We start from the raw sequence: 56,933 nt of genomic DNA on the forward strand, positions 1-56,933 counted from the left end.
AACGTATTCAGCGTCATAAATCATTAGTCCAAATTGCATCACGTGGTAGAAGCTCAATGGGCTGGTTTTATGGCTGTAAATTACATATTGCGATGAATCAATTTGGTGAAATTGCTTGTTCTGCTTTATCGAATGGATATGTTGCTGACATAAAAATGGTTGAACAATTGGTTGCTGGTATAAAAGCAAAACTTTATGGGGATCGAGGTTACATCAGCCAAGAATTAAAAAGTAGGTTACAAGATCAAGGTATTGATTTGATTACTTATCATCGGAAGAACATGCGGTCTGTTGAGCTCAGTGTGCCAGATGAATATCACTTAAAACAGCGCAATAAAATAGAAACGTTATTCAGCCTATTGAAAGGTCAATACAATTTAGTGACGAGTGAAGCACGCAGTGTTCGTGGATTTCTCAGTGGAATTTACGCCTCGTTATGTGCATATCAATTAACCCATCGAAATAAGCCAACAATTCAAATTATTGATTCATCGGCTTAAGCAGGATTCGGGTTATATTAAACAGTTCACACGTTTTGGATTTATGCTGTGATTCTTTATAAAACTGCATGACTTTTTCGCGTAGATCGACAGAATATGTTTTTGGCATGATCCTAAATCTTAGTGTTTTTTCTATTGTAGCTCATATTGGATTTTTAGCTATATTGAACATTCTGTTGCATCAATAATAACCCAATTAAAGTGTTCATCTGCTGTGGTGATAGATCGTTTTGGAAGCGTAAAACGCCTTGATTTCATCAACGCATCCTCAACCTTTTTTATGGTTCGATTCACGTTACTCTCAGCAATATGATAATGCGCCGCCAATTCTAGCTGAGTGTTGTAGTTTCTTAAGTAATTGAGCGTTAACAACAATTGATCCTCAAGCGCTAATGTATGAGGACGCCCTGATTTCTTTTTAAGTGATTCTGCTTTTGCTAAAACCTCGACCATTTCAGTAAAAACTTGCCGAGGTACGCCAACCAAGCGTTTGAATTCAGAATCTGAAAAATGGTTTAATTTCTGATATCTCATGACATTTATATGGGGATAGTTTTTACTTTCGCAAGAGGTCTTTTGAGTTTGGATTTGACTTAAAGCGTATCGGGTTTTGAAGGATCAAAAGCCTTTATTGCAATCGCTGACTTTGAAACACGACCTGAATCATCTTGGTCAAAACCTTGTTTTTTATTATCCGAATATGAATTTGGATGAAGTGTGGTTTCTGTATTTTCAGAGCCTTGATAGGTTCGGCTGCGATTGGCACGCTCACGCAACCCCCCTTTTTTAATTAACTGAACCATTTTGAATCCCAAGCTTTATGTAAAAGTGTATTCTATAATAATTTATCATATTTGGAATCGAGAATTTATAATGACTCAATTTGAACGATCTTTAATTCAACTTGATTGTATTTATATTAATTAAATAATTAATTGAGATAAAATAAATAATTAATTTTTTGTTACGTTTAAAAGGTGGTCAGAATCGAGACCTAACCAACTTATGTTTATGAAATTTATAATTTAAATATTTTGATATTACTTATTGGTGGTTATTTATTAAAATATGGGTTGATAATGTATATTGTGTCTCATAAGATAATAAAAGCGTTAAAAAAATATAGATAAAACAAAAATAACGATCAAGCTGGGAGTAAGAAATGATGCACTATCAGTCTCACTGCGCGTGTTGCGAAAAGACAGTACAGTCTTCTGAGAAAGTTTGTCAAAGCTGTGGATCACAGAATATTCGAACCCCTTATGGATTTTGGATGTTTTGTATTTTTGCTTGTTTGATGGTTGCGATTGTTTTCAAAGTAGGGCAAATGTATTTACATGATCATCAAAATGTCCCTGTACAACATGGTTTTTTAAATGCGCTAGAGCAGGGTAATCAAAAAACGAGTCAATAATATCTAGCCAATTATAAAGCTTATAATTTTTGTTCCTTTGATTGTTCAAATTATGATTGGATATAAAAAGCCCACAACGTTGTGGGCTTTTTATATTAAATACTTACTCAAAAATTAGAGACCAGCAGAGGCGCGTAATGCTTCAACTTTGTCTGTTTTTTCCCAAGTAAATGCACTATCAGAACCTTCGCGACCAAAGTGACCGTAAGCAGCAGTTTGTTGATACATCGGTTGAATCAGATCAAGCATACGCGTGATACCGTATGGACGTAAGTCAAAGTGTTCACGAACTAACGCAATAATCAATTCTTCCGATACTTTAGCCGTGTTAAATGTATTGATCGAAATCGAAGTCGGTTCTGCAACACCAATGGCATATGACACTTGGATTTCACATTTATCTGCAAGACCAGCAGCCACAATGTTTTTTGCAACATAACGACCAGCATAAGCAGCGGAGCGGTCAACTTTCGATGGATCTTTACCAGAGAAAGCACCACCACCATGACGCGCCATACCGCCGTATGTATCAACGATGATTTTACGACCCGTTAAACCACAGTCACCTACAGGTCCACCAATCACAAACATACCTGTTGGGTTAATATGGAATTTAGTATTTGCATGGAACATTTCAGCAGGAATAACTTTCTTCACGATTTCTTCAATCACAGCTTCTTTTAATTGAGACTGAGAAATTGAAGGATCATGTTGAGTTGAAAGTACAACAGCATCTAAGCGAACAGGTTTGCCATTTTCATAAGCAAAAGTAACTTGGCTTTTTGCATCTGGACGTAACCAAGCTAAAGTACCTTGCTTGCGAAGCTGAGCTTGTTTTTCCATAAGACGATGCGCATATGAAATTGGAGCAGGCATCAGCACATCAGTTTCACGACTAGCGTAACCGAACATTAAACCTTGGTCACCCGCACCTTGATCTTCTGGCTTTTGACGGTCAACACCCTGAGCGATTTCAGGCGACTGTTTACCAATCATATTCAATACAGCACAAGTAGAGCCATCGAAGCCAAGATCGGAATGGTGATAACCGATACCATTGACAGTGTTACGAACAATCGCTTCAAAGTCGATATTTGCTGTTGTTGTGATTTCACCGGCAAGAACGACAGCACCTGTTTTTACAAGCGTTTCACAAGCAACCCGTGCATACGGGTCTTCTTTTAAGATTGCATCCAAGATAGCATCACTAATTTGATCAGCCATTTTATCTGGATGACCTTCGCTTACAGATTCTGAAGTAAATACAGCGTACTCGCGCATAAGTCCTATCACAGTTAAATTTAAAAGACGCAATATGGTACATCGAGTTAGACTTTTGGACTAGCTCAACCTGACTAAAAAGCATGAAATTATGTCAATTTATTGCCTTTTTAATTGATATGTACATCTATCAAACTGATAAAGGTCTGGAATAGGGCTATTCATACAATAAATGCATGAGCTACATACGAGTTAATACAAGAATAAATACCAGCTATGTCAAATCATCTATAAATGAGCAAACATTGAATGAGGATTCAATCTTTAGTAAAAAGTTGCAATTTTTTCACCATATTTATAAATAAAATCAAGTCTTAGGGTTAAAACTTTAACGAATTATTTGTTTGTTTTTTTGTATCAAATTGAGTGAATCTGCCCGCATTAGCCTTATATTAAGCAAATTGTTAAACAATACTAATAAATGTGCTTAGGCAGTTGGTCGTGAAGAGTCAAATATAAAATGTTAAAATCGTTACTGAGCTATGTGCATTGGTTTGTATTTGATTCAAAAATTTTAAATTGGAGTCAGGTTCATAAGTGTATTTTAGTGCTCGTTTTTTATCTTTTTATACGTGCATTATGGATCAGCTGGAAGGCATTTACATTACTTACTCCTGAAGTCCAGCAATTTGTAAATTTGGAAACTCTATATTTCCATCTTAACATTGAGATCGTTGAGTTTTTCTTTACACTACTTGTGGTTTTTATCTTATTACTGAGTCGTAATCAAGAGTGGGCACAACATTTTTTCCCCTATTTTTGTGCTGTTTTACTGATTAGCTCCATGGTATTTGATTGGTATTCTTCAGGCTTACTTGAAGCTGGGGCGGTTATCAATGCAATGAGTTTTATTTACTTATTGATTGTCTTATTTGATCGTAAGATGCTGATTTTTACACTTATCTATGCCATAGCTGTATTTGTATATTTCTTGTCTAGTGGAATCGTTAATGGTCAAGTTCAATATAAACCTTTGTTCAACATTGATCAGATCGGTTATCCCAATTTTAAAAATTCGTTTTGGTTGTGTAGTACTGTTTACTTTAGTGCACCACCTTTTTTACTCGGTGTATTTATTCTCAATACCATACTTACGCAATGGTCTGCACGTGAGTCTTATGTCACGCAACTCAGTCGTAAGGATGGTTTAACGTCTATTTATAACCGCCGTATGTTGAATGAGTTTTTATTGCAGCTCGATGAAACTGAATCGTCTGACCATCCTTATGCCATATTATTAATTGATTTAGATCATTTTAAGTCGGTTAATGATACCTACGGACATTTGATGGGAGATCGAATTTTAATCAGTGCAGCGAATACCTTAAAGCAAGTTATTCGAAGAAGTGATGTTTTGGGGCGATATGGTGGGGAAGAATTTTTAATTATTATTGAAAATACACATCCTTACGAAGTTCAGCGTTTAGCCGAGCGTTGTCGTTCAGCACTCGCTAGCCACCGCCATGCCGTAGATCCTATGAAATCCATATTCGTAACGTGTAGTATCGGTGTGGCATTTTCACATCCGAGTCAAAGTTCATTACAAGTGGTGAATGAAGCGGACCAGGCGCTCTATCAAGCTAAAACACGGGGTCGGAATCAAGTCAGCATTGCTTAAATTCATTTAAACTGAATATTCCACCTGTAGTATAATTTTAAACATCTTGTTTTTAACTATATTTGCCTCAATATAGGATAAATATACGTTTCTAGTCTTTACGCTGTCTCATTTTTTTACGACAATACGCGCAGTTTTGAATTTAATTCAACTTCCCACATTTTTAAATATATCGGATTCTGATCTATGACAACCCCGCTGAATGAACGTCGTGTTGCAAACGCAATTCGTGTACTCGCAATGGATGCTGTGCAAAAAGCAAACTCTGGACATCCAGGTGCTCCAATGGGGATGGCGGATATTGCTGATGTTGTATGGCGCGAATTCTTGAGTCACAACCCTACAAATCCAAATTGGGCGAACCGTGACCGTTTCGTGTTGTCTAATGGTCATGGTTCAATGCTTCACTATGCATTGTTACATTTGACTGGTTATGATCTTTCAATTGAAGATCTTAAATCTTTCCGTCAATTGCATTCTAAAACGCCTGGTCATCCAGAATTAGGTTATGCACCGGGTATTGAAACAACCACTGGTCCATTGGGTCAGGGCATTGCCAATGCTGTGGGTTTTGCACTTGCTGAAAAAACTTTAGCTGCACAATTCAACAAAGATGACATTAAAGTTGTTGATCATTTCACTTACTGTTTCTTAGGCGATGGTTGCTTAATGGAAGGTGTTTCTCACGAAGCATGTTCATTGGCGGGCACTTTAGGTTTGGGTAAACTTGTTGCTTACTACGACGACAACGGCATTTCAATTGACGGTGAAGTTGAAGGTTGGTTCTCTGACGATACAGAACAACGCTTCTTAGCTTACGGCTGGCAAGTGCTTAAAGTGGATGGTCATGATGCAGATGCATTACGTGCTGCAACTTTAGAAGCGAAAGCTGAAACGAATAAACCAACACTCATCATTTGTAAAACGATTATTGGTTTGGGTTCACCAAACAAACAAGGTAAAGAAGATTGCCACGGTGCTCCACTGGGTAATGACGAAATCACATTAACCCGTGCAGCTTTAGGTTGGACTGAAGGTCCGTTCGAAATTCCTGCTGATGTTTATAGCGCTTGGGATGCAAAAGAAAAAGGTCAACAGGCTGAAGCTGCTTGGAACGACACTTTTGCTGCATATGCTGCAAAATATCCAACTGAAGCGGCTGATCTTAAACGTCGTATGTCAGGTGAATTACCAAGCGATTTCATTGCGAAGGCAGATGCTTATATTGCTGAAGTAAATGCTAAAGCTGAAACAGTTGCGACACGTAAAGCGAGCCAAAATGCGATTCAAGCATTTGCGCCATTGTTGTCTGAAATCTTAGGTGGTTCTGCGGATCTTGCGGGTTCTAACTTAACGCTTTGGAAAGGTGCACAAGGCGTTCAAGACAATGCTGCAGGTAACTACGTTCATTACGGCGTACGTGAATTTGGTATGACAGCCATTGCCAACGGTGTAGCCCTTCACGGAGGTTTCATCCCTTATGTAGCAACATTCCTCATGTTTATGGAATATGCACGTAATGCAGTACGTATGTCTGCACTGATGAAACAGCGTGTGATTCATGTCTATACACACGACTCAATTGGTTTAGGTGAAGATGGTCCTACACATCAACCCGTGGAACAGATTGCATCTTTACGTGGTACACCGAACCTCAACACTTGGCGTCCATGTGACACGGTAGAAGCTGCAATTTCTTGGAAATCTGCACTGGTACGTAGTGAAGGTCCAACAGCCCTCATTTTCTCTCGTCAAAACTTACCGTTCCAAACGCGTACTGATGCTCAAATTGCAGATGTTGCGAAAGGTGGTTATGTATTGGCTAAAGAAAAAGGCGAGTTAAAAGCCATTATCATTGCGACAGGTTCTGAAGTATCGCTTGCAATGGATGCGTATGCACAACTTGATGGTGTGCGTGTTGTTTCTATGCCATGTGCTGAAGAATTTGTGAAACAAGATGTGGCTTATCGTGAAGCAGTTCTTCCATCGAATATTCGTGCACGTGTTGCTGTAGAAGCGGCGCATGTTGATTACTGGTGGAAATTTGTGGGTTTAGATGGTCGTGTGATTGGTATGACGACTTATGGTGAATCTGCACCTGCAAAAGACTTATACCAACACTTTGGTATTACGACTGAAGCTGTAGTGGCTGCTGTAAAAGAAATTATTGCTTAATCATTAACATTAAGCCAGTGGAAAAGCGCTCCATACGGAGCGTTTTTTTTATTAAGAGGATTTAAGCAGAATATCAAATGTTGCTATTAAGATTGGAATAATCTGCTTAATTTTCTGATTCGGGCGTATAATATGCACGCCGAATCATTCGGAAAACATTTTAGTGTGGTTTTTAAGATCACAAGTGAGGAAATATGAGCCTGTATAACCAGATTAGTGATGAAATTACCTTAATGGATGCGGGTGAAGAGAAGTGGATCGGTCAGGATCTACCTTTAGAGAGCATGGTTGCAGTGGTTTTACTTCTTAAAGATATGGAAGAAGATAAAATCATTAAAGTACGTCGTCAAAACCGCGAGACAACGTCAGGTCGTAAACAAGTCGATCGCGTTTTGGTAAAAAAACTATAAGATTGTTTTTAATCTTTATCGTCACGCAAGGTCATATTTTATCAGGGATATGGCCTTTTTTAGGTTTAAATGAATAATACTTTTAATAAAATGGGGTACAACAACAATCGCTTTAAGTTGAGTTTTCATTTATAAAATGATGAGATTTAAATGAGACTCTATATTTCATGAAACATAATATTCAAATCAAACCGCTCATGTCAGAACAATATCAAGAATGGCTTCATCTCTGGAAAGCCTATCAGACATTTTATCAGGCAGATATTTCTGAGCCAATCACCGCCAACACATGGGAAAAATTGATCGATCAGGAACAGCAGCATATCTATGGTTTTGCTGCGTTTAAGGATGATCAAGTGGTCGGTATTGTGCATATTATTGAGCATGATAGTTGTTGGACGATTCAGCCTTATGCCTATTTACAAGATTTATATGTAAATGAAAATTTTAGAAATCAGGGTATTGCACGACACTTGATTGAGTATGCTCAGCAAGTGACCAATCAGAGAGGTTGTGATCGGTTGTATTGGTTGACTCATGAGTCAAATGAAACAGCACAGCTTTTGTATGATCGAATCGCACGTAAGACTGGATTTATTCAATATCGTTGTCCTTAACTCCATCATAACTACAATATAAAAAATTACATTTTTATCGTTCTACCCATGCAACAAACCGTTTTATGTTTAAGGGTGCAATCATTTAAAAACTCTATAGACTAAAATGAATCATTAAAGCGAGAAAAAACATGAATTTTAAAACATTAGCATTAGGCTTAACCGTTGCTTCAGTTGCAACTTTTTCGGTAGCAAAATCAGTTGATTATAAAATCGATCCAACACATACCGCGACAGTATTTACTTGGAATCACTTTGGTTTCTCTACACCATCGGCTAATTTCAGCGATATTCAAGGTACAATTTCAGTAGACAATGCAAAACCTGCAAATTCTTCTGTGAATGTAACAATTCCATTGACGAGCCTAAATACCAACGTAAAAGCACTCGATGAGCATTTGTTAAAAGCTGATTTTTTTGATGCAGAGAAATACCCAAATATCACGTTCAAAAGCACAAAAGTTCAAGCGATCAGTAAAACCAAATACAAAATCACGGGTGATTTAACGATTAAAAATGTGACCAAACCTGTGGTGCTTGATGCTGTTTTAAATAAACAAGCTGTGCATCCAATGAGCAAAGCGGAAACGATTGGTTTTAATGCAACAACGAGTTTTGATCGTTCAGCATTTGGTGTCGGTGCTTATGTTCCAAATGTCGGTGATAAAATTACTGTAAATATCACCACTGAAGCATCTGTTCCAACTGAGAAAAAATAATTTGATTAATGACTGACGCATCGTTTAATCAATCTAAAAAGCACCTGAGGGTGCTTTTTAGATTCTGATGCTATTGTTAGTCTCAGTATAAAGCTTAATCAGTATAAATATTAATCACGATTTAGAATCAGTAAACATCCAAAGCTGATAAAAATGCCACCTGTGATGGCATCAATTTTTTTACTGAACTTTTGATAATACGCATTTACTTTAGTTGCTGAAAATAGATAAGCCACCAATGCAAACCAAATTAAGCTTTCAATAAAAACCAATGCCAATAAAGAGCTTTGTTGAAACAGGCTCACATCAGTATTGACTGCAATGGCAAAGACACTACTAAAATAAACCAATGCTTTAGGGTTCGCCATATTGGTCAGAAAACCTTGGATGAGAAGTTTGGCATAAGATTTTTCAGTATGTGGTTTCTCTTCAATAAGTATCACATCGGATTTTTTACACGCTGATTTCAACAATTGAAGACCTAGATAAAATAAGTAGAGACCACCACAAATCATCAATACCTGTTGAAGCCATGCCATTTTTTGGAATAGATAGTGAAGACCACTTATTGCACACAGAGCCCAAACTAAAATGCTCAGCGAAATACCTAAAGCAGCAAATAATGCATGCGTTCGGGACTGGCGCACAGCACTTTGAGTCACATAAAAGAAATCAGGGCCGGGGCTAATTAATGCGAAAAGATGAATAATGGCAATACTAATCAGAGGCGTCATATTATGCTTATCTCGAAATTTAAATTGATATTAGTTGAATTTTAAAGTGAGCAAAACACAACTTTAGAAGGCTTAAAATTCAAGACGCATTTTATTTGACCTAAATGCATTGAAAGTGTGGAGTCTTTAAAAGCCAGCAAATTTATGCGTGAAAATTAATGAAAATGCCTGCGTTGACAGGCACGTTATTCTAACAATTCGGCAATCTGATTCGGGGCCAAATTTTATTGTTAAAAGGCTCTTAAGCTATTTGAAGTTGTTGCATAAAATGACGAAGAATCAAATCGGCAACATCCTCAAGTTGATCAGCATATTGTTGATTGTCACTACGTAGTCTGTGAATATCAATTTTTGCATGGCGTAATTCGCAGGTGTGTCCAATTAACCATTTTTCTAAACTTTCAGCAGCCACTTCGATGTGGAATTGCAAAGCCAAAATATTGCTGCCCACTTGAAATGCTTGATTACTATAAACTTGAGAACTTGCTAATAAAGTCGCTTGTTCAGGGAGATCAAAAGTATCACCATGCCAATGCAGAACATGTGTATCAGCTAAGGGCTTGAGCACATTATTGGTTGCAAGGCGAATTTCTAAAGGACTCCAACCGATTTCTTTTTGATGACCTGCATAAACTTTCGCACCCAAGGCATGCGCAATCAGCTGAGCCCCTAAACAAATCCCTAAAGTCGGCAATTTTTTCTCTAAACGAACTTTAAGTAAGTCAATTTCTTGTTGTAAGAAAGGGTAGTCAGCTGCTTCATAAACGCCGATTGGACCACCTAAGATAATTGTCAGCCCTTCATAATCTAGAGCTTTAGTTAAGTCATCAATACCTGCCTCAAAATAACGAACCCGAAAACCAAGTTGATAAAAGACATCTTCAAGTGAGCCTAGATCTTCAAATGCAAGGTGTTGAATGGCATAGATCGTTTTTGGAAGGTGTGCAAAAGCAGTCATTGTCTAATTTGAATCGTACAAAATATATCAAGCACTTTAAGCTCAATTGAAACAAAAAAGAATGATTATTTTGTGAAATAAACCGTAATTTAAGGTGTAATCAAAGTATTTCTAAAGTGAATCATCCGCTTGGCAAATAACTTTGACTGATCGAGTCATCCCTCATAAGATCTAGATAAGTTCAAATAATAAAGAGTCGAAGGAAATGCAAAAAAGAGACAAGGAATCAGACGCGATTGATCGTAATTCTAAAGACCATCATTCAAATAAAGTTGCACTTGTGATTGGTGCAGGAGATGCAACAGGTGGAGAAATTGCAAAACGGTTTGCTCGCGGTGGTTATATTGCCTGTATGACGCGTCGTAATGCAGATAAATTACAGCCTTTGATCGAATCGATTGAACACGAAGGTGGGCGTGCATTTGGATTTGCATCGGATGCACGTAAAGAAGAACAAGTAATCGAACTGATTGAACAGATTGAATCTGAGATTGGCCCGATTGAAGTCATGGTGTTTAATATTGGAGCAAATGTGCCTTGTAGCATACTAGAAGAAACAGCACGTAAATATTTTAAGATTTGGGAAATGGCATGCTTTGGTGCATTTCTCACAGGTCGTGAAACTGCGAAACGAATGGTGCAACGTGAGCGTGGCACCATCATCTTTACAGGTGCAACAGCAGGTATTCGAGGTTCGGCTTATTTTGCTGCATTTGCAGGGGCGAAACATGCACTCCGTGCATTGGCTCAAAGTATGGCAAGGGAATTAGGTTCTCGAAATGTTCATGTTGCGCATGTGGTAATCGATGGTGCAATAGACACTGCTTTTATCAAAGACAGTTTTCCTGCCCTTTATGAAAAGAAAGAGCAGGATGGCATATTAAATCCAGAACATATCGCAGAAAATTATTGGCATATCGCGCATCAACCGCGGGATGCATGGACGCATGAATTAGATCTGAGACCCTGGAATGAAAAATGGTAATGTTTAAAGTTGCCTAAGTCGTGTTTATTTGATTTGCTGATCAGGTATCGGACTTATTTTTAGTTCTCAATATAGAGCTAAAAAAGAATGGGAATATAAAGAGCTACAGAAGAAGCGTCATAAAAGAAAAATATCTCAACTGAATATGGAAAATGACACTCACATAAGTGATTCCGATAACAAGTTGGATTAATGATTTAAGGAAATGAACAATGAAAATCGTTGAGTTTTATTTTGATTTGGGTAGTCCCTATAGTTATATCGGCTTTTATCAGCTACAAAAAATTGCTGAGCAGCAGCATGCTGAAATTATCTATAAACCGATGCTTTTGGGCGCAGTATTTAAAGCAACAGGGAATAGCAGTCCAATTATGGTTCCTGCCAAAGCACAATATGCCATGATTGATTTACGCCGTTGGTCAAAGCTTTGGAATATTCCTTTTAAGATGAATCCTAATTTCCCGATCAATACACTACCTGTCATGCGCTTAGTCACAGCAGTAAAATTATTTGCACCTGAACAATTTCACCAAGTATTAACAGGACTTTTTGATGCCATGTTTGCTCATCCACGAAATCTGAATGATCGAGATGAGTTAATCCAAGTGGCTACAATCCATGGCTTAGATGAAGCAAAAGTGAAGTTGTGGCTGGATGATGAAAAAGTGAAGAATGAGCTTAAATTTATCACTGAGGAAGCGATTGAGCGTGGTTTGTTTGGCGCACCAAGTTTTATTGTCAAAGATGAATTATATTGGGGTGTTGATCATCTACACTTTGTTGAAACTGCACTGAGTAATGTAAATACTTAGTATGATTTATATGTTCAGTAGCTCATTTTAAGGTGCTATGTTTTTCTAAACGTTTTAGCTAGAAATTCAGATAGAAATATTACGAATGATTTAATGATCTCATGATTCATCGCATTACTTAACTGTAAATGATTAAGCCCAAAATAGAATTTCAATTCAAAATAACTACCCAAAAGGAAGCGAAAATGACACAACACGTTTTAGCCTATGCTGCACTGGATGCACAAAGTCCATTGGTTCCTTTTAAATTTGAACGACGTCAGTCACGCCCTGATGATGTGATCATTGATGTTGAATATTGTGGCGTGTGCCATTCAGATTTACACCAAGCACGCAATGACTGGGGCTTTAGTCGTTATCCGATTGTTCCAGGGCATGAAGTGATCGGTCGAGTCAAAAGTATTGGCAATGCTGTGACTAAATTTAAAGTCGGTGATTTGGTTGGTATTGGTTGTATGGTGGATTCGTGCCGTACCTGTTCGGCTTGTCATGATGGTTTAGAACAATACTGCGAACAGGGCAATACAGGCACCTACGGCAGTTTAGATCGCCACGATCAAAGTGTGACCTATGGTGGATATTCGCAAACCATTATTTGCAGTCAAGATTTTGTGCTGAAAGTGCCTGAAAACTTAGATACCAAAGCAGTCGCACCAATTTTATGTGCAGGGATTACCACATGGTCGCCATTACGTCACTGGAAGGTTGGACCTAAATCAAAAGTCGCTGTCATCGGGCTAGGTGGACTGGGACATATGGCGATTAAACTCGCGCATGCCTTGGGTGCAGAAGTAACCCTTTTTACTCGCTCACCAAATAAAGAACAAGATGGCAAAGATTTAGGTGCTGATCATGTGGTGCTTTCAACAGATAAAAGTCAAATGAAAGCGGTCAAAAATCAATATGATTTGATTATTGATACGGTTCCTTATGACCATGATTTAAAGCCCTATATTCCAACATTGGCATTGAGTGGAACATTGGTACTTGTGGGATATTTAGGTGAGTTCTCAACCCATTCTGTACCGATGATCATGGGGCGTAAATCAATCGCAGGCTCGGTGATTGGCGGTATTCAGGAAACGCAAGAGTTGTTGGATTTTTGTGGTGAGCACAATATTGTGTCTGATGTGGAAATAATTGATATGCAAAATATCAATAACGCTTTTGAGCGTATGCTGAAAAGTGATGTGAAATATCGTTTTGTGATTGATTTAAAATCCCTAAAAGATTGATGCACGCTTTATAAAAATCCCTGACGATCAGGGATTTTTTTATTTCATGGTAGGAGTTTTATAGAGGTATTTTATAGACGTATTTTATAGACGTTTTTATAGACGTTTTTATAGACTTGATTGGACTATGATGATTGAAAATAATCAGGCTTAAGCATTTTAAAATAATCTTTTCTGGCTAGCAGATACGTCTAAAACTTCAATTTCATGATCATCTTTGAGCTTTACACCAGAATAGCCTAAGCTTTTTGATTTTCTCATCAAATTCATCAGTCGCTGGGTCGCAATCGGAATGCTTAAACCCGCAGGTCGAACGTTAGAAATACAATTTCGTTTCGAGTCTAAATCTCCTGATTTTGCGCCAAAAGTATAGTAAATCCCTAGGCTGTCAGGGGAGCTTAAACCGGGGCGTTCTCCAATGAGCATGATCAGCATTTTGGCTTTTAAAAGTTCACAAACCTGATCACCCAGTGCAACACGACTGCCTGTTGCAATCACGATGGGCGCAATTGTCCAATTTTCCTGTTTTATCTCAAGCTGTAATGACTGGATCAGTTTAAATGCATTTTCTTCAATTGCGAGAGCAGACAAGCCATCGCCAACCACAATACACACATCAAAGGCTGTGGCATGTTGATGCTGATATTGGGTGAGGACTTCAACGGAATCTTGAGCCAATACACGTCCTAGGTCTGGTCGTTTTAAATAGGCTTGTTTGTCTTCAGCTTGGCTTTTAACCGCAACAGTTTCTAGTCCGAGGCTTTGAATTTGTGCTGTTAATGATGCCACGTCAAGCGCTTGATAGACTGCATCGCGCGCTTGAGCATGTGCCAATTGGAATTCGAGCATCGGACGAGTTGGAATGCTAGAACCTGCACGACCAATGGCGATGCGTGCATCGGTAAACTGTTTAAGTTTTTCCCACTCATCCTGATGAAATGACGGATTAAAAAGATCATTTGGAATAAGGTTCATATGTTGCTCCTATGCCAACAGTCTTGAAAATTGTGAAGGCATTTTCTCTGCCCATTCAATACGTTGATGATGTTGTTTGAAAATGCCTTGCTGTGTAAGCCATTGATCAAATTCAGGTGCGGGTTTAAGCCCTAACAACTGTCTAAGATACAGCGCATCATGAAATGACGTGGTTTGATAGTTCAACATGACATCATCTGAACCCGGTATCCCCATAATGAAGTTTAGGCCTGCTGTGCCAAACAGGGTGAGCAGCACGTCCATATCATTCTGATCGGCATCAGCATGATTGGTATAGCAAATATCACAGCCCATCGGTAAGCCCAGTAATTTGCCACAGAAGTGATCTTCTAATCCTGCACGAATGATTTGTTTGCCGTTGTATAAATATTCAGGACCAATAAATCCGACCACGGTATTCACCAATAAGGGATTAAATTTACGTGCAACAGCATAAGCTCGAGCTTCAATGGTTTGTTGATCTACGCCGTGATGTGCATTGCTAGACAGTGCGCTGCCTTGCCCAGTTTCAAAATACATGACATTTTGCCCGACCGTTCCACGCTTCAATGCTAAGGTCGCTTCATATCCTTCTTGCAATAGCGCTAAATTAATACCGAATCCATCGTTGGCCAGCTGTGTTCCTGCAATCGATTGAAACATCAGATCGATAGGCACATTTTTTTCAGCCAGTTGAATCCCTGAGCTGATATGCGTTAAAACACAGGATTGGGTGGGGATTTGATACTCTTGAATCACATGATCCATCAGTTTTAACAGCTCAGATAAATTCTGTAAATTATCTGTAGCAGGGTTGATTCCAATCACCGCATCTCCATTGCCATACATCAAGCCATCCAAAATACTGGCGGAAATACCGAGTAGGTCATCGGTGGGATGATTGGGTTGTAAGCGCGTGGAGAGGTGACCTTTTAACCCAATGGTATTACGAAATTTCGTCACCACTTCACATTTGCTCGGCACCAAGATCAAGTCTTGATTGCGCATGATTTTACTGACTGCAGCGACCATTTCAGGGGTTAAACCCATCGAAAGCTTTTGCAACTTTTCCGTGGTTGCATCACTACTTAATAGCCAATTACGAAAATCTCCCACGGTAAAATGTGAAATCGGTGCAAATAAATCTGCCCGATGATCATCAATAATCAAACGTGTGATTTCATCTTGCTCGTATGGGATCAATGACTCATTTAGAAATGTTTTCAGTGGAACATCGGCTAAAGCCATTTGAGCAGCCACACGTTCTGTCGCATTTTCTGCTGCAACCCCTGCAAGTTCATCACCTGAACGCAGCGGTGTTGCTTTGGCCATCAGTGTTTTTAAATCTGAAAATACATAATGTTGATGACCGATTAAGGTTTTGTACGTCATAAAACGATCCTCTTGGAGCTGTTTTTTTAAAGCTCTTGTTCTGCTTTACGGATATTTTCAAACTCTTGTTCTGGCGTTCCAGCAACCAAATGGTGACGACTATAGAAAATGAAGTAGGCAATAAATAGAACATAAATCCCAGCGGCCATGAACCACACCTTCGGATTCACCAAGAAACCTGCAATGACTGCAATTGCTGCTAAAACCAGGGCAATACTGGAAGTAACAACACCACCAGGTGTTTTATAGGGGCGGTGCATATCAGGACGGCTTATGCGTAATTTGATATGCGAGAGCATCATCAGCACATAAGAAATGGTTGCACCAAACACCGCCATTAAAATAAGTAAGTCACCTTCGCCAGTGAGGGATAAACCAAAACCGATGATGCCGGGAATGATAATCGCTAGGTAAGGGGTTTTATTTTTATTGGTGAGTGATAGTGATGTGGGTAGGTAACCTGCACGAGACAAGGCAAAGATTTGACGCGAATAGGCATAAATGATCGAGAAGAAACTTGCCACTAGACCTGCAAGTCCGACAAAATTTACAAAACTGGCTAACCATGTATGTTGCCCATAGACTGCAACTAAGGCATCAACCAGTGGGGCGCCTGAATCTTTCAATAAGTTGGCACCTGCAGCACCGACGCCTAAGACTAAAATCAGAATCGCAAAGGTCGCAAGAATCAGCATGGAACCGATGAGTCCACGGGGTAAAGATTTGGTCGGATCTTTGGCTTCTTCAGCGGCAAGAGGCACACCTTCGACCGCCAAGAAGAACCAAATCGCATAAGGTACAGCTGCCCAGATTCCCATATAACCAAGAGGCAGAAATGCACTTGCACCTGCTTTGTCACTAGAGACCGCAATATCAAATAAATTTGCACTGTTAAAATGTGGAATCATGGCGATGATGAAGACAAACAATGCGACAGCAGCGATTGCTGTAATCACAAACATAATTTTTAAAGCTTCGCCTGCACCTTTTAAGTGAATGGCCATAAAGATGAGATAACAGGCTAAATAAATTTTCCAACCGCCTATCCCAAATAAGCTTTCACAATATGCCCCAATGAAGCAGGCAATCGCCGCAGGAGCAATCGCATATTCGATCAGAATTGCGGTACCGGTGAGGTAACCACCAAAGGGCCCGAAAGCTGTTCGTGCGAAACTATATCCACCGCCAGCCGTGGGTAGCATCGTCGACATTTCTGACATAGACAAGCACATGCACAGGTACATGATGGCAACCACGACGGTCGCGATAAACATGCCACCCCAGCCACCTTGGGCTAAACCGAAGTTCCAACCTGCAAAATCACCAGATATGACATATGCCACACCGAGACCAACCAATAACAGCCAGCCTACAGCGCCTTGTTTAAGTTGTCGTTTTTCAAAATATTGCTGTTGTGGAGAATGGGATGTCGAAGTAGGTGTTCTGTCATTATTAATTTCACTCATCATGAGCTCCAAAATATTATTTTGATTGATCTGCTGAGGAATGCAATTTAGATACCAGCGTCAGACCGAACTTCCCTGAAATGACTTAACTGAAATAATATTTTTTATTGTTTTATAATTGTAATGATGAAAATATTCGAATCATGATCAATTTTTTTGTCGCTTAAAAGCCAATTACGACCTCGAAAGGTCGTAATTGAGAATGTCTTAGAAGAAGCCCATGGCTTTGGTTGAATAACTCACCAACAAGTTTTTGGTTTGTTGGTAATGATCCAGCATCATTTTATGGTTTTCACGTCCAATGCCTGATTTCTTATAACCGCCAAAGGCAGCATGGGCAGGGTAGATGTGATAACAATTGGTCCAAACTCGACCAGCCTGAATCGCACGACCAGCACGATAAGACGTATGCGCCGAACGTGACCAAACACCCGCACCTAGACCATAAATGGTGTCATTGGCGATCTTAATCGCATCATCAAAGTCTTTAAATGTGGCAACCGCAAGTACCGGTCCAAAAATTTCTTCTTGGAAGGTTTTCATGTCATTGGTACCTTTGAAAATCGTCGGTTCAATATAGAAACCACCATTTACATCATGACGTTCTTCACCACCTGTAAGGATTTTCGCGCCTTCCTGACGACCTGTCGCAATACAACCCAAGATTTTGTCTTGCTGTTCTTGAGATGCTTGAGCACCAATCATGGTTTCAGTATCCAGTGGGTGACCTGTTTTGATGCGCTTCACACGTTCAACCGCCATTTCTAAGAATTTGTCTGCAATGCTTTCTTGGACAAGGGCACGTGATGGACAAGTACAAATTTCACCTTGGTTTAAGGCGAACATGGCAAAACCTTCAAGCGCTTTGTCCAAGAATTCGTCATCTTTGTCCATAATGTCTTCAAAGAAGATATTAGGTGATTTACCCCCCAACTCTAAAGTCACTGGAATGATGTTTTCAGTCGCATATTGCATAATCATTTGACCAACGGCCGTTGATCCCGTGAAGGCAATTTTTGAAATACGCGGATTGGTTGCCAGTGGACGACCGACTTCTACGCCATAACCATTGACGATATTTAAAACACCAGGTGGTAAAATATCTTGGATTAATTCTGCAAGAACTAAAATACTGACAGGCGTTTGTTCAGCGGGTTTAAGGACAATACAGTTACCTGCGGCTAATGCAGGCGCAAGCTTCCAAGCCGCCATCAGAATGGGGAAATTCCATGGAATGATTTGACCGACCACACCTAAAGGCTCATGGAAATGGTAAGCAATGGTGTCGTCATCAATCTCAGAAATACCGCCTTCTTGAGCGCGGATACAGCCTGCAAAATATCTGAAATGATCAATGGTTAGTGGAATATCTGCTGCAAGTGTTTCACGGATCGGTTTACCGTTATCCCACGTTTCAGCAACAGCCAATAATTCTAAATTTTCTTCTAAACGATCAGCGATTTTCAGCAGGATATTTGAACGTACAGTGGTCGATGTTTTCCCCCATGCTTCTTTGGCTTGATGTGCAGCATCGAGTGCAAGTTCGATATCTTCAACTGACGAGCGTGGAACTTTCGTAAAGACGTTACCATCGACGGGTGAAATATTTTCAAAATATTCACCTTTGACTGGGGCTACCCATTTGCCACCGATAAAATTGTCGTATTGTGTTTTAAATTGGACTTTTGAACCGGGTTGGTTCGGATCGACATAGCGCATGTGAGTTCTTCCTTTGCTTATAGAGTTTATTGAGTGCATCTACACTTTGGTATAAGGTACATCTGTCCTATATTTGATTAGCATAACCAATATAAGGTTGGAAAAAGGTTGGAATGAAGCAGGTTTACAAGCATTCAACAATTGTTTACAACCAAGTTCAATACAGTGGATGTATGTCAGGAATTATTAAAAGAATCAGGAATGATCAGCATGCAAAATTTAATACTGAAAAGACAGCAAATAGAACGATTTAAAGAGAGAATTGGCGGATCAGCAGCACAAGCGAAACAACTTGGACAAAGTATTTTAAGTTCTTGGAAAAGATCCACTTTAGCCGCAATTCCAAAGGATCGCTCCGCTGCTCCAATCATTGATCAATCCATGCCAAAAGGAACAGCTTTAGAGCATGCATTAAACACGTGTTCAGATGAGCTCAAACATATTGCTCAGCAATCTTCCATGGTGATTGCCGTTGCAGATATTGCCAGCACCATTATTTGGAGTGCATCAAGCCGACAGATGCGAAAGGCTGCTGAAAGTGTGCATTTTATAGCCGGTGGGCAATGGCGGGAGGAGTTGGTCGGCACTAATGCATTGGCATTATCTTTAAAAACGCAACAATCGAGCTGTGTTTTTTCCAATGAACACTATATGAGTTCAGTGCATGATTGGGTCTGTTATGCCGCACCGATTATTGATCCTTATTCTAAACATGTGCTTGGCGTGATTGATTTATCCACGACTTGGAAAAATCACAACAGTTTAGGCTTATTGGCGGCTGAACGTTGTGCTTCCATTATCCAAACTGCATTAACAGAATATCAAAGTCAGCGATTGTATATTCGTAGCTTTGGGATGCCTCAAATTTTATTTAACGGTAAGGCTTTAGTGCTTACACCACGTCAAATCGAAATTCTGACCATTTTGGCATTATGCCCACAAGGTTTGACCTTAGATACCTTACATCAGGCTTTATATGGGGAGCGTAAAGTCAGTATGGGAACGCTCAAAGCAGAAATGTCACAGTTACGCGACCTGTTGGGTGGCATGCTTGGATCTAGACCGTATCGAATTTTGGCACATGTCGAAGCTGACTTTCTACAGGCAGAACAAGCGCTTGACGCGGCTTATATTGAAACGGCTTTAAAATTATGTAGCGGTGTGATGCTTGCCAAAACTGAAAGTCCTTTTTTGTGTGCTTGGCGTGACTGTATGGAATCGCGCCTCAGCGATGCGATATTTAAAGCCAACGACACGGATGTATTGCTCAAACATATTGCGCGTTATCCAGATGCGATAGATGCTGTGGAACGTTTGATCGAGCTGACACCATCAGAACATCCCGCACATCAACTCTTGATCAAATACAAACATGGGTCGGAATGAGTTCAGTCGATATTTGCTGTTCAAAAAATAATGAGTTCCTTAAACCTAAACAATTTTTAAAATTCACAGCTTATGTGATTTAGATTTTTTGTTCCAACCATTGAAAGAGGGTTTGATACACCTGCCTTCTCACTGGTTTTGCAGAGAGGACTAAATCGTGTAATCCGTCTCTAATCGAGATGATTTCAACATCACCTTGGATTTTTTTTGCATATTTTGAGATGTGTTTAACGTCTAAAATGACATCACTCGATTGAGCATCTTGATTAAATTTTCGAGGATAGGTGGTTCGTTTTGAATGCATCACTAAGACGGGAATATTTAAGGATATGCCTTGATGGATTTCTTTTTGTGCTTCATAGATGGCATGCACAAAACTTAAATACACCATTGGATATTTTGTTGGCTTCCAATTTAAATTGAAATCCCATTCACCCTTTAAACTCTTATGCAGGCTCGTCACATAAAATGGATTTAACTCGCTTAGAAATTTAAGTTTTGGACATCTTTTCCCGATTTTACTGAGCTGTGGTAGAGCCAATTTTTTCTTAATTATGTTCATATTAAAGTCATAAAAAGGACTGTTGAGCCACAATGCTTTGATGAATTTATTTTTAGGATGGTGTGCGGCGTATAACGTCGTAATTAAACCACCCGTAGAATGACCGCTCAATACAACCGCATCATGATCTTCTTGCACAATCAGCGATAAAGCTTCTGTTATTTCTGCATCGTACTCATTTAGATTTTGAACATAAAACATCTTTTGATGGGGGAGATAAGAGCGTCCGTATTTTCTTAAATCTAAGGCATAGAAATCATAACCATGTTGATTAAACTGTTCAGCCAATTTTTTTGAAAGAAATAATCGAGAAAACCATGAATGTATAAAACCGCTTTGGTTGTGTGTTGTTCTGCTTTTTTTCGAACCAAAGTTGCAACGACTTTGCCTTGATCATCATCAGGAAAATTTAAGATTAACTGCTCATAAGCTTCACCTAAAATATCAGGACAATAATTCGAACGATGTGCTGATTGAATTGAAGGGGATGATATTTCTAAAGGCTTTTGATCGAAAGATTGGGACATGGCTGAGGACTCAATTGATTTGATGTTATTGTCGTATGTCTATCATCCTTCATGATGTGATTTTTTTTGTCAAATGAATTTAAATCAAATAGCGAGAATACGATTCTCGTGCTGAGCAAACCTCAAAATTAAGGTTTGCTCAGCTCAGCGTCACGGGGACTGTATTCTGGAACACGAGAATGGTTAATCTAAAAGATCAAACACTTACATCGCCGCTTTAAATATTTCAACCACTTGAGCATGATTGGCTTTACGCGGATTGGTCAGCATACAGGCATCATTTTGTGCATTTTCAGCCATGACGGACAAATCAGACTCTTTAACATTCAACTCTGCAAGGCCAGATGGAATACCCACAGCTTTTGATAACTCACGAATCGCATCAATGGCAGCATAGGCTGCTTCATTGACTGTCAAATGCGCTGTATCTACACCCATCAATTCTGCAATTTTTGCATAACGATCTGGGCACGCGATGAGATTAAATTCGCAGACATGTGGCAGTAAAATCGCGTTACATACGCCGTGTGGCAAGTTGTAAAAACCGCCCAATTGATGTGCCATTGCATGAACATAACCTAAAGATGCATTGTTAAATGCCATACCTGCAAGGTATTGTGCATAGCTCATCGCATCGCGTGCTTCGATATTTTCGCCGTTGGCAACAGCAGGGCTGAGCCATTGGCTAATCATGGTAATTGCTTTTTCAGCACAAGCATCTGTAATCGGGTTTGCTGCTGTAGACACGTAGGCTTCAACGGCATGGGTCAGTGCATCCATGCCTGTCGCAGCTGTTAATCCTGCAGGTTTTGCAACCATCAGTTTAGGATCATCAATTGCCATCAGTGGAGTGCAGCGCCAATCCACAATCGCCATTTTTACATGGGTATCTGTATTGGTAATAATACAAAAACGCGTCATTTCTGAAGCCGTACCTGCAGTGGTGTTAATCGCAATCAATGGGGTCATCGGTACCGTACTTTTATCGATCCCTTCATAATCACGGATATTACCGCCACCCGCTGTCACTAAACCAATCCCTTTAGCACAGTCATGCGATGAACCACCGCCTAGGGAGATAATGAAGTCACAATTGTTCTCATTGTAAGCTTCAACACCTTTCAGCACATTAATATCGGTTGGATTGGGTTCAGCACCTGGAAAAATATGGTAATCAACATTCGCTTCTTTTAAATAACCTGCGATCGTGTCAGCGACACCAAATTTGAATAAACCTTCATCGGTCACAATGAGCGCTTTTTTTGCACCTAAATTATGTGCTCTTTCACCGACTTCTTTAGAGCAACCTGGCCCAAAAAGTGAAACACATGGAATATAAAAGCCGTTAGTTTGATCTGAAATATTTTTAAATGCCATGGTTCGATTCCTTCTACCATTATGATGAATTTTTATCGGTGATCTATACCGTGCTTTGAGTATTCAATAAGACAATTCAGATGTGTACCTACCAAATACCTACCAAAGACATAAAACATAATGAAATTGCAAGGATTAGATTTTAAAGATTGAATTTTAAAGATTGAACTGGAAAATCAAGGTATTAAATTGCTATATATCAAATCATTCCTTGTTTATAAAAGGAATGAATTTAAGACAAAAGAAAGTTTTTGTACTGCCCTTAGTTGCTTTTGTCATTACGTTGGAATGATTTTATAATTACTTTTAGGTGTTTTAGACGATAGATGTAATCAAACTAGAGCGAATAAAGATCATAATTTTATTTAAATGGTTGGAAGTTTAGTATAGATCGAGTGCTAAGCATAAATTTGCTGAGCACTCTTGTTCTTAAATAGATTTAATAAGTTTTAGATAAATTTTAGAGATAGTGTTTCACTAAAGCGAAAGTCTGATCATAGAGCTGATGTGCGAGCTTTAAATCTTTGGCTTTCGTAGAGCGAATAGCGGGTGTTTGCAGACTGACATATTGTCCTGTCCGTTTTGACCATGCAGGATCGAGTGCTATTTTTTTAATAAGTTCGGCAGGTTTGTTAGGTGAAATCAAAAATAATTTAATCACCATATATTGATATTTAGGTAACTCACGATAAATTTCAGAATCAACACCACCGGGATGTAGGGCATTGGAGGTAATTGACGTATTTTTAAGTTTATCCGCCAAAGCATTACTAAATAAAAGATTGGCTAATTTACTGTTGCCATAGCGTAGGACGCCATTATAGTTTTTTACATCTTCAGTTTTAAATTGATCAAATTTGATGGAACCCATGAGGTGCATCATTGAAGCAAGATTAATCACTCGACCCGCTTCTGATTTTTTCAATAAAGGCAAAAGCTTTAATGTCCACAAAAAATGACCGATATAATTCACGCCAATTTGTTTCTCAAAGCCATCTTGAGTCGATTCTAAAGTCGGTGACATGATGCCTGCGTTATTGACCAACACATCGATTTTATCGAGTCTCGCAAGGAGTTCATTTGCGGTTTGATTGACTTGATCTAGACTATCGAGGTTGAGTGAAAGGAGTTCAACTTTTCCAGTGCCTAAGCGTTCTAATTGTTGTTTCGCTTGCTCCGCTTTTTGAGGATTACGGCAGGCTAAAAAGACATGATGTCCATCTTGAATGAAGCTTTTCGCTGTGGCAAATCCAATACCTGTGTTTGCACCTGTAATGATGACTGTTTTCATTTTATTCAGATATCCTTATTGTTTTGACTTTTATAAAATAAATCATAAAACGATATTTATTCGTTGGTTTCAATTAATAAAAGTGCAGTATGTATCTGCTAATTTAATCATGCGAGCTGATGACTTACTTTTAATATAGACAATTGTTATAGTCAATTTTGTTTGTTAGACAGTCACAGCTTTTCTTCGTATTTCCGATCAAGTTTAAGCGATGCACATTGAATCTTTACAGAATATGAACGGTTCCATTTGCTAAATGCATAATAATGTTTAAGATTCATCTTCTTTCACTATCTGCCTGTATTGGGTGCTGCCATGAGTCAAAAACATGCTTAAAACACCGAATCAGAATCACCAACAAACAGCTCAAAGCTTATTGGATCATTCAGCGACCTTGAAACAGTTATTTCAAGATCAATGGTTTTATTTGTGGACACTGACACCACAAAATCTATGGATGATCGATGCAAAAAATAAACAGTTATTGATTGCAGATGGACTGGTTAAAATTAAATTTTCAGAAAATATAAAATCCTTAGTACAAGTATCGAGTAGCCATAAAAATATTAATATTGATAACATCATCGATTTTGTTTTTGACAAAATGACCTTTTTGATTCGAGATCTAAAAGCACAGCATTCATTATTTTTACAAACCAAGGTTCAGTTATTTAGACAGCTTTTGGTTGAAGAAGTGTTTAAGTGGGTGGATGGCGAAAATCGTGTGGAGCATTTTTTATATAATTTGAGCGTAGCTGAAGCCGAAGTGATTGATGGAATCATGCTAGATGCGGGTTATTACGAAGAAGGGTATCTCACTGATTTTGCAAAATTTGGTAAAGAAATTCCTTTAGATGTTGAATTGAATTTTAAGCATTTGAGTTTGGTCAATTCGGTCTTAGGGTCAAATTTTCTACCTGTTCAGCAACTGATTCCTCATTATGACGAACTGTGTTTTTCAGCGGCTCAGTTCATGCCAAAACCGTTATATCGTATTGTAGAATCGGCTTTTGAAGATCAATTTACATTGTCTCAAGTCGTTGAACATCAAAATGACTTTAAATTGTTATTAGATCATGCTAAAGAACAACCGCATTTATTGGGTTTTACTCAGTGGATGAAACGGGGCTATTGGCAGTATAAAGATATATTCAGTAAGAAAAATTTTATCACCACTGAATCCGTGTATTGGGATGAACGAATCTCAAATATTTTCCCTTTGTTTTATTATAAAAGAACGGTGAACTGGTTATTTAAACAAGATCAGCAGGTGATCGATTGGGTCGCCCAGAATTTGGATCACTTGAATGTTCGAATTTCAGTGACTGCAATTAGTTTTATGGACACCAGTCAGATTCATCCACAGGTTATCTTACACAGCTTAAAGTATTTTGAATCCGTGGTCGCACATTGGTTTGTCGCTGAAATGAGTCATTTTGCACTTCAGCATCATTGGATAAGTTATTCCAATGAAGCAGAGCCGAAGTCTCAGGCTGTCCACCCATATATTTTAAAATCAACGACACAACAAAATCCACACATTAAAAATAAGATACAAATTACAAATTCAGTTTTATATACAGAAGAATGGTTGAATTTACTGTTTTTATTGAGCAAAGATGATCAACGTATTGCCAAGCAGGTTTATAGCGCTTTATCTCGTGTGATTCATGCGTATATGGTCTTTTTGGAAAGAGGCATACAAGATCTACCCGAAGAATTGATTCAGTTTATGCATCCGCAGATGCAACAAAATCCACGCTTTCAACATTTGCTCAAAAAGAATCAAATCGATGCAAAACAATTTCGAAAACATTTTAAACATCCATCCACACGAATTGATCAACCGATCAGTGTATTTGACTCTTATGTCGCCGATTATTTGAATGATTTATTTTTGAATCATACCAATTTTCCGAAAAACCTAACCTGGGGCGGACTGTTTCAACAAGCGGTTCGTTGGCATCAGCAAGCCTATTTCGATGCAACGTTGAATCATTTACGCAAACGTATTTCGATTACTTCATGGAAAAGAGTCAGTCCACAACAGATCATGTTTACTGAACATTGGAAATTTGAAGAACTTAATGATTTAGACATGATTATTCATGAATCTATTCGATTCAAACATTGCTTAGCGTTGTCTTATACAGAGCGAATCGCAGCAGGTGAATATGTGGCATTTCATATGACCCATTTGGAAGATGAAAATACTCATCTCACCTTAGGGTGTTTCTTTAAATTTGATCAATTGCATTTTGATCAGCTGCGTTTGCCGAATAATGAAGTTGCAGATCAAAAAACGGAGCAAGAGGCACAAGCTTTTATTGATAAGGTCAATCAGCATTTAATTTGGGACTTTAAAGAGCAAAAAGTTCAATAAAGTTTAAAGGCTATGATTGTAAAGGGGAGATATTTTAAATCTAATATTTTTTGATGAGGATTATTTTAACATTTCGCATGAAAGGATTGTATTTATTTAAACCCCATACTCGATCTTTAAAGTGTGTAAATACCCTCAAGACGAGCGCAGAATCTGAATTTGAACTTAACTTTTAATGCAAAAATCGTTAGTCTATGACGGTCTGATAAGGTTAAGGTTGTTATGAAGCAAGAAACTGCACTAAAACTCATGAAAGCAGGTGAAAGTGTCTTTTTGACAGGTTCCGCTGGTGCAGGAAAAACCTATACCCTAAACCAATATATTAATTATCTTAAAGCCCGCAAAGTTCCTGTGGCGATTACTGCATCAACGGGGATCGCTGCAACACATATGAACGGCATGACCATTCATACTTGGGCGGGTATTGGGATTAAAGACTTTTTGTCAGATGATGACTTAAAGCGCATGAAAGAACGAAAATACCTCAAAGAGCATTTAGAAAATGCCCAAGTACTGATTATTGATGAAATATCCATGTTGCATGCCAAACAATTGAATTTGGTCAATCAAGTCCTGAAGTATTTTAAAGAATCTGATGATGCCTTTGGTGGTATTCAAGTGATTGCTGCAGGGGATTTCTTTCAGTTGCCACCTGTGGGTCGCAATGATGAGAAAAATCGGGATAAATTTTGTTTTATGTCGCAAGCTTGGGTTGAGGCAAAATTTCGTGTTTGTTATTTGACTGAGCAACATCGTCAGGATGATTCGGCACTGAATGATATTTTAAATGCCATTCGTTCACAAAGTATTAATCAACAACATATTCAAGCTTTAGAACAAACACGTCAGCAAGATATTGGTGAGACTTTCACACGCCTATATACCCATAATATGGATGTCGATAGTATTAACTATCGTCATTTAAATGAGATTGATGGTGATGGACATCAGTTCTGTGCGCAGATGGATGGTAATGACAAACTGATCGAAACTTTAAAGTCTTCAGTTCGTGCACCCGAAGAACTCACTCTAAAAAAACATGCCAAAGTGATGTTTGTCAAAAACAACTTTGACATGGGCTATATCAATGGCAGTTTGGGTGAAGTGATTGGTTTTGAAGAAGTGGATGATCACGGTATTTTACCTAAAGTGAAATTAACCGATGGAACAGTCTTATTGGTTGAGCCTGAAACATGGTCAGTGGATAATGATGCAGGAAAAACTATCGCCAGTTTTTCTCAAGTCCCACTTCGTTTGGCGTGGGCGATCACCATTCATAAATCTCAAGGCATGACCTTGGAAGCAGCTGAAATTAATTTGTCGCATACCTTTGAGAAAGGGCAAGGTTATGTCGCAATTTCTCGTCTAAAATCGATCAATGGGCTGCGATTACTTGGGTTTAATGAGCAAGCTTTAGAGCTGGATAGTCTTGCCATTAAAGCAGACCGCCGTTTTCAAGAGTTATCCGAAGAGGCTGAAACTCATTATGCAGATGTGAATTTAGAAGCACAGCATAAAGCCTTTATTCGCCACTGTGGCGGAACGCTGAATGAAACTGAAATTACGCGTAATGAAAAGAAAATTGCCAAGAATGCGGGTAAGCAGAATTATGCAACAGCCACCTTGGATGAAACCAAAGAACTGTTTATGGGTGGTTATGAAATTCAAGATATTGCGGTTGAACGCGGGTTAACGCCAGCGACCATTATCAATCATTTAGCGAAGCTACACCGCGAGCAAGGCTTGGATATTTCTGTCGCACATCCAGGTGATGAAGTGGTGGAACAAGTTCGCAAGATCTATAAGAAGTTGATGAAGCGTCAAAACCCAGAGCATTTAAATGAAGATGGTAGTATTAAATTACGTCCTATCGTTGAAGCAACCGCACCACGTATGGGCTACGATCAAGTGAGATTGGCACTTTTATTTGTAGAGTAAGCTGTTAAATAGAGTTGTCATCTAGATTTATACTGCAATGTATTAAAACGTAAGGAAAAGAAGTCATGCCACAAATGTTCGTAGATTATTCTGACAATATCAAAAATGTGGATAAGCAAAGTTTATTGCTTGGACTTAACCGTGCTTTATTTGATACAGGATTAGTGGGGCACGAGTTTGATATTAAATCTCGAATCCATGCGGCCTCAGATTTTTTGATTGGCTTTGGTGATAATAATCAGGCTTTTATTTTTGTACGTTTACAAGGTTTAAGTGGTCGTACGGATGAGCAGAAAAATTTAATGACAGATCATTTGTCTGAATTTTTACAGTCTTTTAAAGGCTATACAGCAGACGGTTTAGAGGTACAACTCTGTGTGGAATTTGCTGAAATGCCGAAAGAGATTTATCGTAAGATTAAAGTGCAACAATAATTAGCGTTGATTTGAACTGTACTGATTTAAAAAGGGTTGATGAGTTTAGATATCAACCCTTTTTTATTATGCAGATTTTATTATGCAGAACATAGAAGCGCTAACATTTGATTAAAATTTTAGCTCAGCACCTGAATCTCTGCATATTCCTCAAACATTTCCGCATTCATTGCATGTATATAGTCAATAAAAGCCACATTAAAACTGCCAACCGTTTGCGCTTCTTCAAATGCAAGTTTTCCTGCAATTGCAAAATGCACATGCGCTGAAATTGCTGCGATGGTTGGTGTACTGACTGCACTATAAGCTGCGATTAACGCTCCTAAGGCACAACCTGTTGCGGTCACTTTAGGTTGTAAGTGTGAGCCACCATTGATTTGAATGACCGCATTGTATTCTTTTGAAATGATAAAGTCGGATTCACCAGAAATTGCAATACATTCGCTATATGCAAGCAACGATTTGGCATGCTCATAGACTTCAGCGCTATTCAACGTGCTATCAACACCTTTAGATTGAACCTGATTGCCAGCTAAAGTGCTGATTTCAGAGGCATTACCACGAACAATGGAGGGTTTGAATGCTAATAACTCATCTACTTTTTCTGAGCGCCATTTTAAAAGAGGACCATAACCCACAGGATCGAGAACCCATGGCACTTGATGTTGTTGTGCCGTTTGCGCTGTGATGGTCATGGCTTGCATTTGTTCAGTGGTTGGCGTGCCTAAGTTGATACTGACAGCACCGCTAATTTCTGCAAAGGCTTCCGCTTCATAAGGATTATCAATCATCGCAGGCGAAGCACCTGAAGCTAAAAGGACATTGGCAACATAATTTGCTGCAACGGTATTGGTAATACAATGCACCAAAGGTTGCTGTGTTTGTAATGCTTTCCATGCTTCAATCACCATTTGCAAAATCGTCTGAGTATCCAATTGCAGTTGATGGCTCGCTGATGTTGAGAGTTGTTCAGGATGATTCATGATAATCCCTTATCGGGTGAAAATAGTTTAGCTGATGAAATGGGTTAACGAGTGAAGCTGTTTATCGAGTAAAGCTGTTTATCGAGTAAAGCTGTTTATCGAGTAAAATAGTGGTCTTGCTGTTTACAGCTTCGACAGAACAAGGAAACATAATCATTGGCATCATATTCCACCGTGAGTTCATTTGAACCGCAATGCATACAACGCTTTTGAGAATAAAAGTTTAATCGAGGTTCGATTTTTTTCCAAGAACGCCAAATCGGTTGGAAAAAGATATTCTCATCATAACCAAGAAATTGATAAAACAAGATTTCACTCATACGACTCAGTGGAATATTGTTGGGACGTGGAAGGGTATAAGTTTCCCACTTTTCATTTAAAGAACGCTCACGATATTGTTCTAAGGTCTTTTTAAGCAAGTTGGTATTGATGAAATTTTCATTACGCGCTTTTAGCGCATTTTGTTTATGTAAATATTCCAAAGCATTTTGGATCATATAATAAATTTGCCCGACAGCAAGTGAATCCATGAGACGGAAACAAAACACTTGAAAGCTATTATTGCCTGCGATTTGAATACCCCAAGTGCGACAGTAATGTTGTGCAAACTGAATAATCTCTTGGTATAGCAACATATACAAGGCACTTTTCACTTCATCGGCATCTTTAAAAGGGATACCCATGGTCAAGTTATGAAAAAATAAATGCCGTAAATGCTGGGTCAAACTAAATAAACTGGGTTCAGAATAGCCATCTAAACGAACATTTAAATAGTACTGACTGACTTCATCCGAAAATACTTTCGGCACTAAAATTTGATCTTTTAACAGATTTTTAATCAGACCATTTTGAAAGAGATAATTTGGACTAATCGGATGGTATTTAATGACAGCCCAGTCGATATATTCATGATATAAACTGCCTTCACGTACTTGTTGATCCAAGATGCTGAGCAAAAAAAGTTTATTGATGAAACTTAATTGATCCAGTTCATATTCATAATTTTCTTTGGTCTTTTTGCTGTATTTGCGCTGTTCTTGTATGCGTGTTTCCGCTAAAAGTTTTTTTCTTTTCGCTAAACAGGTATCACAGTGGCAGTTGCCTTTATTGTCTTGGAAAACACGATGTTGGCAATGGGAGCATTGATGAAATTGCGTTGGTTGATCATATTGTTCTGCTTCAATCCACAGCATTGCCGCCTGACAGAGCGGGCAACGAGTACTTTCATCAAGCTGTTTTTGCAGAATTTGCAGCATAAATTAATCAATAAAATGAACTGTGGTTTTGATTATACACATTTCAAGGTGGGGAGTTGAAACAAGCGAGATATCGAGATTTCTAATTTTCGTTAGTCTTAAGTTGTTTGATTGGAGACGTCCAAGCTTGAAGTATTTTGAAACAATTAGATGACTTATACGTGATGCGTAAAAAAAGTACAAACGTCGACTAAATACTGAAAATTTATTGAAAAAATCGGTCTGCGTTCCCATATCAGACACAAAGGCAATAGCACAGACAGATGATAAATCTTGGCGTATGATCAAATGCTTGATCAAATTTTTTGTGTTAAAAATTAAATTGCATTAGAAGCCATCGTGAAGAATTTCTCTGCTTAAACAACAGAATCAGGACATTATATGAATATCGCGGCAAATCCAGTGATTGAAGCAGATCAAACTGTTTATTTAAAAGACTACCAAAAACCTTCTTTTCTTGTAGATTCAATTCATTTAGATATTCAAGTTTTTGAAGATCATACTCTTGTGAATTCAACGCTGGTAATGAAGCGTCAAACCGCAGGGGAATTGGTACTGCTTGGTCGTGATTTAGAGCTTAAATCCTTACAATTAAACGGTCAGCTACTGGACGCGTCGCAATACCGTTTAGATTCAGAACAATTGGTCATTCAGAATGTGCCAGATGAAGTGATTTTAGAAATTTCAGTGGTGATCCACCCTGAAACCAATACCCAACTTGAAGGTTTATACCTTGCGGGTGAAGGGCTGTTCGTGACTCAAAATGAGCCAGAAGGTTTCCGTAAAATTACTTTCTATCCTGATCGTCCAGATGTATTGTCCGTATTTACGACACGTGTGGAAGCAGATAAGAAATTCCCAGTGTTACTTGCCAATGGTAACTTGCTAGAAAAAGGTGAAGCTGGCGAAGGTCGTCACTATGCGATTTGGGAAGATCCAACGCATAAACCCGCATATTTATTCGCATGTGTGATTGGTGATTTGGCTGTATTAAAAGATCATTATGTGACTTCAGAAGGTCGCAATGTTGCTTTAGAAATTTATGCTGAAGAAAAAGATATTCCAAAATGTCATATTGCCATGGAAGCTTTAAAGCATTCTATGCGTTGGGATGAGGAGCATTATGGTCGTCCATATGATCTTGATAATTATATGATCGTAGCCACCAGTGCATTCAACATGGGTGCAATGGAAAATAAAGGTTTGAATATTTTCAATACATCATGTGTGCTTGCCGATGAAGAATACACCACTGATGCTGCGATTATGGGGGTTCAAGCGGTGATCGCGCATGAGTATTTCCATAACTGGACAGGCAACCGTATTACGTGTCGTGACTGGTTCCAATTGTGCTTAAAAGAAGGTCTGACGGTTTTCCGCGATCAATCATTTTCTGAAGATTTACAATCTGCTGCGGTGCAACGTATTGATGATGTTGCGGTACTGAAAGCACATCAATTCCCAGAAGATTCAGGTCCATTGTCACATCCACCACGTCCAGATCATTTTGTAGAAATTAATAACTTCTATACGGCGACAGTGTATGAGAAAGGCGCTGAAATTAATCGTATGATGGCGACTCTACTGGGTAAAGAAAAATTCCGTAAAGGCACAGATGAATATTTCCGTCGTCATGATGGTCAAGCGGTGACTGTGGAAGATTGGGTTGCGGCATTGAGTGCGGGTTCGGGTGTCGATCTGTCTAATTTCTTAACCTGGTATAACCAACCAGGTACACCAAAACTCGAGGCTCAAGGTGAGTATGACGCAGCTTCACAAAGCTACAAGCTCAGCTTAAAGCAAAGTCTCAAAGCTCATCTAAAATATCCAAATTTAAAAGCAGTTCCAATTCCTGTCGCTTTGGCATTATTTGATGCTAAAACAGGCGAACAGCTCACCTTGAATTCTCAAGCGTTGTTTGAAAATGGCGTAAAAGATGGCGTTTATTTATTTGACCAAGATACTGCAACCATTGAATTTACAGGCTTAACAGAAAAGCCTGTGGTGTCATTGCTGCGTAATTTCTCTGCACCAGTTAATCTTGAGTTTAACTATTCAGATGAAGAACTTGCATTCCTTCTTCAGTATGAAACCAATGGGTTTAACCAGTGGCAAGCGACTCAAACGCTGTTAGAGCGTATTCTGTTGAATGGTCATGATGCAACGATTTACTTGCAAGCAATGAAAAAGACGATTCCGACTTTGATTGATCAAGACCCACTCTTGGTTTCTCGATTGTTTGATGTACCAACAGAAGGGTATTTGGGGAGTCGCATTGATTCGGATTATCAACCCATTAAAATTCAAGAGCAACGTAATGCATTGTTGACTAAGCTTGCTCAAGAATTTGGTTCATTCTGTAAAGAGACTTATTTGAGTCTTGATCCAAGTGTACAAAAAGAATTTTCTCAGGCCATGGGTGTACGTGCACTTAAAAATATCATGTTGACTATGATTGCACGTCAGGGCGATGCGTCTGCATTTGAATTGGCGGATGCTCAATATAAGACAACCAAAAATATGTCTGAGCGTTTAGGTGCGCTAAAAGTATTGGTTTGGAATGATGCACCTCAAGCTGAAGCGGCATTGATCGATTTTTACATGCGCTTTAAAGATGAATCATTGTCGATGGATCAATGGTTTATGGTTCAAGCTGCACATCCTCAAGCAGATGCTCAAACGATCGAGTATTTAACATCGCATCCTGATTACGATTTGGCGGTGCCGAACCGCATTCGTTCAGTCAGTAGCGGTTTAAATGCCAATCCTGTCAATACGTGGAGCTTTGGTGTTCAGCACTATATTCAATTGGCTCAATATTTGGATGAAAAGAACCCGATTATTGGTTCTCGTTTACTGCAAGTATTGTCTCGTTGGTATACCTTGGCTGAGCCTCAACGCAGTCAGGTCAAAGCTGATTTAGAAGCCTTAAAACCTCTAGTAAAATCGAAGAATGTGAGTGAAACTTTAAACAGTATGTTGAATGTTTAAAATGAATTAGCATTTGATTTAACAGACGCATTTTGACTAACAGCCTGAGAATTCTCAGGCTGTTTTTTATCGAAAAATCTATAAAAATTGATAGCTTATTATTGAGATATACTTTGTATAATATGTAGCTATTGTGATAAATTACACAAAATAATATCAGCCTATCCTGTTTTTATTGGTCATGTTGAAGTGATCTAGGTTTTGGATGAGTATCGTAAAAACGTCAGAGTGAACTATGTTAGTTAAAATAGAAAATGGGTTTTATTTAAATGCACAACATATTATTGCTGTGCGAGTTTCACGATCAGAAGCAAAAGGTCAATTTATTGTGAATATTGAATATACGCCGAATAGTTTACAAAAAGCGGGTGTGTATGAGATTGCTTTTGAAACCAAGATTGATGCGGAACGTTATTTGCAAACATTGAATCAAGCTCTACCAAAGTAAAGTATTTCTATTTAAAATATTTCTTTGAGATGATTGAATTTAAGCTGCTTTATAGATCGAAATAATCTTTTATTACGGGAATTAACTGAGCTGAAATGGGCCATTCAATTTTTAAAATCTAATGCTGTTCTTGGTTATTTCTAATCTACGATATGTTCTCAATACAATTAAATATCTGAGTTGAAAGTAGCATCGTTTAAGATGATTAACTCAAAATAAAAAAGCAGTCCTGAGACTGCTTTTTTAATTCAATAACTTGGAGAAATCCCTTAACTTTCTAAAGTCATCAAGCTTGCATTACCACCTGCAGCAGCCGTATTAATACTCAATGCACGTTCGATGATTAAAGGCTCAATACATAATTGGGTTTGATTCTCTTCGAAATGGCTGATCGCAATAATTGCACCATCGCGCTTAGCAATTTGATCTTGTAGCTGAGTCAATTGGGCTTGAGTACCGTGATGGAAAACAGCATCAAATTGACCAGATTCAATATTTGAAATGCTATGAATGTTTTGGCGCAATTTCTCAGGCATTTTAGACAAATGTTGGAGCACAAAAGTATGATCCGCCAATACGGTCAGTTGAGCACCAACAGCGAAGATGGTATTCATTTGCGCTAAATACTGCTGTTCAGTTTGAGCGATACTTAATACACGTTCACGGGGTAAAACCGTATATTGATTCGATTCACCTGTCGGACCAGGTAATTCATAAATACCGACTGGAGAGTAAACCTCTGTCAAATCAACTTGAGGGAATTGTTGTTTTGCCCAAGTCCTGAACATCGCATAAATTGAATGGTCATGCTCTGAAGTGTGATGTGCAGTTTGGTTTGCGACAGTAAGCTGATTGAGCATACCAAAGGGTTGTTTAAAGCTTAACGTATTGGGTTGCATCAATTTATAAAGGTAGAGCGGTCCACCTGCTTTAGGACCCGTCCCAGATAAACCTTCGCCTCCAAAAGGCTGAACACCGACGACAGCACCCACAATATTGCGATTGATATACAGGTTGCCGACATGCGCTTTTTGAATTACGGTTTGAATCGTTTCATCAATACGCGTATGTAAACCCATCGTTAATCCGTAGCCTTTGGCATTAATGTGTTCAAGTAATTGATTGAGCTCGCCATATTTATAGGTGATCACATGCAATACCGGACCAAAGACTTCTCGTTTAAGATCATCCAAATGCGGTAATTCGATCAATGTCGGTGGAATAAAAGTACCTTGGTTGAGATTTTCAAGATTTTTGGAATTTTCACTATTGTTTGAGCTTTCAAGCTTAAATTGATGAACGGGATAGCCCTTTGATCGCATCATTTCAATATGATTTTGAATATTTTGCTGTGCCTCGGTATCAATCACAGGACCGACATCAGTATTTAACAATTGTGGATTACCCAATTTTAATTGTGCCATTGCACCTTTCAGCATTTGAATCAATACGTCAGCATTGTCTTTTTGCACACAAAGGACACGAAGGGCAGAGCAACGTTGACCCGCACTATCAAATGCTGAATTGACAGCATCTAGAACCACTTGTTCTGTGAGTGCTGAAGAATCAACAATCATCGCATTTTGACCACCGGTTTCTGCAATGAGCGGTATCGGTTGTCCTGAAGGGCTTAAGCGTTTCGCCACAGTCTTTTGCAAAATCTTGGCAACTTCAGTCGATCCAGTGAACATAATCCCGTGAATACGATGATCACTCGAAAGTTGAGCACCCACAGTTTCACCGCGACCTGGTAACAGTTGTAAGACAGCTTCAGGAATACCCGCTTCACGTAAAATACCGACAGCTAAACCTGCAATCAACGGTGTTTGTTCCGCAGGTTTTGCAATCACGCAATTACCAACGACTAATGCCGCTGAGATTTGACCTGTGAAAATGGCCAATGGGAAATTCCATGGGCTGATACACAAGATTGTTCCCAAAGGCTTTAATTGCGTAGGACGACCAAATGAAATCGCTTGAGATGCGTAATATCTTAAGAAATCGACAGCTTCGCGAACTTCTGCAATCCCATTGGCATAGGTTTTACCGCTTTCACGGCTCAGTAAAACCATGAGTTCTTGGATGCGTGATTCCATAATGTCGGCAGCTTTTAATAACATTGCTGCACGGTCTTCATTTGACACTAATGTCCAAGCTTGATTTGCATTTTGAGCTTGTTGCAAAGCTTGATCAACTTGTTCATGTGTCGCTTCAATCACAGTACCAACATGATCTGTATGGTTTGCTGGATTGATAATCGCTTGAGCAATCGCTGTATCTTTTTGAGATACGAAATTAATTTCAGCGCTAGAACTCGAAGTTTTGAGAGAAGAGGGTTCTTTCGCAAGCATGGGTTGACAATGCCATTGCTGATTAGTCTTTTCCATAACGACACGATTCAGTGCTGTTAAGGTTGAATCATCCGCTAAATCTAAGCCTTTTGAGTTTTGGCGTATAGGTTGGATAACATCGATAGGCAATGGAATAGCCGGGTGCATTTCACCAATATTTGAGGTCACTTTTGCTGTATGCATGATTTCGTGAATAGGATCTTCAATCAAATCATCAATTTTTAAAGTTTTATCAGCAATACGGTTGACGAAAGAAGTATTCGCACCATTTTCAAGTAGACGACGGACTAGATAAGCCAAGAGTGTTTCATGGTTGCCTACTGGGGCATAAATACGACACGGGACATTCAATTTATTTTCAGATTTCGGCCCGACCACTTGCTCATACAGCGGTTCACCCATGCCATGTAAGCACTGAAATTCATACTGACCCACATAATATTGCTCAGGATTTGCCAAATGATAAATTGTCGCGAGCGTTTGAGCGTTATGCGTTGCAAACTGAGGATAAATATAATCTGGTTCAGCTAAAAGCTTCTTCGCACATGCGATGTATGACAAATCTGTATGCACTTTACGTGTAAATACAGGGTAGTCCGACATCCCATCCACTTGTGCCTTTTTAATTTCACTATCCCAATAAGCACCTTTCACTAAACGAATCATCAAACGTTTACGGCTACGTTTTGCTAAATCAACAATATAGTCAACCACGTAGAAACAACGTTTTTGATAAGCTTGTATGACAAAACCAATGCCTTTCCAGTCTGCTAAAGCAGGCTCGAAACATAGGCGTTCGAGTAGTTCGAGTGAGATCTCAAGACGATCAGCTTCTTCTGCATCAATATTTAAACCAATGTTGTAATTCTTCGCCAAGATCGCTAAATCAAGAATCTTCGGATAAAGCTCATCGTGTACACGTGAAATTTGTGAGCGTTGATAACGTGGATGTAGCGCAGAAAGTTTGATTGAAATCCCTGGACCTGTATACACGTCTTTGTCTTGTGATGCTTTACCAATCGCATGAATAGCTTGCGTGTAATCTTCGAGATAACGATTAGCATCTTGTTCAGTAAGGGCTGCTTCACCGAGCATGTCATACGAATAGCGGAAGCCTTTTTCTTCTAATTTTTCAGCATGTTCTAAAGCTTCTTCAATAGTCTCACCGGTGACGAACTGTTCACCCATCATACGCATAGCCACATCGACCGCTTTACGAATAATGCCACGACCACTACGTGCTAAAAGTGAGGTCAACATACTCGATAAACTTTGCTGTTTCGGTGTTTCCATCAATTTACCGGTCAGCATCAACCCCCATGCTGCAGCATTGACAAACATCAGATTACTTTGACCTAAGTGATCTTTCCAATTGCCTTGGTTAATCTTATCTTTGATCAATAAATCACGCGTTGCACTGTCAGGAATACGCAGAAGCGCCTCTGCTAAACACATCAAGGCAATGCCTTCTTGAGAGGAGAGCGCAAACTCTTGGAGTAAACCTTGTACGATGCCCGCTTTACCACCTGAGCTTTTGCGATCACGTAAGCTATGCGCCAAATTAAAAGCAAGATCATAAATTTTCTGATTTAATTCCTGATCGATTGCAGTGTGATGAATCAGGTTTTGGATACATTCAGATTCATCACGGCGCCAAGCAGTATTTACTGCTGACTCATAATCATTTTTGTCTTTAAATTCGGTAATATACTCAAAGCTAGGGCTTAATATTGTGGCTTGAGTAGATTTTATGGTGTTCATATCCACGTCCTGTGAAGCATTAAAAATTGTTGAATGATTTGCCTTATATAATTTATCATTACAGAAAATATGACGAATAACTCACTATATTTTGGCTTATCTTTAGAGAATAATACTTATGTCAAACAATGGACTGACACTCGACCGCATCGATATTAAAATTTTAGATATTCTTCAAAAAGATGGAAAAATCTCGAATATTAAATTAGCTGAAGCAGTCAATTTATCTGCAACGGCGGCACTTGCACGTGTTCAAAAGCTCACTGCTGAAGGTTATATTTTAGGTTTTGAAGCCAAGCTGAATCCCAATTTGTTAAGAGCTAATTTTGTGGTTTTTGTGGAGATATTGCTTGATAAAACCACACCGAATGCACTGGAAGCATTTTCGGAAGCTGTTTTTGAATACCCTGAAATTATGGCATGTCATATGATTAGTGGGGGCTTCGATTTTCTGGTCAAGATCTGTTGCGCGAATATGGAAGAGTTTCGCCGTATTTCTGGTCAGGTGCTTTGGCAACTTCCTGGCGTAAAAGAAACGCGTAGTTACCCTGTAATGGAAGTCATTAAAGACAGTTCTCAGATTAAGCTAAGTTATAAGCCAAAATAGCGGGCATGTTGAGCTCTCAGATCTCAATCGATTAAATATAAAAAAGAGGCTGTTCAGCCTCTTTTTTAGTGTAAATATTATCAGTGAAAAGAATTAACCCATTTCGCGTTTATAAATTTCTTCAGATTTATCGAAACGATCAGTGACTTCTTTTTCAGGTGCTTTACCCATCAAGCTCACCAGAACGATACTGATCAATGAAAGTACAAATCCCGGTACGATTTCATATAATCCAAGGTGTCCCAGTGCATTTTTCCACAGGATCACGGTGACAGCACCAACGATCATACCGACCAAAGCACCGTTTAAAGTCATACGTTTCCAGAACAGAGACAATAGAATCAATGGACCAAATGCTGCACCAAATCCTGCCCAAGCGTAGGAAACTAAACCTAAGACCTTGCTCTCAGGATTCATCGCAAGAATGATAGCAAGCACTGAAATTGCCAGTACCATTAAGCGTCCAACCCATACCAACTCATTTTGACTGGCATTTTTACGTAGGAATGATTTATATAAATCTTCCGTTAGCGTACTTGAACAAACCAGAAGTTGACAGCTGAGTGTACTCATAACAGCAGCCAAAATTGCCGCTAAAATTATACCTGCAATCCATGGATTGAATAAAATCTTAGTCAATTCCATAAATACGGTTTCAGGATTGGCATTTACAGCTGCAGCAAGCTCAGGGTGAAGTTGGAAGTAAGCGATACCGATATAACCAACAGCCACAGCACCAGCAAGACATAAAATCATCCAGATCATACCAATACGACGGGCATTTGGAATGGATTTAACTGAATCCGCTGCCATGAAGCGTACCAAGATATGCGGTTGACCAAAATAGCCTAAGCCCCATGCCATTGAGGAAATAATAGCGAGAGCACTAATGCCTGTAAACATATTGGACGCATGTGGACGAGCGGTTTCAATGAGCATCGACAGTTGGGTGGTATCACCTATAGCCAAATACGTCATAAACGGAGCAAGTAACAATGCAAAAATCATCAATCCAGCTTGGAATGTATCCGTCCAACTAATGGCAAGAAATCCACCAATGCAAACATAACTCATGGTAGCGATCGCACTCACCCATAATGCAGTGGTATAAGACAACCCAAAAATACTTTCAAATAAACGAGCACCTGCGACCATGCCTGAAGCACAGTAAATTGCAAAAAACACCAGAATAATGAGTGCAGACGAAATTCTCAGCAGTTTCTTTTTATCACCGAAGCGGTGGGTAAAATAATCAGGCAGGGTTAAGGCATTATTTTGTACTTCTGTATGCACACGTAGACGACCAGCAACCAGATACCAGTTAAACCATGCACCGATAATCAGGCCAATCGCGATCCATGATTCAGAAAGTCCAGTGAGAAAAATAGCACCAGGTAAACCCATGAGCAACCAACCGCTCATATCAGATGCACCTGCTGAAAGTGCGGTCACAAAACTACCAAGACTACGACCGCCTAAAATATAATCCGAAAAATCGGTGGTTTTTCTATATGCATACAATCCAATGCATACCATCGCGATTATATAAAATATAAACGTGACGACGGTGGGGTGGGTAAAATTCATAACTTATCCTTTTGTCATAATGAGTCAATTCTTCCAAGCATTGATTTTTAATTATGTGTGGCGAATTAATCAGCTGATTCAACCATAGAATCATTTTTTTTGACTGTGATTTTTATAATGCGATTATGAGCATCTTCTGTATCTAATTGTACAAATGGATACAAATGGAAAAAAGGGATTTTAAAACTGTAATTCCATCTATAAAAAATTATGCTTTATTAATCCATCAAAATCAGCATTTACTCAATTCTAGAAGTTGCTTTTTATAATTTAATTTATGCCATTTACAAGAGTTAACAATGGGTACAATCTAGCTATACTTAATAATAATGTTTAGCCAAAAGCGTATCAATTATGCCTATTTAAAAAGGACAATAGGCATATGATGTTTGGGTACATATTACAATTCTAATGAGTGAGTCATAACATGGAAACGGTTCAACCTCTAGCAGTACGTATTGAAAAAGATTTATTGGGAAATCGTGAAGTTCCAATGGATCAGTATTATGGTATTCATACTTTAAGAGCCTTAGATAACTTCAAGATTTCTAAGCATACAGTAGGTGAGCAAAGTCACTTTATTCGTGCTTTGGCACAAGTGAAAAAAGCATCTGCACAAGCCAATCAAAACTTCGGATTATTGGCAGAAGAAAAAAGTATTGCGATTCAGAAAGCATGTGATGTTTTAATCGATCATCCAGAGCAATGGGCGTCTTCATTTCCAAGTGATGTTTATCAAGGGGGTGCAGGAACCTCGATTAACATGAACAGTAATGAAGTTATTGCCAATATTGCCCTAGAAATACTGGGATATGAAAAAGGTAAATACGATATTATTCATCCAAATGACCATGTAAATAAATCTCAATCCACCAATGATGTATATCCAACCGCATTAAGACTGGCGACTTATTATGCTTTAGATGGATTATTTGAAGTCATGAATAATCTGATTAATAGTCTTTTATTAAAATCAAGTGAGTTTAATTTTGTATTAAAAATGGGGCGAACTCAATTACAAGATGCAGTTCCAATGACGCTTGGTCAAGAATTCCATGCATTTGCAACATTATTAAAAGAAGATATTCGACTGATCAAAAAAACACGTCATTTATTATTAGAAATAAATTTGGGTGCAACTGCCATTGGTACGGGTGTGAATACACCACATGGTTATGCAAATATTGCCAATCAATATTTATCTAAAATTACAGGGTTAAATTTAATTGGTGCGGAAGATTATGTTGAGGCAACCAGTGACTGTGGTGTCTTTATTATTTTATCGAGTACATTAAAACGTTTAGCCGTCAAACTTTCTAAGATTTGTAATGACTTGCGATTATTAAGTTCAGGACCACGAACAGGGTTGGCTGAAATTCGTTTACCTGAATTACAAGCAGGTTCATCCATTATGCCTGCAAAAGTGAATCCGGTCATTCCAGAAGTGGTCAATCAAATTGCATTTAAAGTCATTGGGAACGATTTAACCATTACCTTTGCTGCAGAGGCAGGGCAATTACAGTTGAATGTGATGGAGCCTGTGATTGCTGTATCGATGAATGAATCCATTGAACTTCTAGTGAGTGCGATTCAAACACTCGATGAAAAATGTGTGCAAGGTATCGTTGCAAATGAACAAACATGTTTCGATGCCGTCATGCGTAGTGTCGGGATCATTACTTTGCTTGATCCAATTTTAGGTCATGCGAAATGTGATGAAATAGGGAAGCAATGTATTGCTGAAAATAAAACGATTCAAGAAGTTGTATTGGAGCAAGGTTTATTGACGCAAGCTCAGCTTGATCAAATTTTCTCTTTTGAAAATATGATCTCTGAAATTGCGGTTGAGGCTTATGAAGAAACTGAAGTTGATCGTGTAAGTTAATTGCATTGAAGCTTTATAGATCAACTTTAAGATTTTACTAATTTCAGACTTTTCAGAAAGATGATGCATATGCATCATCTTTTTTTATAACAATTCATTACTTTAGAACGAATAATCAACATTTATACTTGCCCAGCAAAATAACTATTTTTAGATTTTTCTAATACATTAAGTAGACTTGAAATGAATAATAAATTTTTAATTGCACTTTTATGTGCGATTACTTTAGCGGGTTGTTCAAAAAGAACTGAAGAAGCATCAGCAGATGTTGAGGCAAATGCTGAACAGGTTGTCGCGGCAGATGCGGCGGATGCTCAAGCTGCTGTCGATGCAATGACCAATGAGCCAAATACAACGCCTGTTACTGAACAAAAGCCTGATGTGATATTGAATACAGACGTTAATCCTGCTGAATCTGCTCGTCGTATGGTTCGAGAAGCAAATATCAACTTTAGCGCGCAGGATGTTGTCAAGACCACGCTTGCAGTGGAAAAGATTACGCTAGAGGCGGGTGGATTTATTGAACAAAAGAATATCGACTTTAATGTTGTCGATTCTAATCGACAAAGTATTGCTGAAGGTAAGGTTAAAGTTTTTGAAAAAGTTGATCCACTTGCATCCATGGTGATTCGTGTTCCGAGTGAACGTGCAGCCAATGTGGTGAATCAACTTTTACCTTTGATGTATTTTTTAAATCAACAACAATACTCAGCTAAACGTTATGAACTCAGACTGCTTGAAGATAAAATTTCTCAAACGCAGACTGTGCCAAGCGATACACGTAATGCTCAGATGAATGAAATTGCACGACTGACTCGTATGGAAGTACAAGATCGAGTTCGTTATAGCACCATTACGCTTGCGATCAGTCAGCCTACCTTGGTTCGTGAGCGTATAGATATTGATGTTGATGCAGTTGCACGACTCAATGGTGATAGTTTCTGGAAACGCGCATGGAATGGAATTCAATATGGCTGGCGTTTTGTTCTAGATTTATTGGTGATCATGATTACGTTTTGGCCACTCTATCTGTTAGCGATGGTGATTTTCCTTCTGTATCGTCTATGCAAACCGTGGATCAATAAAATGAAATAAAATGGTAGAGGGTTAACCTTCATCAATATGAACCAGTGATTGACAGCTTTAAGTCAAAGTTGATCACTGGTTTTTTGTTTTTATACGAAATGGATTGTAATTATTTCTGAATTTGAATTGTGTAGATGCAAATATTTTAGCCGAAGAAATTGGCACTATAACGGATTAAAATTTTTAAATAAGTTTTAGAATTTGATGCATTCCTTCAGTTGCAGTCATCTTTAAACATTGGTACTGATCGGGTACACGAGAGTGATCTGCCTGAGGGTCAATATAGAACGCTTGGCATTGTTTAGAAATTTCATAGATTAATCCTGCAACAGGATATACCGTCAATGTAGAACCAATCACGATAAAAATATTAGCATTTTGAATAATCTGTATGGCTTCATCGTAAGCTGGGACGGCTTCGCCAAACCAGACCACATGCGGTCTTAAGGGATAACCCAGTGGACATAAATCACGATCTAATTTGAGTTCATCCCCTGTAATGAGGTAAAACTCCTGACTATATTGAGCATTGGGCCCAGAACTTTTAGCAAGACGAATATTGCCATGTAAATGTAATACGATTGAACTTCCCGCACGCTCATGTAAATCATCAATATTTTGAGTAATTACTTGTACATCATACTGATTATTCGATTCTAATTCTGCGATGGTCTGATGCGCTGCATTGGGTTTAGCTTCGGATATATTTTTACGTCTTTCATTATAGAATCGTTGCACAAGTTCAGGATCTTTCGCCCAAGCTTCGGGCTTAGCAACATCCTGAATATCATAATTTTCCCATAGACCATTGCTGTCACGAAAGGTACTAATTCCACTTTCAGCACTCATGCCTGCACCAGAGAAAATCACTATCTTTTTGATTGGCTTTTTGATTCCGCTGTTCATTCATTAGCTCCAAAAGGATATGGGGGTGCTTCATTTTGTAATTCGAGTTGAATCCAATCCACAAATTTTTCAATGAGCATTGAATTTTCCTGACTAGAATGCACAAGATAATAAGATCGAACGCCTGTAAGTTTTTTATCGGTAGCCATCACCAGTTCTGATGATTCCAATTCTTTTTTGATCAGCATTTGAGGGATCAGTGCCATACCCATGCTATGTGTTGCTGCAACAGCGAGCATAGAAAAAAGTTCATGGCGCTGTCCTTCAAAAGGTTTGGGGTGTTCAATTTGATGCTTTTCGCACCATTCCTGCCAAATATTCAAACGAGTCGTTTGTTGTAGCAGAGGCAGTTGAATGATCTGTTCTGAGTCGAGATCATAACAATGAGGATTTATCTTTTTAGCATCAGGAAAATGTTTTTCGATCAGTTGTGGTGAACAGACGGGTACGACATCTTCATTCATTAAAAAATGGGTTTGTGTACCTGGCCAATGGTCAATTTGTTGTTGCGTACCTGCATAAATGGCAGCATCAAATATATTTTCATTAAATAAAAAAGGTTTCGTACTGGTTTCTAAATGAATGGTGATTTCAGGATGAATCTGATTAAACCGTTGTAATTTAGGCAGTAGCCAGCGAGTGGCAAAAGTTGGTACAACGCCTAATTTTAAAGTTCCACCTAAACCTTTGTGTGTAATGACATCTAAAGTACATTGCTCCAAGCCAATTAAATAAGGCTTAATACTTTGATAATACTGCTGACCCGCTTGAGTCAATTCAACGCCATGTCGTGTGCGGTTAAATAAGCTTAAACCCAGTAAGTCTTCTAGCTGTTGGATTTGTCGGGATACAGCACTTTGGGTAATAAAAAGCTCTTGAGATGCGTGGGTATAACTCTGATGTTTTGCCGCAGATTCAAAACATAACAGTCCCTGTAGAGATGGAATAGTTCGCCGCATGGATGAGTCCTTGATCCATTGAGGTATAAGTTAAATACATAGTTAATGCTTTAATCTATGCAAAATATTCAAATTTTAAAAGCATTGATTTGAAATTAGACATTTAAAACACGCTTATTTATTCAATTTAAATTTAGATATTCCAAAATAGCATATCTGCATGCATATATATCGTTTGAATTATAGCGAACACAGACATAGCATCAAGATGAAAATAATGATCTAAATAAGCAGAGGATGCTATGAATCAAATGGTCACGACAAAAAAAGCAAAAGTTCAATTCAATTGGCAAGATCCATTTTTGATCGAACAACAGTTAACCGAAGATGAGCGCATGATTCGCGATACTGCATTTGCTTATTGCCAAGAGAAACTTGCACCACGTGTACTTGAACAATTTCGTCATGAAAAAACAGATGTGACTATTTTCCGTGAGATGGGTGAGCTTGGCCTCTTAGGCCCAACCATTCCAGAACAATATGGTGGTGCGGGACTCAATTATGTGAGTTACGGATTAGTTGCTCGCGAAATTGAGCGTGTCGATTCAGGTTATCGTTCAATGGCAAGTGTGCAAAGTTCATTGGTGATGGTTCCCATTAATGAATTCGGCTCTGAAGAGCAAAAGCAAAAGTATTTACCAAAACTTGCCACAGGTGAATACATTGGCTGTTTCGGCTTAACTGAGCCTGATCATGGCTCTGATCCGGGCAGTATGATTACTCGAGCGAGAAAAGTAGAGGGTGGCTATCGTTTAACTGGTGCCAAAATGTGGATCACCAATAGCCCAATAGCTGATGTCTTCGTGGTGTGGGCGAAAGAAGTCTCTGCTGAAGGCAACGTTGGCGACATTCGTGGTTTCATTTTAGAAAAAGGTTGGGAAGGTCTTTCAGCGCCTGCTATTCATGGCAAAGTGGGCTTACGTGCATCGATCACGGGTGAAATTGTGATGGATAATGTTTTCGTTCCTGAGGAAAATGCCTTTCCAGAAGTGCGCGGATTAAGAGGTCCATTCACTTGCCTAAACAGTGCTCGCTACGGTATTGCTTGGGGCGCGATGGGTGCAGCAGAATTCTGTTGGCATGCTGCACATCAATATACGATGGATCGTAAACAATTTGGTCGTCCATTGGCAGCGAATCAATTGATTCAAAAGAAGCTTGCAGATATGCAAACTGAAATCGCTTTAGGTCTACAGGTGGCTTTGCGCTTTGGTCGTATGAAGGATGAAGGTATTGCATCTGTTGAAGGTACATCTCTAATTAAGCGTAATAACTGTGGTAAAGCCCTCGATATTGCACGTGTAGCACGTGACATGATGGGTGGAAATGGCATTAGCGATGAATTTGGTGTTGCTCGACATCTAGTGAATCTTGAAGTTGTGAATACTTATGAAGGTACACATGATGTCCATGCACTCATTTTAGGTCGTGCCCAAACAGGTATCGCAGCTTTCGCGAATTAAAGATATCTGTTGGTGTACATCTGAGGGAATCAGGATGATTTCCTCAATCAACGAATCAATTTAATAATATATTAAAAAAGGATTCATCGAGAGTCTATAGAGATGCTTTGCCCTTTAAAAATTATAAACTGATATAAAAACAAGAATAATCATAAGTTTATATAGGGAAGTATTTAAGCTTAGAACCGATGACTCATTTGGGAAAATGAGGGTATGGATGATGAATAATGAAATACAAAATAGTGATGTGATGGGATTAAAACTTCCTTCAAATGTGGGTACAGCACATAAGATCACGTCGAAAACATGGAAGCTGGCTTTTATATTTGCATTTGTCTCGCTGGTAATCGACGGCGTAGATATCATGTTGCTGTCATTTAGTTTAACCAGTTTAAAAGCTGAATTTGGCTTAACCAATTTTGAAGCAGGGATGTTAGGCAGTGCTTCATTGGCAGGTATGGCGCTAGGTGGTATTACGGGGGGATGGGCTTGCGACAAATTTGGTCGTGTAAAAACGATTGCTTGGTCAGTGGTTTTCTTTTCGATTATGACCTGTATTTTGGGTTTTACCCAAAGCTATGAGCAATTTATGATTTTACGCTTTATTGGTGCCTTTGGTTTGGGTTCACTTTATATGGCGTGTAATACCTTGATGGCTGAATATGTTCCCACCAAATATCGCACAACCGTACTGGGAACACTTCAAACGGGTCAAACTGTGGGTTATATCGTCGCAACTTTAATGGCAGGTGCGATTATTCCTGATCATGGCTGGCGTATGTTGTTTTATGTCACCATTATTCCAGCGGCTTTTGCTTTAATCTTTATGCGTTATGTACCTGAGCCTGCATCTTGGCAAGAAGCAAAAATTAATCAGCTTAAGCGCAAACAATTAAAGCTTGATCCTATTAGCACACAAGTTAATCAACCGGTTTCAGCACAACCCACGGCTAAAGCGTCTGAAAGTATTTATAAACGTATTTTCAGTCATACCCAACATCGCAAAATGTTCTTGCTTTGGATGACCACGGCCGCGTTCTTACAGTTTGGCTATTATGGTGTAAATAACTGGATGCCGATGTATCTTGAAACTGAACTGAATATGAACTTTAAAGCCCTAACGGGTTATATGGTAGGTGCATATACAGCGATGATTTTGGGTAAAATACTAGCGGGTTATGCAGCTGATAAGTTAGGACGTCGAATAACCTTTGTCTTTGGAACGGTCACGACTGCGGCATTCTTACCTGTGATTATTTTCTTTAATACACCGGACAATATTGCATATCTATTGGTGATCTTTGGTTTCCTATATGGCATTCCCTACGGTGTAAATGCAACGTATATGGCTGAGAGTTTCTCAACAGATGTGCGTGGGACTGCGATTGGCGGTGCATATAATATGGGACGCTTGGGTGCTGCGATTGCTCCAGCGACGATTGGGATGATTGCGGCTGGAAGCTCATTCACCATGGCATTTATTGTGATGGGCGCAGCTTACTTCATCGCAGGTGTGATTCCGGGATTATTGATTCGTGAACGTCAATACGATCCGCAACAATCCTCACTGGTTAATCCAGTCAAAGAAGATAGCAGTATAGCGGGTGGCACAACAACAGAAACGACTGTCAAAGCTGATACGTTAAGCACCAGTAAAACCTAAAAAATAATGAAAGTTTCAAGCTTGGAAGCTTTCTTTGAGAACGTTAAATGCCAAGCTTGAAATGAAGGGAGTGATGGAAAATGGGCGCATTACAGGGAATTCGTGTTTTAGATCTAAGTCGTGTGTTAGCGGGGCCATGGTGCGGACAAATTTTGGCAGACTTAGGTGCGGAAGTGATTAAAATAGAACGTCCAACAATCGGGGATGATACGCGGACTTGGGGGCCCCCTTGGATGATGAGTTCATCTGGTGAAATGACACGTGAGTCGGGCTATTTTCAATGTGCGAATCGGAATAAGTATTCGGTTGCGATTGATATAGCGACAGCAGAAGGTCAAGCATTGGTTCGAGATATTGCGATGAATTCGGATGTGGTCATCGAAAACTACAAAGTCGGTTCATTGGCTAAATATGGGCTGGATTTTGAAAGCTTGAGTGCGATCAATCCGAAATTGGTGTATTGCTCAATCACAGGCTTTGGTCAAACTGGACCACGTGCTGAAGAACCCGGCTATGACTTTGTGATTCAAGGGATGTCAGGGTTGATGAGTATCACCGGTGAAAAAGAAGGCGAGCCGGGAGCAGGATCTCAAAAGGTGGGTGTTGCTGTAGTTGATATTCAAACAGGGCTTTATGCCACTGTAGCCATTCAGGCGGCATTGATCGCAAGACAACATACAGGTCGAGGGCAATATATTGATATTTCATTGTTAGATGTTCAAGTTGCGACATTAGCCAATCAAGGCATGAACTATCTCACTACAGGTGTTTCTCCAAAGCGTATGGGAAATAGTCATCCCAATATTGTGCCTTATCAAACCTTTAAGGCGAAGGATAAAGAGTTCATTATTGCATGTGGAAATGACAAGCAATTTAAAGACTTGTGCGTTGCGATTGGTTTGCCTGAATTATTAGAGGATAACCGTTATGTTAAAAACCAAGATCGTGTTAAACATCGAGTTGAACTGATTCAATATCTGAGTCAGCATTTCTTAACAGACAATGCAAAACATTGGGTAGATGCGATTCATCAGTATAAAGTGCCAGTCGGTGTGATCAACAGCATTGCAGATGCATTTGAAGAACCACAAATTCAGCATCGTAATATGGTTGTTCCAATTGAACATGCCTTAAACGACCAATTCAAAATGATTGCATCACCCATTCGAATGTCGGACACGCCAGTAGAGTATCATCGTGCACCACCGATGTTGGGTGAGCATACCTCTAAAATAATTAGTCGCTATCGTAATGAATCAGAAATTCAAGCCTTAGCAGATAAAGGTGTGATCGAGAACTTCAACTATAAGTAATCGGACAATACGGATTCATTGATCTGAATTTACTGATCATATACATATATAAAGGCTCTGTATCAGAGCCTTTTATTTTGGAAGTTGCTTTAAATATTATGTCTAAGAAATTTGGAAATTTCTTTGCTAAATTTTACAGGTTCTGACGTTAATGGTGTATGTCCAGATCTTTCGAATAGAACCGTATTAGCATTTTGAACTGAGCTTGCAATTTCTAGCTGTCCATCGCGTGGATATAAGGTTGATTTCGCACCAATAAAAAAAGTCGTTGGACATTTTAATGACGCAAGCGCAGCACGATAATCTTCATCGTGATTGAGGTAATTGGAAATGTACCATTTCAAATAATCTATCCGTTTAATCGGCAATACATGATTTTTCAGTTTTGGAATATTCAATGCAAATCTAAAGATTTTAGGAGTGTAAGGATCTAAGGCTTGTAATTGAATGAAATCAAGCCACATTTCCGTTAACTTTTTACGATCTGGTGTAGATAGATCATCAATGAACTTGATAGCACTTCTTTGTGTTAAAAATTCGTCTAAGGATGCTAGTAATTGCTTAAGCTCAGGGTGTTGATCACCAAGCAAACCATAAGCCCATGTTTCATCGCAACTAATTTTTGGCGTTTGGTCGATATGTAAATATGCTTTAATTTTTGAAGCCAAATCTCCATAGTGAAAGCCATGCATGGAAGTGGTTGCCCCCATGGAATATCCCATCAAAATAAATTGATCTAATTGAAGCTGTTCAATGAGACTTTCGACATCACGCCAATGATTTTGTATGGCATTTAGATCTTCGGGAATGGCACAGTGTTTAGAGCCTCCGAAACCACGCCAATCTGGAATAATAAATTGGAATTTATTGAAATTGGGTGCTAGGTAAGGAAACCATTGCCAACTTTGCATGCCTAGACCTGATAGCACCAACACAGGTTCACCACGACCAATGATTCGGACATAAAGGTTTTCGCCGTCAGGCATTTTAAAGTGAGCCATATTTAACCTATTTTTTATTTTTGCAATGTATTTTAATTTTTAATTCCAATTCGGAATATTGGTTAACTTTTATTTCGATGTTTGATCAAATTGTTTAAGCTGATTGATCACGCGTTCTAGCCAATTGATCCAACCTTGTTCGAGTTCGATACCCAACTGCAAAATCATTTTATGAATATAGAGTTTTCGATCTTGATCATTGGAATGGGCAAAGTCTTTATCAAAAATGATTTGATAAAGTTTTAACTGATTTTGATGCAAAATTAAATGACGTTCCAACTCTGGCAGTAAAGTATTTTGTCCTAATTGTGCTTCGACACGTAAACGAACCATCAGTTCTTCACGTAACTGAGCGGGTTGACCTTGTTTATTGAGCCATTCAGTAAGTTCTATTCGACCTGCCAATTCAACTTGGTAGGTTTTTTTTCGACCTGTATCTTTTTCATGATCGATAACTGAAATCCAGCCTTTGGATTGCATAGCACCTAATTCACGGTAGATTTGCTGATGCGTGGCTTTCCAAAAAAATCCCATAGACTTATCAAAACGACGTGCGAGTTCAAAACCTGAGCTCGGTCTTTCAAGTAAACTCGTGAGCAGTACATGGGAAAGTGACATTTTTAATTTTTCTAACAAAATTGATATCGGTCTATTATGCAACATGTTGCACAAAATGCAATTCTCGCTTATAAAGTTATTGAATACGAATGCAACACATTGTACTAAACAACAAAAATGCCAGCGGAAGCCAGCCAAGGAGTACTGATGTCAAATTATCCAAATTTACTTGCGCCTTTAGATTTAGGATTTACTACATTAAAGAATCGTGTCTTGATGGGATCAATGCACATTGGATTAGAAGAAGTACCCGGCGGCTATGATCGAATGGCTGCATTTTACGCAGAGCGTGCGGCGGGTGGTGTCGGCTTAATTGTAACGGGGGGAATCGCACCGAATGATGCGGGGGTGACGTTTGCAGGTGGATCAAAATTAGACACACGAGAAGAAGCTGAAAAACATAAAGTGGTTACCCAAGCTGTACATGATGCAGGTGGTAAGATCGCGATGCAAATTTTGCATACAGGACGTTATTCTTATCAAGCTGATAATGTCGCGCCATCTGCGATTCAAGCACCCATTAATCCAACAAAACCACATGCTTTGACGTCTGCGGAAGTGAACCAAACCATCGCGGATTTTGCCAATTGCGCGAAGTTGGCTCAGTACGCAGGCTATGATGGCGTTGAAATCATGGGCTCAGAAGGCTATTTGATCAATGAATTTATCGCTGCGCGTACCAACCACCGTGATGATGAATGGGGTGGTAGTTATGAAAATCGGATTCGTCTACCCATTGAAATCGTCAAACGTACCCGTCAAGAAGTGGGTGAAAACTTCATTATTATTTATCGTCTCTCGATGCTAGATTTGGTTGAAGGCGGTTCAACCTTAGATGAAGTGATTCACCTTGCCAAAGAAATCGAAAAAGCGGGTGCAACGATTATCAATACAGGGATTGGCTGGCATGAAGCTCGTATTCCAACCATTGCCACCAAAGTGCCACGTGCTGCATTCACATGGGTGACTGAAAAACTAAAAGGTCATGTCAAAGTGCCTTTAATTACTTCAAACCGTATCAATACACCTGAAATGGCTGAGCATGTATTGGCTTCAGGACATGCGGATATGGTGTCTATGGCACGACCATTACTGGCGGATTCTGCATTTGTGAATAAAGCTGAAGCGGGTAAAAGTGATGAAATCAATACCTGTATTGGTTGTAACCAAGCTTGTTTAGATCATATTTTCTCATTAAGGATTGCCACCTGTTTAGTCAATCCACGTGCGTGTTTTGAAACAGAACTAATTTTTAAACAAAGTGAGCAAGTTAAAAAAATTGCGGTGATTGGTGCAGGTCCAGCAGGCTTAAGTTTTGCAACCTATGCTGCAGATCGTGGTCATCAAGTCACTATTTTTGATGCAACGCCTCAAATCGGTGGTCAATTTAATATTGCTAAAACGATTCCGGGCAAAGAAGAGTTCTACGAAACACTACGCTATTTTAAACGTCAAATTGAACTCAAACCAAATATCAAATTAAAGTTGAACCATACCGCAACATTTGAAGAGTTAAATGATTCGGATTTTGATGAAATTGTGGTGGCGACAGGTGTTAGTCCACGTCATCTTGATATTCCAGGAATTGATCATCCGAAGGTCTTGTCGTATATCCAAGTGCTCAAAGATCGCGTGCCCGTAGGTAAGCGCGTCGCAATTATTGGTGCAGGTGGTATTGGTTTTGATACCGCAGAATATTTAACCCATTCAGGTGATAGTTCGAGTTTAAATGCGGATAAGTTTTACGATGAATGGGGCATCGATACGAGTTATGCGAATGTGGGTGGTTTAAAAGAACCTGTGGTTGAGCAGTCTGAACGTGAAATTTATTTACTGCAACGTAAAGCGAAATCAGTAGGTGCAGGATTAGGTAAGACGACAGGTTGGATTCATCGCACAGGATTAAAAAATCGCAATGTGAATATGATCCCGGGCGTGAGCTATGAAAAAATTGATGATGCTGGCTTACACATATTAGTCGATGGTCAGTCGTCGGTGCTTGACGTTGATCATGTTGTGATTTGTGCAGGTCAGGAATCATTCACGGCGATGTTTGATCAACTTCAGCAAGCAGGTAAGTCTGTTCACTTGATTGGTGGTGCTAAAGAAGCAGGTGAATTGGATGCAAAACGTGCGATTCGCCAAGGGGCTGAATTGGCAGTAATCATTTAATTGATCTGACTCCTCTTTGACTCAACATGATCAAAGAGGAGTCAACTTTTTGCAAAAATATAATTAATGAATTAAAAAAGGAATTTTATATGGCGATTCAACAGACTCAACAATCAATTGCACGCTGGCATGAAATGTTAAATAACTGAGATATGTCTATTCTCAATGAGCTATTGGCGGATGATATTGTGTTTCGTTCACCTGTTGCATTTAATCCTTATCCAGGTAAGCCAATTGTATTTTTTATTTTAAGCAATGTGATTCAAATCTTTGAAAACTTCACTTATCACCGTGAGTTTTACTCTGAGGATGGTTTAAATGTTGTATTAGAGTTTTCTGCGAATATTGGCGATAAAAAATTAAAAGGGATTGATATGATTCGTTTTAATGATGTAGGGCAAATGATTGATTTTGAAGTGATGATCCGTCCGAAAAGTGGTATTGAAGCTTTGGCGACTTTAATGGGGCAAAGAATGGCTCAAGCGCCATCTAATTAAGTTAAAACAGTTGAATATGCTGATCAGGGAATGACTTTTACATAACCCGAATCGCGGATAAGGATTTTTCTTTAAAATCATAAGCTAAATGTAATTTTATGATTAATTTTTAGTGCTATCAGATCAAGGTAAATACTTTTTTATGATCAAAATGATGCATAAATCTTAAGATGAATTGTCTCATTGCCTTAAGCAGGATTCGGGTTACATAGCTTTCGTACATGAACTAAAATGAATGTGAAATGTCAAAATACCTTTGAGGATTCTAAATGCAGAAGATGACCTGTCATATTCAAAACTTAGAATCTTATAAAGATATGATTAAAAAAATGGATAATATTGTCGTTATCACAACGAAAAAAGGAAGTCATTGTGGTATCTATGAAGAGGTTAAACATACTTATTCTTGGGCAAATCAGTTGATGGCGGAGTTTTTATTAATTCAAGAAAAAAGTAGATAGAAGTGTTGTTTAAAACGTTGAATATACTTATGGAGAATATGTGAATTTAGATCATATTGAAAAAGAAGTTTTTATTAGAAAAGGTAAAAGTGGCAATAGTAAGTTTTTAAATAATCTTGTACATGAAATTGAATATAGTATGCTTTTAGCGGAAAGTTTTCCTGGTGATATATTTATTTTTTATATGAAAGTTTTATCGGATGAAGATTTACTAAAGACCAAAGGTGTTGAATGGTTTGTGTTCCACTTGTATTTTGATTTCGAGAAGATAAAAGATGCGCAATTAGAACGACTGAAAGAAATTTTGATAAGCACTTCCAAAAATAAAATGATTGATGAAGTCAGATATGTGATTTTAGATCTTTTTTTAAGAAAATTTACTTATAAAGATATGAGGGATATGAAAAAAATTGCGATAGATTTGAATTTGAGTGCTGAAGATAATGATATTGTTTATGCGGTAGATGAAATGATTCTGCGTTATAAATCAGGTTTAATGCAGGATTAGTATTCATGAAAGTGAAGTTTTTTTTTAATTGGACTCAAGAATATGAGGGTGGTGAAATCATTCATTTCCCTTACTTGACCATTACACAGACGCTTGAAAATGGCGAAGAAAAATATTGGAGTGATACAGCTAATTTTATAGGTTCATTTAATACAACTGACTCAATATATAGAATATTAAGTATCATTAAGCTATATAAACTTGAAAATATAATGCGGAAAGTTGAACTTGCTAATTGGAATGGTTCTGCTAAAGCAATTATTGAAGAAGATCATATTATTTTTAAAGAGCGATTTGGCGATGCCTATCACGATGAGATTAATCTTGATTCATTTGTAGAAATACTGGATAAATGGTTAGATTATTTACTAACTGTCAATAAGCAGACTATTTGTTTTTAAATCTTATAGTTGAAGAAATTGATTTCACACACTAGACCTCTTGCGAAAGTAAAAACTATCCCCATATAAATGTCATGAGATATCAGAAATTAAACCATTTTTCAGATTCTGAATTCAAACGCTTGGTTGGCGTACCTCGGCAAGTTTTTACTGAAATGGTCGAGGTTTTAGCAAAAGCAGAATCACTTAAAAAGAAATCAGGGCGTCCTCATACATTAGCGCTTGAGGATCAATTGTTGTTAACGCTCAATTACTTAAGAAACTACAACACTCAGCTAGAATTGGCGGCGCATTATCATATTGCTGAGAGTAACGTGAATCGAACCATAAAAAAGGTTGAGGATGCGTTGATGAAATCAAGGCGTTTTACGCTTCCAAAACGATCTATCACCACAGCAGATGAACACTTTAATTGGGTTATTATTGATGCAACAGAATGTTCAATATAGCTAAAAATCCAATATGAGCTACAATAGAAAAAACACTAAGATTTAGGATCATGCCAAAAACATATTCTGTCGATCTACGCGAAAAAGTCATGCAGTTTTATAAAGAATCACAGCATAAATCCAAAACGTGTGAACTGTTTAATATAACCCGAATCCTGCTTAAGCCGATGAATCAATAATTTGAATTGTTGGCTTATTTCGATGGGTTAATTGATATGCACATAACGAGGCGTAAATTCCACTGAGAAATCCACGAACACTGCGTGCTTCACTCGTCACTAAATTGTATTGACCTTTCAATAGGCTGAATAACGTTTCTATTTTATTGCGCTGTTTTAAGTGATATTCATCTGGCACACTGAGCTCAACAGACCGCATGTTCTTCCGATGATAAGTAATCAAATCAATACCTTGATCTTGTAACCTACTTTTTAATTCTTGGCTGATGTAACCTCGATCCCCATAAAGTTTTGCTTTTATACCAGCAACCAATTGTTCAACCATTTTTATGTCAGCAACATATCCATTCGATAAAGCAGAACAAGCAATTTCACCAAATTGATTCATCGCAATATGTAATTTACAGCCATAAAACCAGCCCATTGAGCTTCTACCACGTGATGCAATTTGGACTAATGATTTATGACGCTGAATACGTT

At 38.7% G+C, this 56,933-nt stretch carries 44 protein-coding genes and 5 pseudogenes; 28 read left to right on the top strand and 21 right to left on the bottom strand.

The window, feature by feature from the left end; genetic code table 11:
• Positions 1 to 500, top strand: a 500-nt coding sequence (locus tag AC5YCE_RS10925; protein ID WP_496172056.1) for an IS982 family transposase, incomplete at its 5' end; no start/stop codon positions are given.
• Positions 501 to 662: 162 nt separating this feature from the next.
• Here AC5YCE_RS10925 and AC5YCE_RS10930 read toward each other — a convergent pair.
• Together AC5YCE_RS10930 and AC5YCE_RS10935 are read right to left on the bottom strand one after the other, a co-directional pair.
• Positions 663 to 1,034 (bottom strand): annotated as a pseudogene (locus AC5YCE_RS10930) (transposase family protein); the annotation flags it as partial.
• A gap of 59 nt (positions 1,035 to 1,093) precedes the next feature.
• Entirely contained in the window at positions 1,094 to 1,303 is a 210-nt protein-coding gene (locus AC5YCE_RS10935) for a hypothetical protein (RefSeq protein WP_496172057.1), read from the bottom strand.
• A gap of 362 nt (positions 1,304 to 1,665) precedes the next feature.
• On the opposite strand from AC5YCE_RS10935, the gene AC5YCE_RS10940 reads away from it, so the two are divergent.
• Complete coding sequence (locus AC5YCE_RS10940; protein WP_496172091.1) at positions 1,666 to 1,914, top strand: hypothetical protein; 249 nt, start codon at positions 1,666 to 1,668, stop codon at positions 1,912 to 1,914.
• Positions 1,915 to 2,028: 114 nt separating this feature from the next.
• On the opposite strand, the gene metK is transcribed toward AC5YCE_RS10940, so the two are convergent.
• Complete coding sequence (gene metK / locus AC5YCE_RS10945; protein ID WP_496125888.1) at positions 2,029 to 3,195, bottom strand: methionine adenosyltransferase; 1,167 nt, start codon at positions 3,193 to 3,195, stop codon at positions 2,029 to 2,031.
• A 460-nt stretch (positions 3,196 to 3,655) separates the two neighbouring features.
• Here metK and AC5YCE_RS10950 point away from each other — a divergent pair, with 460 nt between their 5' ends.
• The 5 genes from AC5YCE_RS10950 to AC5YCE_RS10970 all read left to right on the top strand — a co-directional run bounded on the left by AC5YCE_RS10950 (position 3,656) and on the right by AC5YCE_RS10970 (position 8,734).
• Positions 3,656 to 4,813 (top strand): GGDEF domain-containing protein, encoded by a 1,158-nt coding sequence (locus AC5YCE_RS10950; RefSeq protein ID WP_496125889.1) that lies wholly within the window; start codon positions 3,656 to 3,658, stop codon positions 4,811 to 4,813.
• Positions 4,814 to 4,999: 186 nt separating this feature from the next.
• Positions 5,000 to 6,988, top strand: coding sequence for a transketolase (tkt, locus tag AC5YCE_RS10955; RefSeq protein ID WP_496172058.1), 1,989 nt, complete (start codon positions 5,000 to 5,002; stop codon positions 6,986 to 6,988).
• 194 nt (positions 6,989 to 7,182) lie between these two features.
• The gene (locus AC5YCE_RS10960) at positions 7,183 to 7,398 is read left to right on the top strand and encodes a hypothetical protein (RefSeq protein ID WP_496125891.1); all 216 of its coding nucleotides are present in this window, start codon (positions 7,183 to 7,185) and stop codon (positions 7,396 to 7,398) included.
• A 167-nt stretch (positions 7,399 to 7,565) separates the two neighbouring features.
• The gene (locus AC5YCE_RS10965; protein ID WP_496172059.1) at positions 7,566 to 8,015 is read left to right on the top strand and encodes a GNAT family N-acetyltransferase; all 450 of its coding nucleotides are present in this window, start codon (positions 7,566 to 7,568) and stop codon (positions 8,013 to 8,015) included.
• A gap of 131 nt (positions 8,016 to 8,146) precedes the next feature.
• The gene (locus AC5YCE_RS10970) at positions 8,147 to 8,734 is read left to right on the top strand and encodes a YceI family protein (protein ID WP_496172060.1); all 588 of its coding nucleotides are present in this window, start codon (positions 8,147 to 8,149) and stop codon (positions 8,732 to 8,734) included.
• Between the two features lie 110 nt (positions 8,735 to 8,844).
• On the opposite strand, the gene AC5YCE_RS10975 is transcribed toward AC5YCE_RS10970, so the two are convergent.
• Both AC5YCE_RS10975 and AC5YCE_RS10980 read right to left on the bottom strand, forming a co-directional pair.
• Positions 8,845 to 9,468: a LysE family transporter gene (locus tag AC5YCE_RS10975; RefSeq protein ID WP_496172061.1), complete on the bottom strand. Its 624-nt coding sequence runs from the start codon at positions 9,466 to 9,468 to the stop codon at positions 8,845 to 8,847.
• 241 nt (positions 9,469 to 9,709) lie between these two features.
• The gene (locus tag AC5YCE_RS10980; protein ID WP_496172062.1) at positions 9,710 to 10,426 is read right to left on the bottom strand and encodes a glutamine amidotransferase; all 717 of its coding nucleotides are present in this window, start codon (positions 10,424 to 10,426) and stop codon (positions 9,710 to 9,712) included.
• Between the two features lie 205 nt (positions 10,427 to 10,631).
• Between AC5YCE_RS10980 and AC5YCE_RS10985 the strand changes: the two genes are divergently transcribed.
• The 3 genes from AC5YCE_RS10985 to AC5YCE_RS10995 all read left to right on the top strand — a co-directional run bounded on the left by AC5YCE_RS10985 (position 10,632) and on the right by AC5YCE_RS10995 (position 13,458).
• Positions 10,632 to 11,411, top strand: a complete 780-nt coding sequence (locus AC5YCE_RS10985; protein ID WP_496172063.1) for an SDR family oxidoreductase — start codon at positions 10,632 to 10,634, stop codon at positions 11,409 to 11,411.
• Between the two features lie 212 nt (positions 11,412 to 11,623).
• A complete protein-coding gene (locus AC5YCE_RS10990; RefSeq protein ID WP_496172064.1) occupies positions 11,624 to 12,223 on the top strand; it encodes a 2-hydroxychromene-2-carboxylate isomerase in 600 nt (199 codons plus the stop codon).
• 185 nt (positions 12,224 to 12,408) lie between these two features.
• Complete coding sequence (locus AC5YCE_RS10995; RefSeq protein WP_496172065.1) at positions 12,409 to 13,458, top strand: NAD(P)-dependent alcohol dehydrogenase; 1,050 nt, start codon at positions 12,409 to 12,411, stop codon at positions 13,456 to 13,458.
• Positions 13,459 to 13,617: 159 nt separating this feature from the next.
• Here AC5YCE_RS10995 and eutC read toward each other — a convergent pair whose 3' ends face one another.
• From eutC to exaC, 4 genes are all read right to left on the bottom strand, one after another.
• Positions 13,618 to 14,433, bottom strand: coding sequence for an ethanolamine ammonia-lyase subunit EutC (gene eutC / locus AC5YCE_RS11000; RefSeq protein WP_496125899.1), 816 nt, complete (start codon positions 14,431 to 14,433; stop codon positions 13,618 to 13,620).
• A 9-nt stretch (positions 14,434 to 14,442) separates the two neighbouring features.
• Positions 14,443 to 15,825: an ethanolamine ammonia-lyase subunit EutB gene (locus AC5YCE_RS11005; RefSeq protein ID WP_496172066.1), complete on the bottom strand. Its 1,383-nt coding sequence runs from the start codon at positions 15,823 to 15,825 to the stop codon at positions 14,443 to 14,445.
• Between the two features lie 26 nt (positions 15,826 to 15,851).
• Positions 15,852 to 17,291, bottom strand: coding sequence for an ethanolamine permease (eat, locus tag AC5YCE_RS11010; RefSeq protein ID WP_496172067.1), 1,440 nt, complete (start codon positions 17,289 to 17,291; stop codon positions 15,852 to 15,854).
• Between the two features lie 207 nt (positions 17,292 to 17,498).
• Complete coding sequence (exaC, locus tag AC5YCE_RS11015; RefSeq protein WP_496172068.1) at positions 17,499 to 19,010, bottom strand: acetaldehyde dehydrogenase ExaC; 1,512 nt, start codon at positions 19,008 to 19,010, stop codon at positions 17,499 to 17,501.
• 201 nt (positions 19,011 to 19,211) lie between these two features.
• Here exaC and AC5YCE_RS11020 point away from each other — a divergent pair, with 201 nt between their 5' ends.
• Positions 19,212 to 20,396 (top strand): helix-turn-helix domain-containing protein, encoded by a 1,185-nt coding sequence (locus AC5YCE_RS11020; protein ID WP_496125903.1) that lies wholly within the window; start codon positions 19,212 to 19,214, stop codon positions 20,394 to 20,396.
• 79 nt (positions 20,397 to 20,475) lie between these two features.
• Here the strand turns inward: AC5YCE_RS11020 and AC5YCE_RS11025 are convergent.
• The 3 genes and pseudogenes from AC5YCE_RS11025 to AC5YCE_RS11035 all read right to left on the bottom strand — a co-directional run bounded on the left by AC5YCE_RS11025 (position 20,476) and on the right by AC5YCE_RS11035 (position 24,153).
• Positions 20,476 to 21,485 (bottom strand): annotated as a pseudogene (locus AC5YCE_RS11025) (alpha/beta hydrolase).
• A 204-nt stretch (positions 21,486 to 21,689) separates the two neighbouring features.
• Positions 21,690 to 22,862: an iron-dependent methanol dehydrogenase gene (mdh, locus tag AC5YCE_RS11030; RefSeq protein ID WP_496172069.1), complete on the bottom strand. Its 1,173-nt coding sequence runs from the start codon at positions 22,860 to 22,862 to the stop codon at positions 21,690 to 21,692.
• Positions 22,863 to 23,322: 460 nt separating this feature from the next.
• On the bottom strand, positions 23,323 to 24,153 hold the full coding sequence (locus tag AC5YCE_RS11035; RefSeq protein ID WP_496172070.1) for an SDR family NAD(P)-dependent oxidoreductase: 831 nt from the start codon (positions 24,151 to 24,153) through the stop codon (positions 23,323 to 23,325).
• 328 nt (positions 24,154 to 24,481) lie between these two features.
• Here AC5YCE_RS11035 and AC5YCE_RS11040 point away from each other — a divergent pair, with 328 nt between their 5' ends.
• From AC5YCE_RS11040 to AC5YCE_RS11050, 3 genes are all read left to right on the top strand, one after another.
• Positions 24,482 to 26,536, top strand: a complete 2,055-nt coding sequence (locus AC5YCE_RS11040; RefSeq protein WP_496172071.1) for a hypothetical protein — start codon at positions 24,482 to 24,484, stop codon at positions 26,534 to 26,536.
• A gap of 222 nt (positions 26,537 to 26,758) precedes the next feature.
• Positions 26,759 to 28,474 (top strand): AAA family ATPase, encoded by a 1,716-nt coding sequence (locus tag AC5YCE_RS11045; RefSeq protein WP_496172072.1) that lies wholly within the window; start codon positions 26,759 to 26,761, stop codon positions 28,472 to 28,474.
• A 65-nt stretch (positions 28,475 to 28,539) separates the two neighbouring features.
• On the top strand, positions 28,540 to 28,908 hold the full coding sequence (locus AC5YCE_RS11050) for a 5-carboxymethyl-2-hydroxymuconate Delta-isomerase (protein ID WP_496172073.1): 369 nt from the start codon (positions 28,540 to 28,542) through the stop codon (positions 28,906 to 28,908).
• 119 nt (positions 28,909 to 29,027) lie between these two features.
• Here AC5YCE_RS11050 and thiM read toward each other — a convergent pair whose 3' ends face one another.
• Positions 29,028 to 29,891: a hydroxyethylthiazole kinase gene (gene thiM, locus AC5YCE_RS11055; protein WP_496172074.1), complete on the bottom strand. Its 864-nt coding sequence runs from the start codon at positions 29,889 to 29,891 to the stop codon at positions 29,028 to 29,030.
• A 95-nt stretch (positions 29,892 to 29,986) separates the two neighbouring features.
• Entirely contained in the window at positions 29,987 to 31,147 is a 1,161-nt protein-coding gene (locus tag AC5YCE_RS11060; protein WP_496172075.1) for a hypothetical protein, read from the bottom strand.
• A gap of 381 nt (positions 31,148 to 31,528) precedes the next feature.
• On the opposite strand from AC5YCE_RS11060, the gene pepN reads away from it, so the two are divergent.
• Positions 31,529 to 34,138 carry an aminopeptidase N gene (pepN, locus tag AC5YCE_RS11065; protein ID WP_496172076.1) on the top strand — a complete coding sequence of 870 codons (2,610 nt, stop codon included), beginning with the start codon at positions 31,529 to 31,531 and terminating at the stop codon, positions 34,136 to 34,138.
• Between the two features lie 235 nt (positions 34,139 to 34,373).
• Positions 34,374 to 34,586, top strand: coding sequence for a hypothetical protein (locus tag AC5YCE_RS11070; RefSeq protein ID WP_496125913.1), 213 nt, complete (start codon positions 34,374 to 34,376; stop codon positions 34,584 to 34,586).
• A 269-nt stretch (positions 34,587 to 34,855) separates the two neighbouring features.
• On the opposite strand, the gene putA is transcribed toward AC5YCE_RS11070, so the two are convergent.
• The gene (putA, locus tag AC5YCE_RS11075) at positions 34,856 to 38,698 is read right to left on the bottom strand and encodes a trifunctional transcriptional regulator/proline dehydrogenase/L-glutamate gamma-semialdehyde dehydrogenase (RefSeq protein ID WP_496172077.1); all 3,843 of its coding nucleotides are present in this window, start codon (positions 38,696 to 38,698) and stop codon (positions 34,856 to 34,858) included.
• A gap of 118 nt (positions 38,699 to 38,816) precedes the next feature.
• On the opposite strand from putA, the gene AC5YCE_RS11080 reads away from it, so the two are divergent.
• Complete coding sequence (locus AC5YCE_RS11080) at positions 38,817 to 39,305, top strand: Lrp/AsnC ligand binding domain-containing protein (RefSeq protein ID WP_496125915.1); 489 nt, start codon at positions 38,817 to 38,819, stop codon at positions 39,303 to 39,305.
• A gap of 93 nt (positions 39,306 to 39,398) precedes the next feature.
• On the opposite strand, the gene putP is transcribed toward AC5YCE_RS11080, so the two are convergent.
• Positions 39,399 to 40,892 carry a sodium/proline symporter PutP gene (putP, locus tag AC5YCE_RS11085; RefSeq protein WP_496172078.1) on the bottom strand — a complete coding sequence of 498 codons (1,494 nt, stop codon included), beginning with the start codon at positions 40,890 to 40,892 and terminating at the stop codon, positions 39,399 to 39,401.
• 427 nt (positions 40,893 to 41,319) lie between these two features.
• On the opposite strand from putP, the gene aspA reads away from it, so the two are divergent.
• Together aspA and AC5YCE_RS11095 are read left to right on the top strand one after the other, a co-directional pair.
• The gene (aspA, locus tag AC5YCE_RS11090) at positions 41,320 to 42,777 is read left to right on the top strand and encodes an aspartate ammonia-lyase (protein WP_496172079.1); all 1,458 of its coding nucleotides are present in this window, start codon (positions 41,320 to 41,322) and stop codon (positions 42,775 to 42,777) included.
• A 183-nt stretch (positions 42,778 to 42,960) separates the two neighbouring features.
• Positions 42,961 to 43,872 carry a DUF4349 domain-containing protein gene (locus tag AC5YCE_RS11095; RefSeq protein ID WP_496172080.1) on the top strand — a complete coding sequence of 304 codons (912 nt, stop codon included), beginning with the start codon at positions 42,961 to 42,963 and terminating at the stop codon, positions 43,870 to 43,872.
• A 174-nt stretch (positions 43,873 to 44,046) separates the two neighbouring features.
• Here the strand turns inward: AC5YCE_RS11095 and AC5YCE_RS11100 are convergent, their stop codons facing one another.
• Positions 44,047 to 44,769: an SIR2 family NAD-dependent protein deacylase gene (locus AC5YCE_RS11100; RefSeq protein WP_496172081.1), complete on the bottom strand. Its 723-nt coding sequence runs from the start codon at positions 44,767 to 44,769 to the stop codon at positions 44,047 to 44,049.
• Positions 44,766 to 45,728: a LysR substrate-binding domain-containing protein gene (locus tag AC5YCE_RS11105; RefSeq protein WP_496172082.1), complete on the bottom strand. Its 963-nt coding sequence runs from the start codon at positions 45,726 to 45,728 to the stop codon at positions 44,766 to 44,768. The genes AC5YCE_RS11100 and AC5YCE_RS11105 overlap by 4 nt, the downstream gene beginning before the upstream one ends.
• A gap of 242 nt (positions 45,729 to 45,970) precedes the next feature.
• On the opposite strand from AC5YCE_RS11105, the gene AC5YCE_RS11110 reads away from it, so the two are divergent.
• The 3 genes from AC5YCE_RS11110 to AC5YCE_RS11120 all read left to right on the top strand — a co-directional run bounded on the left by AC5YCE_RS11110 (position 45,971) and on the right by AC5YCE_RS11120 (position 50,167).
• Positions 45,971 to 47,191 carry an acyl-CoA dehydrogenase gene (locus AC5YCE_RS11110; protein ID WP_496172083.1) on the top strand — a complete coding sequence of 407 codons (1,221 nt, stop codon included), beginning with the start codon at positions 45,971 to 45,973 and terminating at the stop codon, positions 47,189 to 47,191.
• 220 nt (positions 47,192 to 47,411) lie between these two features.
• The gene (locus AC5YCE_RS11115; protein ID WP_496172084.1) at positions 47,412 to 48,854 is read left to right on the top strand and encodes an MFS transporter; all 1,443 of its coding nucleotides are present in this window, start codon (positions 47,412 to 47,414) and stop codon (positions 48,852 to 48,854) included.
• A gap of 80 nt (positions 48,855 to 48,934) precedes the next feature.
• Entirely contained in the window at positions 48,935 to 50,167 is a 1,233-nt protein-coding gene (locus tag AC5YCE_RS11120) for a CaiB/BaiF CoA transferase family protein (RefSeq protein WP_496172085.1), read from the top strand.
• Positions 50,168 to 50,256: 89 nt separating this feature from the next.
• Here the strand turns inward: AC5YCE_RS11120 and AC5YCE_RS11125 are convergent, their stop codons facing one another.
• Entirely contained in the window at positions 50,257 to 51,168 is a 912-nt protein-coding gene (locus tag AC5YCE_RS11125) for an alpha/beta fold hydrolase (RefSeq protein WP_496172086.1), read from the bottom strand.
• Between the two features lie 69 nt (positions 51,169 to 51,237).
• Positions 51,238 to 51,786: a PadR family transcriptional regulator gene (locus AC5YCE_RS11130; RefSeq protein ID WP_496172087.1), complete on the bottom strand. Its 549-nt coding sequence runs from the start codon at positions 51,784 to 51,786 to the stop codon at positions 51,238 to 51,240.
• Positions 51,787 to 51,933: 147 nt separating this feature from the next.
• On the opposite strand from AC5YCE_RS11130, the gene AC5YCE_RS11135 reads away from it, so the two are divergent.
• From AC5YCE_RS11135 to AC5YCE_RS11160, 6 genes and pseudogenes are all read left to right on the top strand, one after another.
• Entirely contained in the window at positions 51,934 to 53,958 is a 2,025-nt protein-coding gene (locus AC5YCE_RS11135; protein WP_496172088.1) for an oxidoreductase, read from the top strand.
• Between the two features lie 89 nt (positions 53,959 to 54,047).
• A pseudogene (locus AC5YCE_RS11140) lies at positions 54,048 to 54,455 on the top strand (nuclear transport factor 2 family protein).
• Between the two features lie 241 nt (positions 54,456 to 54,696).
• A pseudogene (locus AC5YCE_RS11145) lies at positions 54,697 to 54,916 on the top strand (alpha/beta hydrolase); the annotation flags it as partial.
• Between the two features lie 40 nt (positions 54,917 to 54,956).
• Complete coding sequence (locus AC5YCE_RS11150; RefSeq protein WP_496172089.1) at positions 54,957 to 55,424, top strand: hypothetical protein; 468 nt, start codon at positions 54,957 to 54,959, stop codon at positions 55,422 to 55,424.
• Positions 55,425 to 55,429: 5 nt separating this feature from the next.
• Complete coding sequence (locus AC5YCE_RS11155) at positions 55,430 to 55,825, top strand: hypothetical protein (protein WP_496172090.1); 396 nt, start codon at positions 55,430 to 55,432, stop codon at positions 55,823 to 55,825.
• A gap of 74 nt (positions 55,826 to 55,899) precedes the next feature.
• A pseudogene (locus tag AC5YCE_RS11160) lies at positions 55,900 to 56,271 on the top strand (transposase family protein); the annotation flags it as partial.
• Positions 56,272 to 56,433: 162 nt separating this feature from the next.
• Here AC5YCE_RS11160 and AC5YCE_RS11165 read toward each other — a convergent pair.
• Positions 56,434 to 56,933, bottom strand: a 500-nt coding sequence (locus AC5YCE_RS11165) for an IS982 family transposase (protein ID WP_496172056.1), incomplete at its 5' end; no start/stop codon positions are given.

The organism is Acinetobacter sp. CY79, from assembly GCF_059515845.1.

Coding starts and splice junctions, on each gene's coding strand:
- AC5YCE_RS10935 (WP_496172057.1), bottom strand. CDS start 1,303: ATGGTTCAGTTAATTAAAAAAGGGGGGTTGCGTGAGCGTGCCAATCGC.
- AC5YCE_RS10940 (WP_496172091.1), top strand. CDS start 1,666: ATGCACTATCAGTCTCACTGCGCGTGTTGCGAAAAGACAGTACAGTCT.
- metK (WP_496125888.1), bottom strand. CDS start 3,195: ATGCGCGAGTACGCTGTATTTACTTCAGAATCTGTAAGCGAAGGTCAT.
- AC5YCE_RS10950 (WP_496125889.1), top strand. CDS start 3,656: ATGTTAAAATCGTTACTGAGCTATGTGCATTGGTTTGTATTTGATTCA.
- tkt (WP_496172058.1), top strand. CDS start 5,000: ATGACAACCCCGCTGAATGAACGTCGTGTTGCAAACGCAATTCGTGTA.
- AC5YCE_RS10960 (WP_496125891.1), top strand. CDS start 7,183: ATGAGCCTGTATAACCAGATTAGTGATGAAATTACCTTAATGGATGCG.
- AC5YCE_RS10965 (WP_496172059.1), top strand. CDS start 7,566: ATGAAACATAATATTCAAATCAAACCGCTCATGTCAGAACAATATCAA.
- AC5YCE_RS10970 (WP_496172060.1), top strand. CDS start 8,147: ATGAATTTTAAAACATTAGCATTAGGCTTAACCGTTGCTTCAGTTGCA.
- AC5YCE_RS10975 (WP_496172061.1), bottom strand. CDS start 9,468: ATGACGCCTCTGATTAGTATTGCCATTATTCATCTTTTCGCATTAATT.
- AC5YCE_RS10980 (WP_496172062.1), bottom strand. CDS start 10,426: ATGACTGCTTTTGCACACCTTCCAAAAACGATCTATGCCATTCAACAC.
- AC5YCE_RS10985 (WP_496172063.1), top strand. CDS start 10,632: ATGCAAAAAAGAGACAAGGAATCAGACGCGATTGATCGTAATTCTAAA.
- AC5YCE_RS10990 (WP_496172064.1), top strand. CDS start 11,624: ATGAAAATCGTTGAGTTTTATTTTGATTTGGGTAGTCCCTATAGTTAT.
- AC5YCE_RS10995 (WP_496172065.1), top strand. CDS start 12,409: ATGACACAACACGTTTTAGCCTATGCTGCACTGGATGCACAAAGTCCA.
- eutC (WP_496125899.1), bottom strand. CDS start 14,433: ATGAACCTTATTCCAAATGATCTTTTTAATCCGTCATTTCATCAGGAT.
- AC5YCE_RS11005 (WP_496172066.1), bottom strand. CDS start 15,825: ATGACGTACAAAACCTTAATCGGTCATCAACATTATGTATTTTCAGAT.
- eat (WP_496172067.1), bottom strand. CDS start 17,291: ATGAGTGAAATTAATAATGACAGAACACCTACTTCGACATCCCATTCT.
- exaC (WP_496172068.1), bottom strand. CDS start 19,010: ATGCGCTATGTCGATCCGAACCAACCCGGTTCAAAAGTCCAATTTAAA.
- AC5YCE_RS11020 (WP_496125903.1), top strand. CDS start 19,212: ATGATCAGCATGCAAAATTTAATACTGAAAAGACAGCAAATAGAACGA.
- mdh (WP_496172069.1), bottom strand. CDS start 22,862: ATGGCATTTAAAAATATTTCAGATCAAACTAACGGCTTTTATATTCCA.
- AC5YCE_RS11035 (WP_496172070.1), bottom strand. CDS start 24,153: ATGAAAACAGTCATCATTACAGGTGCAAACACAGGTATTGGATTTGCC.
- AC5YCE_RS11040 (WP_496172071.1), top strand. CDS start 24,482: ATGCTTAAAACACCGAATCAGAATCACCAACAAACAGCTCAAAGCTTA.
- AC5YCE_RS11045 (WP_496172072.1), top strand. CDS start 26,759: ATGAAGCAAGAAACTGCACTAAAACTCATGAAAGCAGGTGAAAGTGTC.
- AC5YCE_RS11050 (WP_496172073.1), top strand. CDS start 28,540: ATGCCACAAATGTTCGTAGATTATTCTGACAATATCAAAAATGTGGAT.
- thiM (WP_496172074.1), bottom strand. CDS start 29,891: ATGAATCATCCTGAACAACTCTCAACATCAGCGAGCCATCAACTGCAA.
- AC5YCE_RS11060 (WP_496172075.1), bottom strand. CDS start 31,147: ATGCTGCAAATTCTGCAAAAACAGCTTGATGAAAGTACTCGTTGCCCG.
- pepN (WP_496172076.1), top strand. CDS start 31,529: ATGAATATCGCGGCAAATCCAGTGATTGAAGCAGATCAAACTGTTTAT.
- AC5YCE_RS11070 (WP_496125913.1), top strand. CDS start 34,374: ATGTTAGTTAAAATAGAAAATGGGTTTTATTTAAATGCACAACATATT.
- putA (WP_496172077.1), bottom strand. CDS start 38,698: ATGAACACCATAAAATCTACTCAAGCCACAATATTAAGCCCTAGCTTT.
- AC5YCE_RS11080 (WP_496125915.1), top strand. CDS start 38,817: ATGTCAAACAATGGACTGACACTCGACCGCATCGATATTAAAATTTTA.
- putP (WP_496172078.1), bottom strand. CDS start 40,892: ATGAATTTTACCCACCCCACCGTCGTCACGTTTATATTTTATATAATC.
- aspA (WP_496172079.1), top strand. CDS start 41,320: ATGGAAACGGTTCAACCTCTAGCAGTACGTATTGAAAAAGATTTATTG.
- AC5YCE_RS11095 (WP_496172080.1), top strand. CDS start 42,961: ATGAATAATAAATTTTTAATTGCACTTTTATGTGCGATTACTTTAGCG.
- AC5YCE_RS11100 (WP_496172081.1), bottom strand. CDS start 44,769: ATGAACAGCGGAATCAAAAAGCCAATCAAAAAGATAGTGATTTTCTCT.
- AC5YCE_RS11105 (WP_496172082.1), bottom strand. CDS start 45,728: ATGCGGCGAACTATTCCATCTCTACAGGGACTGTTATGTTTTGAATCT.
- AC5YCE_RS11110 (WP_496172083.1), top strand. CDS start 45,971: ATGAATCAAATGGTCACGACAAAAAAAGCAAAAGTTCAATTCAATTGG.
- AC5YCE_RS11115 (WP_496172084.1), top strand. CDS start 47,412: ATGAATAATGAAATACAAAATAGTGATGTGATGGGATTAAAACTTCCT.
- AC5YCE_RS11120 (WP_496172085.1), top strand. CDS start 48,935: ATGGGCGCATTACAGGGAATTCGTGTTTTAGATCTAAGTCGTGTGTTA.
- AC5YCE_RS11125 (WP_496172086.1), bottom strand. CDS start 51,168: ATGGCTCACTTTAAAATGCCTGACGGCGAAAACCTTTATGTCCGAATC.
- AC5YCE_RS11130 (WP_496172087.1), bottom strand. CDS start 51,786: ATGTCACTTTCCCATGTACTGCTCACGAGTTTACTTGAAAGACCGAGC.
- AC5YCE_RS11135 (WP_496172088.1), top strand. CDS start 51,934: ATGTCAAATTATCCAAATTTACTTGCGCCTTTAGATTTAGGATTTACT.
- AC5YCE_RS11155 (WP_496172090.1), top strand. CDS start 55,430: ATGAAAGTGAAGTTTTTTTTTAATTGGACTCAAGAATATGAGGGTGGT.